The following is a 57,671-nucleotide window of genomic DNA, read 5'->3' on the forward strand; positions in this document are numbered from 1 at the left end:
GAAAAGTTTATAAGGCGTTTGGCAAAAATGTACGATTTTACCTTAAAAAGTTACCATCAAAAATTAATTACTGTTCAAGAAGAATTAGAATTTGTAAATTCATATATATTTTTGTTACAAACTCGGTTTCAAAATAAATTTACAGTTACAATTTGTATTGATGATGCTGTTTTATTTACTAAAATACCACCATTAACGCTACAAATGCTGGTAGAAAATGCTGTTAAACACAATCAATTATCATCAGATAATATCTTAAACATTCAAATAACATCCACAAAAACAGCCATAATTGTAGAAAACACAATTACGGTGGCAACAAAAAATGTAACTTCTTTTGGTATTGGGCTACAAAACATCAATTCTCGTTATTTGTTGTTGATAAATAAAGCCATTTCAATAGTTAAAGGCAATACTTTTAAAGTGCAAATACCAATTATTCAATGAAAAAGTTATTTGTACATCAACCTTTATTTCGCTTATTAAGTCCTGTTTTTTCAGGTATTATTGTCTATCTCTTAATATTGTTATTGAACAATAATATAGCGCAAATTCAAGAAGATTTTTTCAATGAAGAATTGTATTTCTGTATAGCCTTAAGTTATTTAATACAAGAGTTTTCAAGGATTTTATTGATTGTGTTTAAACGATATTTATCACATAAAAATTCTTTAGTTTACATCTTATTGCAAATTAGTATTGCTATGCTACTTTGTTTTTTGTTAGCTACCACAGCCATTAATTTATATTTTACATATATCCTTGGATTTTCTGTTACTTTTGATGAAATTTTAGTTTTTAATAGTATATTTTGTACCATTACTTTTATATATATCTTATTGTATATCAGTCATCAATATCTGTTTAAGATAAATACCGCAAAGTTGCATCACGAAAAAATTATCAAACAAAATATTGAAGACGAATTTCAACAATTTAAAAAAGGTATAAACCCAGATTTGTTGTTTGAAAGTTTCGAATCACTATTAATTTTAATTAAAAACGATAAAGAAAAATCAGATGAATTTATAGATCATTTAGCATCAATTTATAGGTATATTTTATCAGGAAAAGAAAAGCAGTTAATTGATTTTACTGAAGAAATTTTAATGGTGAGTGAGTTGACTAAATTGTTTAACTATTTGCCTTATAGAAATATTTGCATCATTAATAATTGCAAAAATACGTTTTTGGTAGTGCCTAGAAGTTTATTGATTATTGTAGAACAAATTGTAAGAACCGCGATTTGTAATGCTTCAGAAATATTAGAAATTCAATTTAATGAAACTAAGGAGTTTTTAGAGATTTCTTATTATAAAAATGATAAAATTACGACTTCTTTTAACCTTAAAAAAATTAAAGAAGTGGTGGCATCTTATGCCATTTATAACAAACATAAAATTGAAATTGTGGATGAAGATAAAACACGTAAAATATTTTTACCTAAACTTAAAATAATAGCCTAATGAAAAACATTGTTATTATTGAGGACGAACAATTAGCAGCAGAAAAACTAGAACGCTATTTATTAAAGTATAATAGTGAGCTTAAAATAATTGTAGTATTATCTAGTATTTCTGATGCTGTACATTGGTTAAATACACATACCAATTACGATGTTGTTTTTATGGATATTCAATTAACAGATGGTTTAAGTTTTGAAATTTTTAACCAAACTAAAATACTTAAACCTGTAATTTTTACTACTGCTTTTGATGAATATGCTGTAGATGCTTTTAAAGTAAATAGTATTGATTATGTATTAAAACCAATTACGTTTACAGACATTGCTAGAGCCATGAAAAAGTTAAAATCAATGCATACACTCTTTAACCCAGTATCATTATCAAAAATAGTTGAAGTTGGGCAACATAAGAAAGTCAAAGACCGTTTTTTAGTGCGTTTAGGAAACCACATCAAATCAATAAAAACAGAAGAGATTGCCTTATTTTTTGCTGATGGGAGAACCGTGTATTTGGCCACTAAAGAAGGTAAGAAATTTATTGTAGATTTTAAATTAGAAGATTTGAATAGTTTGCTTAGTGCTAAAATGTTTTTTAGAGTAAATCGTTCGTTTATTATTAATATCAGTGCCATAAAAGACGTAATTGTGTATTCCAACAGCCGTTTAAAAATTGTAGTAGTTGTAAATTCAGAAAAAGAAATAATTGTTAGTAGAGATAAAGTAGCAGCTTTTAAAACTTGGTTAGAAGGTATTTAATTCTCAATTTTTTACAGCTTTTGATATAAAACAAGTTGGCTATACAATTCTAGCATTTTGAATGTTAGCAAATCTTACATTAATAAACAACCAAGAGTAAAGGGTATTAAAAACTTATCTTATCTACGACAAAATAAAATGCTTTTATAAGTGCCTCAACATATTAAGAAATATCTTATTTATAGATAGTTTAAAAATACTATAATTTTTCTTCTGAAGGTATAAACTTTAAAGCAGCTCCATTAATACAATGACGTTTTCCTGTGGTTTCACTTGGGCCATCGTCAAAAGAATGTCCTAAATGGCCACCACAAGTATTGCATTTTAACTCTGTTCTTGCATAACCTATTTTATAATCTACATCTTTTTCTACATTTCCTTTTATTGCTCTATCAAATGATGGCCATCCAGAACCAGAATCGTATTTATGTTTCGATTTGTATAGAGGTGTTTCACAAGCTGCACAAACAAAAATTCCTTCTTTTTTTTCATTGTTTAAAGGGCTTGTGAATGCTCTTTCTGTACCAGCTTCTCTTAAAACGTAATATGCCATTGGCGATAATATTTTTTTCCATTCAGCATCTGTTTTTTCTACTTTGTATGTTTTCTTTTTTTCTTCGGATGAATTTTGAGCATTGCCAACACAACTCATCATCAACACTAAAATAAAGATGCTTGTTATTTTTTTCATATTTTTTTGTTTTATAAAATCTTTTATTATCTTTTTTCTAAAAAGGCTATCTCAATAACACAATCAACCAGTGATTATCAGTACACCTCTCTTCTTTAGACGAATATTTGCTTAAGAACTTACATTTACCTCAACATTATTGTAGTAAAAACGACATTAAATTTTATTTTTTAAATATAAATAGAATACGTAATTTTAACAAAATTAAATATTCTCATTTTGTGACTAAATTACATATTTCGTGTCTTATAATGCAGAATCAAAAAGTTAAAAAATGAAAAAAATAGCCATAGCAGTAATTACAGTTTTCTTATTTGTAGAATGTAGTACAGTACCTATTACAGGAAGAAAGCGTGTAAATTTTGTAAGTGATGCGCAAGTTTTACCTGCAAGTTTTAATCAATATAACAGTTTCTTAAAAGAAAACAAATTATCTACCAACAGAACAATGAGTAATCAGGTAAAAAATGTGGGTAAAAACATCTCTGCTGCAGTAGATCGCTTTATGCGTGCTAACAATATGGTTGATGAAGCAAACTCTTATAAATGGGAATTTAATTTAATTGAAGATAAAACTGTAAATGCTTGGTGTATGCCAGGAGGAAAGGTTGTTTTTTACACGGGTATAATGCCAATTTGTGCCAATGAAGATGGTGTTGCTGCTGTTATGGGACACGAAGTTGCTCACGCTTTTGCAAAACATGGTCAAGAAAGAATGTCTCAAGGACAATTACAACAAATTGGTGGTTTGGCTGTAGCTTTAGGAACTTCTGGAAAAAGTAATGAAAGTCAAAAAATTTGGAATACAGCTTTTGGAATCGGTTCTGGTTTAGGCATGCTAAAATTTAGCAGAGTACACGAGCAAGAAGCAGACAGATTAGGATTAGTTTTTATGATTATGGCTGGGTATGATGGTACTGAAGCAGCAGAAGTATGGGTAAGAATGAGTGAAAAATCTGGGGGAGGTTCTACTCCAGAAATCTTAAGCACACATCCATCTAATGCTTCTAGAATACAAGATTTAAAAAGTTATTTACCAACTGCTAAAAAATATGCAGCGCAATATAATTCAAAAGGAGTTGTAAAATAAATAGATTTCCTATATTGTAGCCGTTCAAAAATTGTTTTTTGAACGGTTTTTTTGTTTAAAATTTTTTTTAAACAAATACTGAACTTGTTTCAGTAGGTAAAATTTCACATCAAAAAACAAGTTTTATGTTAAAAATAGGAGATAAAAAATTAATAAATGCTTGGGCATTTTATGATTGGGCAAATTCTGTATACTCGTTGGTAATAGGTACAGCCATTTTTCCTATTTATTACGCTGGCTTAACTACTTCTAAAGGTTTTGCAAATGCAGAAGGAAAAATAGCATTTTTAGGGACAGATTGGAATCCTATTACTTTATATGATTATGCCTTAGCGTTTTCTTTTTTGGTAGTGGCATTTATGTCTCCAATGTTATCAGGTATTGCAGATTATGCAGGAAATAAAAAGAAATTTTTAAAAGGATTTTGTTTGTTAGGCTCTATATCTGTAATGTGTTTATTCTTTTTTTCTGATAAAGAAACACTTTGGGTAGGTATTGTTTTTACCATTTTAGCAAGTATTGGTTTTTGGGGTAGTATTGTGTTTTATAATGCGTATTTGCCAGAAGTTGCACACCCAGAACAACAAGATAATGTAAGCGCCAAAGGTTTTATGTTAGGCTATACAGGTTCTATTATCTTGTTGATTTTATGTTTAATTTTGATAGAAACTGAAGTTTTTGGCTATTTTGATAAACAATTTGGTTCTCAATTATCTTTTGTTTTAGTCGGAATTTGGTGGCTAGGTTTTGCACAAATTACCTATGCAAGATTACCAAATGAAGAAAAGAAATTATTGCCAAAAGACAATTATTTTAAAAAAGGATTAAAAGAAATTAAAATGGTTGCTCACCAACTTTTTCAATATAGAGAGTTAAAAATTTTCTTGATTTCCTTTTTTCTACTAAGTATTGGTGTACAAACTATTATTTTAATGGCTGGTATTTTTGGAACTATATTAGGTTTAGCAACCTTAAATTTAATAGGTACTATATTAATCGTTCAGTTTGTAGGTATTTTAGGCGCTTTTTTGTTTTCGAGATTGTCTAATAAAATCGGGAATATTGCCACCTTAAAATTAACTATTGCAATATGGGGTTTGGTATGTTTTATAGGATTTAATTTAACAAAAGATACTCCAAATATCGAAATGTATTTTTATATTTTAGGCGGATTGATTGGCTTGGTAATGGGGGCAATACAATCTTTAGCAAGATCTACCTATTCTAAATTATTGCCAAAAACAGAAGATACAACGTCTTATTTTAGTTTCTTTGATGTAACCGAAAAAATAGCATTAGTGGTTGGTATGATTACTTTTGGCTTGTTAAATTCAATATTTACAATTCAATCTAGTGTTTTAGCGTTGGCCATTTTTTTCTTAGCTGCTTTTATATTTTTAAGTAACATTAAAAAAACAAAATACGTACAATAAATTATTTTGAAAACAGCTTTTTCATATGATCTTTTTCAATTTGTAAAACAAAATCAATTAAAATTTCTTGATCTTTTTCGGTAAGTTTATTTAACATTTCTTCTCCTTTGGTAATGGTTTCTAAGGCTAATTCTAAACCAAAAATTTCTTTTTTAGAAAATACTTTTGGCTTTTTTTTCATTTTAGAAATCAAGAATCCTATGATTTCTTTAATTTTTTCAACCAGTTCCTTATCATAAATAATGTTAAAGAAGGTTTCAGTATTTTTCATAAATTCTTCAATTTCATGATAGGGTAATAATTGAATTAAAGAATTTATTTTTTTAGTGGAGTAGGTAGGTGCAATCTTTTTATTATTGGCTTTAATTACTAAAGCATTTTCAAATTTTGTGGCTCCTCGAAACGACTTCATGGCTTTTAAACCGGCATTGAATATTTTGGGTAAATGCCTGCCATGGGTAAATATTAATTGGAAAGAATCTAAAACTAAGTTCAATAATTTTTCGGGATGTTTTATAAACTCATCTAAAGAATTAAAGGCTTCATTTAAGGTTGCTCGTTTCTCAACATCAGGATATACATAAGTTAAAAAGTAATTTTTTATGTTATTTAAAACAGTTTCATTTATCGTTTCAGGAAAATCATAATCATCCTTTAAAATCTGATATTGATAACGTTCTTTTATAAGATTTCGATACCCTGTAATAATTTCATTTAAAATGATTTCTTTAGACATGTTTTAGCTGGGTTATCATAAAAATAGTTTTACTAAAATAGGATAATATTAAGAATAATTGAATTTTTTTAAAAGCAAAAGCAGCTAAAAATAGCTGCTTTACACTTTTAAAATAGAAGAATTTTATTGTATAGTAACATTAAAGGTTACTTCTACATCTCTACTTCCTCCTGCATTTGCAAGACCCGTATTTGGTTTTGTAGGTTCGTGAATTAATACTACTGTAATGCTTCCTGAGCCTGCATTTCCAGTTACAACAGAAGTTTCAATACCTAATGGATTTCCATCAGCATCTTCATCTGTTTTGGTAATCGTTGCAATGTTTGTGCTATAGAAAAATTCATGTTCATCACCTTCAGTTTTTACTTCTTCAGTAATATCTTCAGCTGGAGATTCAGATTCATTTAACAATTCAACAATACCAGTGTAAGTAGTATTTGCAGTTAAAGGACCTGAAATGTTGTATGTACCATCATTTCCACCTTCACCATCTGGGTCACTAAAAGTTAATGTAACTATATCATTACCATTGGTTAAAGTGTAGTTTACGGTGGTAATTAATTCCTCTTCATGATCATGGTGGTGATCATCATGTTCATCTTCACAACTTGTAAATGATAAAACTGAGATAAATAATATGGCTAATAATTTTGTAATTGTGTATGTATTTGAAATTTTCATAATTTTAATTTAATAGTTTATTTTAATTTTTAGGTTATAGTTTCTTCCTAAATCATCTGCAAAATATCGTAATCGGTTTAAATGTTCTCTGTAAGCTACATTGAACAGGTTATCAATGTTAAATGCTACTTCTAAATCACTTTCTTTAAAAATAGTAAACATTGCAGAGGTGTTTAATCCAAATAAAGAATAAGTAGGTGGTGTTGAGCTTATATCTACAAAAACATCTTGTTGTAAAGTAGCATTGTAAGTGTAAAAGTTGTAATCTGGAAATCGGTTTTGCTGTAAAATCGTTGTATGACTCAACCCAATTGTGAACTGATTTATATCAGTATTAGTGTATGATATTTGATTTTTAAAATTAGTTGCAGGCATGTGAATTAAAGGAATATCATCTGTTAAATTATCTCCTTGTAGCAAACTAATATTTCCTGAATATTGAAAATTAGTACTAATTTTTTTGTAAACATCTACATCAATCCCAAAAAGTTGTGCATCTACTTGAATGTATTTCCATTCAGGGAAAGCACCTCTTATGTTCGTGTCTACTCCAAAAGGAATCAACTGAATAAAATCATTAATGTATTTGTAATATGGGCTTATCGTAAAACCAAAATCAGTACTCTTTTTTTCTAGAGAAATTACAAATTTGTTGGCAACTTCTTTTTTCATTGTTAAAAAACCATACTCTAATCTCGCTGCACTATGGTGTAAACCATCACTAAATAATTCTGACGGATTTGGCATTCTAGAAGCTAAACCATAATTTGCAAATAAAGATAAATCATTCTCAAACGCTTTGCTGTAACCTAAACTCGCTGAAATGTTGTGAAAAGTAAATTCAGGATTGGTTAAAATTCGAGTATTATCAATTGATTCCTCAAATTCTGGAAACAATTCATCATAATTATAGGTTTCATTCCAATCTGTAAGATTATAGGTTTTGCTTGCATTGATGGATGAAAAATCATAACGAATTCCTGCACTTAGTTTACTAGTTTCGTTTAAGTTATAATTTGCAATCGCATACATTCCTGCCTCAAACTTATTAAAATCGGGTATTAAAGCTCTTGTACCAGTACTAAATGCTACATTTTTTTGATAACGAACCAACAAACCTGTATTTATTTTTACATCATTTAAATAATCTATTATAAGATCAGTTTGAATACTATTGGTAAATAATTGTAAATCGATAACAGGTGTATTTTTTAAATCTCCCCTTCTTGTGTCAAACTCTTTACGTCTATTAATTTGAAAATCGTATTGTAAGGTTAATTTTCCAAATCCTTTAAAACGTTGGTAAGCCTCAATTTTTCCTAAATGATGTAAAATTGACTGCCTAGGATTTGCAATATCATACGAAAAATCTTCAATAATTCTAGGTTCTGGACTATTTATGGCATTGACCAAATCATTCACATTACCAATATGAGAAGCGCGTAAAATAGCAAATTCGTTATCAACATAACTGTAATAAGCATCAAACCCTTTTTCGAAACTGTTGAATCCAAATCTAAATGAACCATTTAAACTTTTAAGGCCACTATTTGTTAAACTGTAATTTGGTGTTTTAAAGTCTCCAAATTGTTTGTAATTCATTTGCAGTTTGGTGTAAAAACCTGATGCATATGTTTTCACAATTTCAGAATTTATATTACCACCTAAACCATTAGAATTCAAAGAAGTTACAGTGCTACCAAACATATCATTTACCAGGGCATACTTTTTAGGTTTTAATATAATTAAGCCACCAATTGCATCACTACCATACTTTAAGGTATTTGCTCCTTTTATCACATCAATTCTATCGCTAGCATTAATATCGATATTTGGGGCGTGTTCATCACCCCATTCTTGGTCAAACATTCTTACATTATTATTAATAATTAATAACCTGCTACTATGTAAACCTTGAATCATTGGTTTTACAATTGAATTTCCTGTGTTTAAAGATGATACACCACTAATTGTATTTAAGACATCACCTAAAGATTTATCTGTAAAATCTTGAATTACACCTTTTTTAATAGATTGTTCTACACTTGTTTGTTCAGTTTTTGTGTTCGTTTTTACAACAACCTCATTCAATTTTTCTAAATGATGCTCTAAAAATATTTCTTTTGAAAGATTTTCTTGTAAGGTGATAGTAATTCGCTTCGTATCACAAGAAATATGACGAATTTCTACTATTATTTTTCCACTACAGAGATTGTTTATTTCAAAATTTCCATCAAGATCTGATGTCGTGTATTTTTTTAAATTTAAAATAGCCACAGATGCACCAACTATTGGTGTTTTATCGTGAAAATCGATAATTTTCCCTTTAAATGTAATACCACAATCTTGTGCAAAAGCGTTTGTACAAATACAAATCAAAAAAGCACAACAAAAAATAAGTTTTTGCATTATGTTGTTTTATGTTCAAAAAATAAGTTTTAAGCTTGAACATACAGAGGTGGCCCTCTTAAAGAAAACGATAATTGATAATGATTTTTTAAGAAACTATATTGTGTACTAACATCTTTAGAAATGTTAGTATTTAAAAGAATAGAATAATCTAAGCTTGTTAAAAAAGAACTGCTTTGTTTTAGTAAATGTAAAGAACAGTCAATATCTTTTTGATGAATATGTTGTTCAATTTTAGAATTACAAACGGTATGTTCATGATTCAGAGCATCATGAATGGAATTAAGGGTTATTGGCAATAAAAATATTGCCAATAGAAAAATACCGATATGTTTTTGAAACGTTTTGATATTATTTTTTCTTTCTAATTCTTAAATTCAACAATTCTACACTTAACGAAAATGCGATGGCAAAATACAAATATCCCTTAGGAATTACTCCTACAGTTTTGTTAAAAAATGTTGTATGTGACAAATGTGCACCTTCTGCAATTAGCATAAAACCTATTAAAATTAAAAAAGACAATGCCAACATTTGAATTGTAGGATTTCTTTCTACAAAAGTATTGATGGGTTGTGAGAAAATCATCATAATTATGATAGAAACTATCACTGCAATAATCATAATAATCAATGCACCATCAATTCCGTTTGTCATTCCAACTGCAGTTAAAATACTATCAAAAGAAAAAACAATATCAATGAGTATAATTTGAAAAATAACACTTTTAAAAGAAATTACTTTTGGCGTTTTTAATACTTGGTCTACATTTGTTTTTTCAACTTTTTGTCTTATTTCGTTGGTGCTTTTGTATAATAAAAAAATACCACCTAAAAATAAAATGATACTTTGCCCAGTTAAACCTGTTTTAAACCAACCGATATCTATTGTAAAAAACGGGTTTTTTAAAGCAATTAAATAAGATACACTAAATAAGAGTAGAATTCTGGTAATCATTGCCAAACCTAAACCCAATAAGGTTGCTTTTTTTACTTGATTTTTAGGGAGTTTATTTGCTGATATAGAAATAAAAATAATATTATCTATACCTAAAACAATTTCTAAAAACGTAAGTGTAACTAAAGAAACCCAGGTTTCTGCTTGTAAAAATAGATCCATTTATTTTATTTTATAAATAGTTCCTTTTTTTGAAAACTTTGAAAAACCAATTTTTACGGTAAAATCATAAGAATTCTCACGAATCTTATTAATTTGTATAAACATTGGGTCTTCTTGCAAACTATTTTTAGGGTTGATATATTTTAATGTATAGAAAAAATTATTTTTCCATTTAATGGATAAGGTATCAATTTGATCTCCATATTTACTAATTTGTATGGTATCTTTTCTGATGATGGTTTCTTTTACAAAATCATCGCCAGCAGGAATTTCAAAAACCCCTTCTTTAAATTGATTCGAATTGTCTTTAAATTCTGATTTACAAGAAAAAAGGAATAGAATTGAAGACAAGACTATGAAACATAAAGTTTGAATTTTATTTGAAGTATTCCAACATCCGACTTCCAATTTTTTAGTTCTAGTTAATTCGTTATTCTTATCTTTCATAATCAAAACTTCATTATAATTTTAAATGTACAATTTCCAACTTCCAACTCCTAACCTCAAAATTCAAATTTCCAAACCAAACTAAATCCCTGTATAATTGCTTGGTGTAATGGCTTTTAATTCATTTTTAATTTCATCAGAAACTTCTAAAGTATCAATAAAATTAGCAATAGAATTTTGGTTTATTTTTTCGTTAGTTCTCGTCAATCCTTTCAAAGTTTCATAAGGATTTGGATACGCTTCACGTCTTAAAATAGTTTGTATAGCCTCTGCAACCACGGCCCAATTGTTTTCTAAGTCTTGTTCAAACTTTTCTTTGTTTAACAATAATTTATTTAGGCCTTTTAAGGTAGATGTAAATGCAATAATTGTATGACCAAAAGGTACACCTACATTTCGCAAAACAGTACTATCTGTTAAATCTCTTTGTAATCTTGATATTGGTAATTTGGCAGAAAGATGTTCAAAAATTGCGTTTGCAATGCCTAAATTTCCTTCAGAATTCTCAAAATCAATAGGGTTTACTTTATGTGGCATTGCAGAACTACCCACTTCACCTTTTTTAATTTTTTGTTTAAAATAATCCATAGAAACATAGGTCCAGAAATCTCTGTCTAAATCTATAATAATGGTGTTGATGCGTTTTAATGTATCGAACAACGCAGCCATATGATCGTAATGTTCTATTTGTGTAGTTGGAAAAGAGTGTTGTAAACCCAATTTTTCTTGAACAAAATCGGTTCCAAAAGCTTTCCAATCAATTGTTGGGTAAGCCACTTTGTGCGCATTATAATTACCGGTTGCACCACCAAATTTAGCAGCACTTGGTATGTCATTTAATAAATTAAATTGCTCTTTTAAACGAACTACATAAACATCAATTTCTTTGCCTAATCTTGTTGGCGAAGCTGGTTGACCATGAGTTCTTGCCAACATAGAAATGTCTGCCCATTCTACAACCAATTCTTGTAATTTTTCTAAGACTTCAAAATAATGAGGTACAAAAACATCATTCATAGCTTCCTTTATCGATAAAGGAATGGCTGTGTTATTAATATCTTGAGAAGTCAATCCAAAATGGATGAACTCTTTGTCTTTTTGTAAACCTAAAGCATCAAATTTTTCTTTTATAAAATACTCAACAGCTTTTACATCGTGATTTGTAATTTTCTCAATATCTTTTATTTTTTGAGCATCCTCTGTAGTAAAATCAATATAAATTTTACGCAAATCGTCAAATAAATCACTATTAAAATCTGCCAATTGAGGCAAAGGGATTTCGCATAAAGCAATAAAATACTCAATTTCTACACGAACTCTATATTTTATTAAAGCTTCTTCAGAAAAGTAGTTTGCTAATTTTGATATTTTACCTCTGTAACGTCCATCTATTGGAGAAATGGCATTTAATTGTGTTAAGTTCATTTTAATTTTGTTGTTAACTGCAAAAATACGGATTTAAACAGATTTATAAACGAGATTTACGATGTTTTTCTATCATTTCAAGCACATGTTTACCACGTGCTTTTGTGCCTTTACTTTCATGAATTATTTTAGTTTCAATTAAATGTTTTAATTCGGCATGAACCCAGTCTTTTTCCAATCCAAATAAGTATAAGGTGTTCATGGTGTATGCTCTAACAGCAATTTTTTGAGGGGTAATTAACCAATCGAAACCAGTTTCTACAATAGCATCTATATGTTTTTGTTGCAATTGTTCTTTAACTTTATTTTGATGTTTTGCGTAATATGCATTTGCCAAGTGTTCGCAAATTTTTGCACATGGTCTTATAGCTCCGTCGAATTTTAAAGTGTTGATTTTTTTGGTAAAATCATCTAAAAAAGGTAAAATATAGTTTAAATCGTGGTATGTACAAACCCATTCTAAAACCCAAGCTGCTTTAATTGAAATTTTGTTATCAACATTAAAAGTAATACTCACTAAATCTTTAAATAATTTTTGATTATCAATAATAATATTGGCTGCTCTTTGGCGGTTCTCTTTTTTAGCATTTTCGATGCTATTCAATAATTCAGTTAAAAAAATAATGCTCATTTTTGGTTTGGTTGATGTATATTTACTGTAAAATTTTTGCCATGCTAAATATAAAAAGACTATCTTTTGTTTTATTGTTTTCTACTTTCTTTTTTGCGACTATAGATTCTAACGCTCAAAAAATAAATCAGTTTAATGATAATAATAAAAGAACTGGTGTTTGGAGAAAATATCATCCTAATAAAAGAATACGCTATACAGGTAGGTTTAAAAACGGAAAAGAAATTGGTGTTTTTAAATTTTATGACATTACAGATTCTAAATACCCAACTATCATTAAAAAATTCTCTGCTACAAGTGATTCCGTGGATGTTTCTTTTTATTCTGTGAATGGGGTGTTAAAGAGTAAAGGTTTTTTTGTTGATAAAAAAAGAGTGGGTGCTTGGGAATATTATTTTTCGGATGGAAAAATAATGTCAAAAGAATTCTATAAAGACGGAAAATTAGAAGGCGAATTGATTAATTATTATCCGAATAAAAAACCAGCAGAAATTACCGAGTATAAAAATGGTCTTAAAAATGGTGTTTCTAAAAAATATTCTAGTGATGGTGTTTTGATTGAAGAAGTTGAATATAAAGACGGAAAACCAAATGGATTGGCTAAGTATTTTGAATTGAATGGTGATTTAAGAGAAACAGGAATGTATAAAAATGGTAAAAGAGAAGGTAAATGGGAGTTTTATATGGATGGAGAAATAGCGTCTGAAAAGGATATAAATAAGAAAAAAATATTTACTAAAACAAATAAAAATAAATAGTTATGAAACATTTTTTAATACTTACTTTAACCATTTTACTTTTTTCTTGTGATAAAAAAATCATTAAAAAAGATGCTAATATAGAAGGTCTTTGGCTTGTTAAAAAAGTAAATATTGACAATAATGATTTGACTCCTATTGCAAAATGGATGCGTTTTAATACAGATGGCACACAAGCTTCTGGTAATGGTTGGTTGCAACATTCTGTTGGGGTTTATAACTTAAATGCTAAAGACGAACTAACAATTACCAATACATTTGGGGTAAAAGATGATCCAGAATCTTTTAAAGTAATTATTGATAACAATAAGATGACTTGGCAAACGAAAGAAAATGATTTAGATATTGTTATCAGCTTAGAAAAAACAGATAAATTACCAACATCAGAGGCAAATAAATTACTAGGTTTATGGAAATTTGATTCTATAATAAATGATGGAAAAGAAGTTTCAGATAGTTTAAATCCAGAAAATAAAGCAATGTTATTTCTTAGATGGGACAATACCTATGAGTTACGAAATTATCCTAAAGGAGAAAAATATGGGATGTTTAAAACACACAGTCATAGAGCTCAAATAGATATGGTAAGTTATAATAAAAAAAACATATTTCAATTTTATACGTTTAGTTTAGAAGATGATAAATTACTACTAAAAGCAACAAATAAAGACACTGAAATAAAACTGACAAGAATCCATCAATTTTTACAATAAATCCATCCATTATTTCAATTTATAGTTCACTTACAAAGTCGTAACTTTGCATCCTCAAAATTAAAAAATGAAACGAGTAGTTGTTGGTCTTTCTGGTGGAGTAGATTCTAGTGTTACAGCGCATTTATTAAAAGAGCAGGGTTATGAAGTTATTGGGCTTTTTATGAAAAATTGGCATGATGATTCTGTAACCATTTCTAACGAATGCCCTTGGTTAGAAGATAGTAATGATGCCATGATTGTTGCCGAAAAATTGGGGATTCCTTTTCAGGTGGTAGATTTAAGTGCACAATACAAAGAACGTATTGTAGATTATATGTTTGATGAATATAGTAAAGGACGAACTCCAAACCCTGATGTTCTGTGTAACAGAGAAATTAAGTTTGACGTTTTTATGGATATTGCTCTAAAACTAGGAGCAGACTACGTTGCTACAGGTCATTATTGTAGAAAAGGCGAAGAAATTATAGATGGTAAACTCGTTTATAAATTATTAGCAGGTAAAGACAATAATAAAGATCAATCGTATTTTTTGTGTCAATTATCGCAAGAACAATTGGCAAAAGCATTATTTCCCATAGGCGAATTAACAAAGCCAGAGGTTAGAGAAATTGCTAAAGAAGCCGATTTAATTACTGCAGAAAAAAAAGATTCTCAAGGATTATGTTTTATTGGTAAAGTGCGTTTGCCAGAATTTTTACAACAAAAATTACAACCTAAAGAAGGTAAAATTGTTCAAATTCCTGCTGATTTTAAGCAATACACAAAACCTACTTTAACATTTGATAACAAAGAAGCTGAGTTAAAGTATTTTGCAACCAAATATGCTTACAATTTAGAAGACGGAAAAGTAGTGGGCAAACATCAAGGAGCACATTATTTTACCAAAGGACAACGAAAAGGGTTAAATGTTGGTGGTACAAAAGAGGCTTTGTATGTTATTGAAACCGATGTAAATGAGAATGTTATTTATACAGGTGAAGGGAAAAATCATGCGGGTTTGTATAGAAATGTGTTGTTTGTTGCTAATGAAGAGTTGCATTGGATTCGTGAAGATTTAGAACTACAATCAGGTGAAATTTTAGCAGTAGAAGCTAGAATTCGCTATCGTCAAAAATTAGAGAAAGCCTTGTTATATAAGGTTGATGAAGGTTTGTATGTAGAATTTGAAAACAAACAATCTGCCATACAAGAAGGGCAATTTGTAGCTTGGTATAAAGATGAAGAGTTATTAGGTTCTGGTGTAATTTCTTAAAATTTATAAATTAAAAAATAGTATTTTGGCTGAATGAAGAAATTATTATTTTTTTTATTTGCAATTATCTTTTCTAGCTCATATGCTCAAAAAGATTCTATTGTAACTTATTTAGATGCCAAAGGGAAAATAGTAACAGACTTAAGTAAAGTTTATTTAGTTGAAATTTTAACAAAAAAAACGATTCACTTTGGTTATGTAGAAAGGTAAGAAGAAGTGGTAAAATTAAATCATATAATTATTTTACATCTAAAGATAAAAAAACAAGGATAGGACAATTTGTAAGTTATCATTTAAATGATAGTATAAAATCTCTTATGCATTTTAATGCAAATGGTAAGGGACATGGTAGATTTAAGAGGTGGTTTTTTAATGGACAAATGGCCGTGAATGGTATTCATCAAAATGGTAAAAAAGAAGGGGTTTGGAAATATTATCATTTTAATGGTAAGGTTGCATCTATAGAAGTTTTTAAAAATAATTCTTTAATAAAGGAGAAATATTTTAATGAGAAAGGAATTACAATTGATCATGATACTACAAAATGCAAACCTAAGGTAGCTTATTTTGAAGGAGGAATTAAAAAATTTCAACACAAGATTAATAGGTTAGTAAGAAATCAATTAGATTTTAAATCAAACGGAAAATTTCATGTTGATTTTATTATTGACATTAAAGGAAATATAAGGAATGTTTCTTTTGATGAAAATTTACCAAAGAAAAGAGAAACCTACTTAATAAAAGAATTTGAAAAAATTAAAGGTTGGAAACCAGCTATTGTTAAACACAGAACTGTTCCTTTTCCATTTAATATGGGTTTTACAATATCAATTAAATAATGAAAAAATTTCTACTCTTTTTTGCTTTTATTTATAGCGTAACTTTTTTTGCACAGCAAGAAGATGCTTGGTTGTATTTAAAAGACAAACCTAATGCAGCTACTTTTATTGATAATCCTTTAACAATGCTTTCTCAAAAAGCCCTTGATAGAAGAGCAGAGCAAAATGTACCTATTGATGAAACAGATGTTCCTTTGCATCAAGTTTATGTAGACGTAATAAAAAACACTTCTGGTATTACTATTTTAGGCAAATCTAAATGGTTGAATGCATTACACATTCAGGGTTTAGAGGCTGATATTAAAAACTTTACATCAACATTTACATTTGTTGATAAAATTGAGTTTGCAAATAAAAATTTAAATACAAACAATAAAAGTGATTCAAAAAAAATAGTAGCCAATCATTATAATAAATTCAAAAACTCTCAAACAGATTTTAATTACGGAAGTACAGCAAATCAAATAAAAATGTTAAAAGGAGATGTTTTACATCAACAAGGTTTAACAGGTGAAAATCAAATTATAGCAGTTATAGATGCTGGTTTTCCGAATGTAAATACGTTAGATGCTTTTCAAAGGATAAGAGCTAACAATCAAATTTTAGGAGGTTACAATTTTGCTGATAGAAGTGAGGATTTTTATACCAGAGATAGTCATGGAACTCATGTTTTATCAACCATTGCTGGTTATGTAGAAGATGAATTTGTAGGCACTGCACCAGATGCTAAATTTTATTTATTTATATCTGAAATAGCAGAATCAGAAACCGTTTTAGAAGAGACGTTATGGGTTGAAGCAGCAGAAAGAGCAGATAGTTTAGGCGTTGATGTAATTAATACTTCTTTAGGATACACCACTTATGATAATCCCAATCACAGTCATACATACGCTGATATGGATGGGAAAACAACGTTTATTTCAAGAGGAGCAGAAATTGCAGCGTCAAGAGGAATACTTGTTGTAAATTCGGTTGGTAATAGTGGAAACGATTCCTGGAAATATATAGGAGCTCCAGCAGATGCTGCTTCAGTAATTGCTATAGGAGCTGTAAATTCTTCTGGAGATATCGCATCATTTAGTTCGTTTGGCCCAACAGCAGATCAAAGAATAAAACCAGAAATTGTTGCTCAAGGTGCAAATGCGGCCATTATTAATGCTTCTACTGGAAATATTTCAACATCAAATGGAACTTCGTTTTCATCACCAATTATGGCTGGTTTAATAGCTTGTTTGAACCAGAATAAAGGTTTTCTTTTAAAATCATCAAGTAAATCAATGGCTGATTTTAACACATATCTAAAAGAATCTCTTTTTCAATCTGCTCATATATTCGAAAATCCAAATAATCAATATGGATATGGAATTCCGAATTTTGAAAACGCACTAAATAATTACATTGCTTCTACAGGTTCTGTTGATGATCATTTTCTTTCAGGTTTACATGTTTATCCTAATCCTATTGATAATACATTTACAATTTCCGGTAAAATAGATATACTTTTAGATTGTTCTGTGAAAATATATTCAATGCTAGGTAAAAAAGTTTTTGAAAAAAATAATTTAAAATCTCCAGAAATTGATATTTCTAATTTAGAAAATGGTTTTTACCTTTTAAAGGTATCCTATAAAAAGGAATCAAAAACAATAAAGCTCATCAAAAATTGAAAAATAATCGTATCACAAAGTTGTTTAATATCAAATATCCAATAGTTCAAGGAGGAATGGTTTGGGTTTCTGGATGGAAGTTAGCTTCTGCAGTTTCTAATGAAGGAGGTTTGGGTTTAATTGGTGCAGGTTCTATGTATCCTGAAGTTTTAAGAAAACATATTCAAAAATGTAAAAAAGCAACCAACAAACCTTTTGGAGTAAATGTGCCAATGTTATATCCTGATATCGAAAAAATTATGGATATTATTGTAGAAGAAGATGTTAAAATTGTTTTTACTTCTGCAGGAAATCCGAAATCTTGGACATCCTTTTTAAAGGATAAAGGAATTACAGTTGTGCATGTAGTTAGCTCTGTTAAGTTTGCTTTAAAAGCAGCTTTAGCTGGGGTAGATGCCATAGTTTGTGAGGGTTTTGAAGCTGGTGGGCATAATGGACGTGAAGAAACTACCACATTTACTTTAATACCTATGGTTAAAGAACAGGTAAAAATACCTGTAATAGCTGCAGGTGGAATTGCAACAGGAAGGGGAATGTTAGCAGCCATGGTTTTAGGAGCAGATGGTGTACAAATTGGTAGTCGATTTGCAGCTACAGAAGAATCTTCTGCACATATTAAATTTAAAAATTCTATTGTTGATGTAAAAGATGGTGATACACATTTAACCTTAAAAGAATTGGCTCCTGTTCGTTTAATTAAGAATAAATTCTTTCATGATTTACAAGCGTTGTATCAGCAAAACCCAACTAAAGAAAATTTGCAAGAATTATTGGGAAGAGCAAGAGCTAAAAAAGGAATTTTTGAAGGTGATTTAGATGAAGGAGAACTAGAAATAGGTCAAATTGCAGGATTAATTCATGAAATTAGACCTGTAAAAGACGTTATAAATGAAATAATTAATGAATTTATTGAGGCTAAATCCTTTATCCATAAGTGTTAAGCATTTAATTAAAAGAAAATCAATTATTTATATTAAGTTAACTTTATTGGTAGTATATTTGTACTTTAACATAACGTTGCTGTAAAAAAGCAGTAACAAATTAATTTTTTATAATGAATAAAGGTACCGTAAAATTTTTCAATGAATCTAAAGGATTCGGATTCATCACTGAAGAAGGAACAAACAAAGAACATTTTGTACATGTCTCAGGACTAGTTGACGAGATTCGTGAAAACGATGACGTTGAGTTTGACTTGAAAGAAGGTAGAAAAGGATTAAACGCAGTAAACGTAAGAGTATTATAATATATATTTTATTACTAGTTAAATTTTTATCTAGAAGCCTATCATTGTTATGATAGGCTTTTTTGATGCTTATTGTTTTCTCCTGTTGTTATTTTTATTTCTTGATTTACAGAATTTCGAACTCAATATTGTAAATATAATTGCCTAAACAAAAAGCTTACACAACTTTAAAAACTAAAGAGTGTTGGGTTTTTAAAGCCAACAAATATTTTTTTGGAAGAGATGATAAAGATTATTTTACCGGAATTTTAATTTCGTACATTTTTCTACTTTTGTTATTCAAGTGATGTTCTCTTAACCAAGGATTATAAATTTTAAATTCTTTATAATTCATCCCGAATTTTTTAGCAAAAGCAGTAATATTGGTAATGGCAGTATCAACTTTAATAGTAGTTGTTTTATCTAGATGATATAAATCTTCTTTTTCAAAAACAAAGCCGTATTTTTTTGGATTGCTAATAATTTCTTTTAAGGCTAAAATTCGAAATACATAACGTTCGGTTTCATCGGGTAATTTTGCATCATAGTAATTATTTACTTCTTGTGCTTCTATTCTTCTAGAAATGCCATAATTCCCAGCATTATATGCAGCAGCAGCAAGTGTCCAAGACCCAAAACGTTCGTAAGCATTTTTTAAATATTCAGCAGCAACTTTGGTAGATTTTTCAATATGATACCTTTCATCTACATTATTATTAATTTCTAAACCATATTCTTTCCCTGTTTTTTTCATAAAATGCCACATACCAGCAGCACCTGCAGTAGAAGTTTCGTCTGTAAAACCACTTTCTGCTAAAGCTAAAAACTTAAAATCGTCTGGTAAACCATACTTTTTTAATAAGGGTTCCATAATAGGAAAGTATTTATTTGCACGTTTTAACAATAACAAACCATTAGATTGCCAATAAGTATTTACCAACAATTCTCTTTCCATTCTTTCACGAACATCAGGAATTTCTACAGGAACTTTTTCACCAGCTAAGTTTAAATTTTCTGGTAATTTTAAAGCTTTTATTTTGTAATTTTTATGTGTATTTACAATTGGTTCAATTTTATCTTTATCAATTGTATTTTTATTTATGGCATTCATAAAAATTACCGTTATAAAAACAATACTTAAAATAGATAAAATACGTAGAGGTTTATTCATAATTACATCAATTTCTTATTACCATAAAAGTAAAAAAATCCATTAGTTTTAACAAGTTAAAGTTGCATCAATAATTTTCGAAATTTCTTTTGCTTTGATAATAATCATGGCATGATTTCCGTTTTTTATTTTGATGCAATTTGAAATGCTCTTAATTGGGAAAATCTCATCATTTGTTCCATGAATATGAGCAATGTTTTTTAAAGGCTCTTCTTGATTCCACGTAATTGCATTCTGAATAGACCATTTTAAATACTCTTTATTTCTTACAGACAAATACTTTTTATACATTTTTGCTTTTCTCTCTAAAGATTTACCCACAAAATATTTTGCATAATCTTCAAAATTAGTGACAATTTTAGTAGGAAATAACTTGTAAATTTTACTTTTAGCTGCAATTTTAAAACGGTTTGGAAGTTCTTTTTTTGATTTTACGCTCGAAATGATTATGATTTTTTGCACATCCATAAATTTACTCATTTCTTGAACTATAATTCCGCCAAATGACACACCAACTAAAATAGGTTTTTCGTGTTTAATTTCATCAGTCATACGCATTGCGTAGTTGGCTATGGTTTCTTTTAAAGATAAGGGTGCCAACCAAGTTAAATAGTGCAATTCATAGTGTTCTTTTGAAAGTGCCAAATTTTCAAAAATTTCTGGACCAGCAGCCAAACCAGGCATAAAATAAATGTGTTTTTTTAACATTTTAAAAGCTATCTTTTAATACGTTGTCGTAACCAAATGTATCAATTTTGATGCCATATTAAATGGTAATTGGTGCTTTTAAAAAATCAAAGCGTACTAAACCATCTTCATCAATATTTGTTAACGTAATTGTATGTAAGGTATTTACCAAATCAGGGTTCCAAGGTGTTTTTACTTTTACATAATTTTCTGTAAAACCGTGGATGTATCCCTCTTTATTTTCACTTTCGAAAAGTACGGTTAACGTATTGCCTAATTGCGATTCGTAAAAAGCTCTTCGTTTTTTTGCAGATAAACCACGTAGCATTTTGCTTCTTTTAGCGCGCGTTTTTTTAGGTACAACACCCTGCATAGCAACTGCCTCAGTATTTGGTCTTTCAGAATAGGTAAAAACGTGTAGATAAGAAATGTCTAAATCGTTTAAATAATTATAGGTTTCTAAAAAAAGCTCGTCTGTTTCTCCAGGAAAACCAACAATAACATCAACCCCAATACAAGCGTTTGGCATTGTTGCTTTTATTTGCTCAACACGATTTGTATAGGTTTGTCGTAAATACCTACGCTTCATTTTTTTTAGTAATTCGTCACTTCCAGATTGCAAAGGAATATGAAAATGAGGCACAAAAGCATTAGATTGAGAAACAAAATCAATTGTTTCATCTTTTAACAAATTTGGTTCGATAGATGAGATTCGCAAACGATGAATTCCGTTTACTTGATCTAATTCTTTCACCAATTCTAAAAAAGTATGTTCATGTTTTTTATTACCAAATTCCCCTTTACCATAATCACCAATATTAACACCAGTTAATACGATTTCTTTGATTCCTTTAGAAGATATTTCTTTGGCGTTTTCAATAACATTTTGCAAAGTATCACTTCTCGAAATTCCACGTGCTAAAGGGATTGTACAATAGGTACATTTATAATCGCAACCATCTTGCACTTTTAAAAAAGCACGCGTTCTATCTCCAATAGAGTAAGAACCTACATAAAAATCAGCATCAACAATTTCGCAACTATGTACTTCGCCTACTTCATTTTTACTTAAATCGTTTATGTAACTAGTAACATTAAACTTTTCTGTAGCGCCCAAAACCAAATCTACACCATCAACAGCCGCCAATTCTTCTGGTTTTAATTGCGCATAACAACCCACAGCAATTAAAAAAGCCTCATCGTTTTTCTTTAAAGCATTTTTTACAATAGTTTTAAAACGTTTGTCTGCATTATCTGTTACAGAACACGTATTGATGACATAAATATCTGCTTTTTCAGAATAATCCACGCGTTCAAAACCTTCGTTCACAAAGTTTCTAGCAATGGTTGATGTTTCTGAGAAATTTAATTTACAACCTAAAGTATAAAAGGCAACTTTTTTATTTGCAATCATTCCTGTACATTTACTCGATAATCGAGGTTTTTAATTCTATTAGCTTGTTTTAATAGTTAAAACTTATAAAAACAAAAGGCAACTTAGACAGTTATTGGCCTTCGCAAATTTACAATAATATTGATGATTTTTGAAACCCAAAGATTAATTGTTAGAAAACTGATGTTAAGTGATTTAAATGAGTTTCACGAAATGCAAAGTAATCCTAAAGTGATGCAGTTTGCAGATGGTGATGTAAAAAATTTACAAGATCATCAACTAGAAATAATAGCGCTAATTGATAATTATAAAATTGCTAATAATGATTTTTGGATTTATGCCATTGAGAGAAAATCAGATTCTGAATTTATAGGTACATTAGCTTTGGTAAAAGATGGTAAAGATGATGAAATTGGGTATCGTTTTTTAGAAAAATATTGGGGAAATGGCTATGGTTTTGAAATTTGTAAAGCAACTTTAACTTATTGTAAGCAAATAGGAATTCGAAAATTGGTGGCTTATGCAATTGATAAAAATATAGCATCTGTAAAAATTTTAGAGCAATTAAATTTTAAAACCGTTCAAAAATTTATAAATGATGATCTACAACTACCAGAAACCAAATACGAAATTATATTATGATTGTAGCACATTTAAAACCGCCTTATTACGCTGTAATCTTTACTACAATTATAGCAAATAATGCAGAAGGGTATCTAAAAACAGCTCAAAGAATGGAAACGTTAGCAAAACTTCAAAAAGGATACTTGGGTATTGAATCTGCAAGAAATGAAATAGGAATTACAGTTTCGTATTGGCAAACTTTAGATGATATTTTACATTGGAAAAATAATGTAGAACATGTACTTGCAAGAAATTTAGGTAGAGAAAAATGGTATACCCAATATCAATTACGAATTTGTAAAGTTGAAAGAGAATATGGTTTTTTAAAATAAAAGAGTAGCCTAATACATTTAAAAAATCTTCTCTTTAATTTTTGCTTTTAATTTTTCAGGAATATTTTTAGGAAAACCTCGATCTCCATGTAAAACATCTACCATAATATCATTAAATAATTGTCCATATTTGTTTAACAAGTAAATTCTTACTGGGTTATTATGGTAAAAGAATTTTGCCAATAATGCCCCTGATTTTAATTCGTATAATAGTTTGATGTTTAATTTTTCTATATATATATTTTCGGCAAGATTTCTGTTGAGTTTGCTTTCTATAATAGCTTCAGCAGCATATTTTCCGCTTAAAATTGCATTTGATATGCCTTCTGCAGTTATTGGTTCAGCAAACCCTGCAGCATCACCTATTAGAAAAACATTGTTTTTTACAAAACCATCGGTTCTTGGTTTTACGGGTATTTGAAATCCGTGAGCATCTTCTTTAATAATCTCTTCAATACCCAAAGTTTTCAGGTATTTTTTATAATATTCTTTTAAATTGATCTTCCCCTTTTTGGTGGTTAAAACGCCTAATGATAAATGATTTTTTTTAGGAAAACACCAAGCATATCCATAAGGCACTGCATCAATATCAAATCGAACATTTTTAGAAAGTCGTTCAAAATCTTCTTTACTAACCTCAACTTCATACTCTAAAGCAGGTATTAGTTTTCGAGTGTCTTTTTGCCAACCTGCCATTTTTGCTGTTTGGCTTAAAACGCCATCAGCAGCAATCACAAAATCAGAAGAAATATCACCCTGAGAGGTTTTTAAGATTGCTTTTTCATCAACAAAATCAATATGTAAAAGCTTGTGATTTTCTAATAATGTTACCCCAAATTCTTTAGCTTTTTCCACAATAAGATTGTCAAAAGCATCACGCATAATCATGGTAATAATGGGTTCTTTTTTATGAGAATAGTAACATTTTTCGTGATTGTTAAAATAGGTATCCACTTTACAGAATTCACGTTCAACAACTTCAGTAATGTCAAAAGGCATGTGTTTTTTACCTCTATTTACAAAACCACCACCACAAGTTTTATATCTTGGCAGCGTTTCTTTTTCTATCATAACTGTATCAATGCCATGCTTACCTAAATGAAATGCAGTTGATGCTCCAGAGGGTCCACTACCAATAATTGCTACAGTAAAATGTTTCATGCAAAGAATATTTTTTACGAATATAAAGTATTTACCAATGTATTTTTGCTAGAATAGGGAAGTGGTCTGAATTTTTTTCTGAAAAAGTGGTGAATTTATTTATGATGGCGTTTTCATCAGTTAAAATAAAATCGATTCTCATCGGAAACCAATAATCAAATGTTTTTCCAAATCCGCTTCCTGCTTCAATAAAAGCATCCTTTTTATCCTTAGAAATTTGGTTATACACCCAAGAATAGGACGTATTATTAAAATCGCCTCCAATTATTTTTTTGCCTTTCCATTTTTTTTCGTGAGCTAAAAACAATTCAGTTTGTTCGGCTTGTTTTACAAATCCTTCCTTTAACCTTTCTATTAATTTACTTGAATTTTCTTGACCAAAATTTTCTTGTTCTGGTCTTAAATGCAAAGATTGTAAATGAAAATTATATATTCTTATGGTGTCTTTTTTCTTAACAATATCAACAAATATGATGTCGTTAGACGTGTTTTTAAAATTTAAAGACCCTTTGTTGATAATCGGGAATTTAGAAAATATGGCTAAGCCTGCCTTTTTGCTTTTAATGTTTGATTTTATATAACTATAAGGATAGTTTGGTTTGTTTTTTTGCTCGTCATAATTTTCTTGAAGTAGTAAAATATCTGGTGAGACTTCCTTGATAAAATCTTTAATTAATGTAGAGGTATTTTTATCATCGGTCCAATTCCAAAAATTAAAAAGTCTAACATTATAACTCATTACTTTAAGGTCATCATTTAAAGAAGAAGAATTGCCTGTAAATTTGTAAATATTCGGAATTATAAACCAACCAATGGTTAAAATTAGTGTTGATAAAAGAAATTGTTTTTTTAAACTAACTAACCAATAAAGCACAAATGCAATATTGATTATAATGATAATTGGTGCTAATAAACTAAGAATTGCAAAAGAGGGAAATAATTTTGGCGAAGTGTAAGGCAATACATAAGAGAGCAATAAAAGTGCAGCCATTAAAGAATTAATGAAATACACTATTTTATTAATAAAGGATAACTTTTTCACAGTTGGGGAATGGTTCTCTAATTACTTTTTTCCTTGCCTAAATAAAAAATCTTTTTCGGCTTTGCTTAAGGTGTCATAGCCAGATTTACTAATTTTATCTAAAATTTTATCTACTTGTTGTTGATTTAAATCTGGGCTTGATTTTCTTTTTTCCTTTGATTTATATACCGTTTTTAAAGGCGATTTCTTTTTTCTTTTGAATAAAGAACTTAAATTATCTAATAAAGTTATTTCTTTATTACTGGCTTTATTGACGTATAAAAAACCAAATAATGCTCCACCTAAATGCGCAAAACTGCCTCCTGCATTGCTACCTACAAGTCCAATGACATCTAACAGAATCCAAACTGCGGTTACTTGCCATAATTTAACGAAACCAATCAACGGAAATTTTAACTCGTAATTTGGCATATACGTGGCAATCCCTAAAAAAATAGCAGAAATTCCAGCAGATGCTCCAACCAAATAAGAGTTTTTTCCTTCAAAAAGCGGAAAAAAACTTTGACTAAAAATATACAAAACTCCGCCAAACAAAGTACCTAAAATATAAAAATTCAGAAGCTGTTTCTGAGTAAAATATTGGGTAAATAAATTACCAATAAAATACAAAGCAATACAATTGAATAAAATATGAATAAAACCAGCGTGTAAAAATCCGTAGGTAATAATAGACCATGGTTTTGTCAATAATCCGTTTACAGTATCATCTAAAGAAAACCACGTTGCAATAAAATTCAATTCACCAGCATAAGGTTTCTGAAATAAACCAGCCAAAACTGTTAAAATAAAAACTCCAATATTAATTAAAATTAGTTTTTCTACAATATTACCAGTGATGTATCTTCTTTTTATGTCGTTTATTATACTCATTGTTTCATTTTAAATTGATTTTGTTTCCAATACCAAGCAATTAAAAATCCTATAATAGCGCCACCAATATGTGCAAAATGGGCAACATTTCCAACTGAATATTTTGTCATGCCAAAAAATAAATCACCTAAAATCATAATAGGAATAAAATACTTTGCAGCTATAGGAACTGGGAAAAAAATCAACATTAATTTTGCATCTCTAAAATACAATCCAAAAGCTACTAAAATTCCATATACAGCACCAGAAGCACCGACTGCAGGCGTATGATACAAACTATAAAATTTTATCATTTTTTCTGTGGAGATAAGAATCCTAGGGTCGTTATAACTACCAATATTTAAAATATTTTGTATTTCAGTACTAGTAAGCCCAAAATTTATGAGTTGCTCATAAATACTAGTAAATTGATAATAATTAACAAAAGAATAAATCAACCCAGCTCCAATTCCTGCAGAGAAATAGAAAAATAGAAACTTAGTCTTTCCCCACATTTGTTCTAGGGGAGTACCAAATGCCCATAAACCATACATATTAAATAAAATATGTCCTATTCCTTTTTGATCGTGCATAAATATATGGGTAACATATTGCCAAAAACCAAAATGCTCATTTTTAGGAAAATGTAAAGCCAATATATTCGTAAAATCTAATTGCAATAATTGTGGCGCAATAAAAAATATTACGTTTATGATGATTAAGTGTTTTATGGCATCTGTGAGTCTATTCATATTAACTATTAAATAGGTTGTCTATCTCGTTTAAAGTCAACGTTTTAAATGTTGCTTTTCCAAAAGGTGAAATAGTTGGTTCTTTGCATGAAAACAAATTGTTTACCAAGCTTTCTTGTTCTTTTTCAGAGAGTTGTGTACCTGTTTTTATAGATAATGTTTTCGCGAACGATTTTGCCATGACATCAAAATGGCTAAAACTAGTGTCAGGAACTTCTAAATTGATATCATGTAACAATTCTTCTAAAATTATGGTGATTTTACTTTCGGTAACTGAAACCGGAATTCCTTTAATGGTGACACTATCTTTGGTAAATTCATCAAAAGAAAAACCAGCATTTTCCAATTCAGATTTAATGGTATAAATCATTTCAATTTCTTGCGATGAAAATGAGATTTTTACAGGAAAAAGCAATTGCTGACTGTTGGCTTCTTTAACAGTAATGCTTTCTAAAAATTCTTCATACAAAATACGTTGATGTGCAGAAGATTGGTGAATTAAAACCACACCAGATTTTATTAAACTCATCACATACTTTCGCTGAATTTGAAAGGTTTTTTGTGTTTTAGTTTCTTGTTGATGATTAAATAATTCTTCTTGCTTGTTTTCATCAGCAATAGCAGTAGAAGTGTATAAAGATTCCCAACTTTGTGTATGTTGCTCTTTTTTAAAATGATGTTGAGAGGGTTGACTTTGCGTTTCTTTAAAAGGATTAAAATCTGGATTTACTGTAATTTTAGGAGTTGATGTTGTGTTTGATTGTTTTGTATAATGGTAAGGTGTATCTAAATTTGCATCTCTATTAAAATCTAAAACAGGGGCTACATTATACTGGCCTAAACTGTGTTTAACAGTTGCTCTTAACATAGCATACAATGCCTTTTCATTGTCAAATTTAATTTCTGTTTTTGTAGGATGAATATTAATATCTATCGTATTTGTAGGAACTTTTAAATATAAAAAATAAGAAGGATGAGCGCCTTGTTCTAACAAACCATCAAAAGCATTCACTACAGCATGATTTAGATATCCGCTTTTTATAAAACGATCGTTTACAAAAAAGAACTGTTCTCCTCGTTTTCTTTTGGCAAATTCTGGTTTCGCTACAAACCCCTGAATATTTAATATATCTGTTTTTTCATCAATTGGAACTAATTTTTCGTTCATTTTACCACCAAAAATAGCCACAATACGTTGTCTTAGATTACTGCTTTTTAAATGATATACTTCGTTATTATTGTGATGCAGTAAAAAGGCAATATCAGGATGTGCTAAGGCAACTCTTTGAAATTCATCGATAATATGTCTGGTTTCAACAGTATCAGATTTTAAGAAATTTCTTCTGGCAGGTATGTTGTAAAATAAATTTTTAACAGCTAAACTGGTTCCTTTTGCAGTTGATATAAAATCTTGTGAAGTTACTTTACTACCTTCAATTTTAAGGCAGATGCCTAACTCTTCATTTTCTTGTTTTGTTTTGAGTTCTACATGAGCAATAGCAGCAATGGAAGCCAAAGCTTCACCACGAAAACCTTTGGTACAAAGATTAAATAAATCTTCCGCTTTTTGAATTTTAGAGGTTGCATGCCTTTCAAAACACATTCTGGCATCTGTAGCACTCATTCCTTTGCCATCATCAATTACTTGAATTAAGGTTTTGCCAGCATCTTTTATTAATAATTTTATACTGGTTGCCCCTGCATCAATAGCATTTTCTAGCAATTCTTTAACTACAGAAGCTGGTCTTTGCACCACTTCTCCTGCAGCGATTTGATTGGCTACATGATCTGGTAAAAGTTGAATGATGTCTGACATTAATTATTTACGAATATTGATAAATCAAAATCAATGATGTACAAAAAAATAAAAACTAAAATAAGCACAATGTAAACAATGGTTTTGTTAAACCCTTTTTCGCCGTTTTTTAAATCATCTACAGCATCAGAAAATTTTGCTTTAATCCCTTTATTTTTTCCAGCTGTTTTTCTGTATTTATCTAATTTATGCTCAATTTTATAAGGATTTCCTTCTCCTTTATAATACCGAGGTTGATAGTCGAATTGTTTATGTGTTCTTTTTAAAAATCCCATAGTTTAGTAATAATTAGTGAGTAATGATTAAAAAAATCAATTATCGTACCAATTTTAAAGGATATCAAATTTAAAGAATAAAAAGGAATACATCAAAGAATGCTATTAAAAGTATTCTTAAAATTGATGTACTATTTTCTCAAAGCAGTACTAATTGAAAGCTAGAATATTATATTAATGAAGTAAAACCGCTTGTTAGTAGAAGTCTTTATTTTAAACTAAAAACCAATACTATCAGAACTTCTATTCAGATTTTTAAGAGCTGCCATTTTTACAGCAGCTATTGCGCATTCAATACCCTTGTTCCCTAGTTTTCCTCCAGATCTGTCTAAAGATTGTTGCTTGGTATTGTCTGTTAAAACACAAAATATAACTGGTACATCATATTTAACATTCAGGTCTATAATACCTTGAGTAACACCTTCGCAAACAAAATCGAAATGTTTGGTTTCCCCTTGAATTACATTACCAATAGCCACAATTGCATCTACTTTTTCGGTTTGAATCATTTTTTTACATCCAAAAACCAGCTCAAAACTACCAGGAACATCCCAAGAAATAATATTTTCTTGTAGAGCACCACAATCTAAAAAAGCTTCAATAGCTCCTTTTTTTAAGTTCTGTGTAATTTCTGGATTCCATTCAGAAACAACAATCCCAAATCGAAAAGATTTCGCATTTGGGATTGTTGCTTTATCGTAATAAGATAAATCGGTTGTAGCCATTTGTTGATTTTTGGTTTGTTGTTGTTGGTTTCTGGTAATATTATTTAAATTGATAATTGCAACAATAACTATGAACCAACAACTAAAAACTATTTAGCGTATTTAGCTGCATTTATAAATTTTTCTACATCTCTACCTTGTTCAGATTTTGAGTAGTTATCTTTTATTCTGGTAAACAATTCTTCTGCTTTGCTATAATTTTCTAATAACATAGCAGTTTGACCAGCTTTGTACAAAAACAAAGGAGTTGTAAACTCATTATCTTTTTTGTTTGCTGCCTTTTCATAATAGTCTAAGGCATCTTCTTGTTGGTCTATATCAGCAAAAGCATCACCAATTGCTCCTAAAGAAACTGGACCTAACATTTCATCATCAGAATCAAATTTACTTAAGTATTCAATTGCTTTATCATATTGTTTCATTTGTAAGTAAGAAACACCTGCGTAATAGTTTGCTAAATTTCCAGCACTTGTGCCACTGTAAGAATCAGCAATATCTAAAAAACCATATCTACCATCAGCACCCTCTAAACCTAAATTTAATAATGAATCTACACCTGAACCTGCTGTTGCAGCCTCATCAAAATATTTTCTTGGAAAAGCCAATTCGTTAGAGGCTTCTAATTCATTTGGCGCTACAATATATTTGTTGTAGCCTAAATACCCTAAAAAAACCACAACAATAGCTACTAAAGCACCAAATAAAACTTTACTGTTTTTCTCAATCCATTGTTCAGATTTGGAAGCTGTTTCATCTAAGGTATTAAATACTTCAGCAGTTGTGCTGTCCATATTATCTACTTGTTGCTCTTCGCTTTTATTTTTCGGTTTATATCCTCTCTTCTTGTATGTTGCCATATTTCCTTAAAAATTAGTGGCGCAAAAATAGTTTTTTTAATTGGATTTTAAAAGGGCTTATTTTGCAAAATTTTCAATAATTTGCAAACTATTTTCAAACTTCAAATATATTTATGTATTTACAGAAAATTTCTTTAGTTAATTTTAAGAATATCACATCGCAATCTTTTGATTTTCAAGAGAAAATCAATTGTTTTGTAGGAAATAATGGAGTTGGTAAAACCAATGTTTTGGATGCAATTTATTATTTGTCTTTTACCAAAAGTTATTTTAATGCGGTTGCTGTACAAAATATTAAGCATGGGGAAGGTTTTTTTATGATTGAAGGCGATTATAAACTGAATGACAGAAATGAGAAAATTATTTGCAGTCTAAAAAAAGGGCAAAAAAAGGTTTTAAAAAGAAATGACAAGGCATATGGAAAGTTTTCTGAGCACATAGGCCAGTTTCCTTTGGTTATTATTTCACCTGCTGATAGAGATTTGGTGATAGAGGGTAGTGATACCCGTAGAAAATTTATAGATGGTGTTATTTCTCAACAAAACAAAACGTATTTGCAAGATTTAATTGCCTATAATAAAGTATTAAGTCAACGTAATGCATTGTTAAAATATTTTGCAGCCAACAGAACTTTTGATGCCTTGAATTTAAGTGTTTATGATGAGCAATTGGCTAATTATGGAGCTAAAATTTATGAAATACGTAAAGATTTTTTAGCGACATTTATTCCTATTTTTAATGTGAAATATCAAGTAATTTCTGGTGATAAAGAGCAGGTAAACCTAAACTATAAAAGTCAGTTACACGATTTTTTAATGCCTGATTTATTGAAAAAATCTTTAGAAAAAGATAAAATTTTACAATACACAACATCTGGAATTCATAAAGATGATTTGAGTTTTGAGATAGGAGAGTACCCAATTAAAAAGTTTGGTTCACAGGGGCAACAAAAATCGTACTTAATTGCTTTAAAATTGGCTCAGTTTGAGTTTATTAAGCAAAAATCTAATGTAACACCAATTTTATTATTAGATGATATTTTTGATAAGCTTGATGAAAATCGAGTTTCGCAAATTATAGACTTGGTAAATAATGATGAATTTGGACAAATTTTTATCACAGATACACATGCTGAACGCACTGAAAATATTTTAAAGCAAGGTGATAAAGCTTATCAAATTTTTAAGTTATAGTGTTAAGTTTGATGTACGAAAATGAAAGTAAAAAATAAATACGAATTAGCAAAAAGCAAATAGCTAAAAATAATGGCAAAAAGAGAAAACGATTCTTTTTCAATACAAGATTTAATGAAATCTTTTATCAAAGAAAATAATTTGACAAAAGGTATGCAAAAAATTAAAGTAGAAGAAACTTGGACTAAAATGATGGGGCCAGGAGTAGCAACACATACTACTTCTATACGATTACAAAATAAAACGCTAATTGTTCAATTAAAATCATCTGTTTTACGAGAAGAATTGAGTTACGGAAAAGATAAGATTATAAAAATGATGAATGAAGAATTGGGTGAAGAAATTATTACAAAATTGATGTTAGTGTAATAATATCAATCAAAAAAAAAATAAAAAAGGCTCATAATTGTAATAAATAATGAGCCTTTTTTAAATTTTAAGTAAAATTAATTTTGAGAAGGTAACGCAATTGGTTCTGGTGCTTTTACACCTAATTTATCCATTACGAGTTGGGTAATGTCATATTTTGGATCAATATAAGCAAACTGATTTCCGTTTTTATCTAATATTAATGTGTAACCATTTTCTTTTACAATTTCATCTATAGCTGCATTTAGTTTTGTGTACAAAGGTCTCATTAACTCAGCTTGTTTTAATTGCATTAATTGACTTCCATTTTTTTGATACTGCTTTATATCTTGCTCTAAAGCAGATAATTCTTTAATCAATGTTTTTTTCATTAACTCGCCCAATTCTTTTTCTTTTTTTCTAAAGTCAGCGACTCTATCTTGGTAGTCTTTCATTTTAATAGAAAATGAAGAGTCTAATTTAGCCCCATAAGCTTGTGCTCTTTTAATAACTATTTTTGCCTCTGGCATTAAATTAATAATGTAATCGTTGTCAATAGTTCCTGTTTTTGTTTGTGCTATTGACGCCGTGCTTAAGAAAGCAATAAGAAGAAATGTTATTTTTGATTTCATGATTTAATTTTAAGATGCGCAAAGATATAAAAGCGAATGATTTACCAAAATCTATAGTCGTTAAAAAGCGTTAATATTTTTAGAAACACTAGCAATTATTTCATTGATGTCTGTTTGATAATCAAACCATAGTGTTTTTTGATCTCTTTTAAACCATGTTAATTGCCTTTTTGCAAAACGTCTGGTATTTTTTTTGATTTCTGAAATGGCAAATTCCTTAGTAAAATCACCATCAAAAAAAGAAAATAACTCTCTATATCCTACAGTTTGTAAAGCGTTTAACTTTTTATGTTGATAAAGGTTTTGGGTTTCTTGCAATAAACCATTAGCAATCATAATATCTACTCTTTGGTTTATCCTATTATAAATAATTTCTCTATCCGCAGTTAAACCTATTTTTATACTATTAAAATTTCTCGGAGTTTTGGGCTTATTTTTAAAAGTTGCATACGGAGTTTTTGTACCGATACAAATTTCTAAGGCTCTTATTATTCTATGAGGATTATCTAAAGCAATGGTATTATAGGTCTCTATATCAAGTACTTTTAATTTTTCTTGTAGTGATGTAATTCCTTTTTCGTGCCACTCTTTGGTTAAATCAATGCGTATTTGTTTATCAACATCAGGAAAATAATCCAAACCATTTAACACTGCATCCACATATAAACCACTACCACCAACCATAATTTGTACGGGGTTTTTGGTAAAAAGATTGTCAAGTTTTTTTAGCGCATCTCTTTCATATTCGCCAACATTATAATCGTCAAAAATGCTTCTGTTTTGAATAAAGTGATGTTTTGCTGCAGCTAATTCTTCAGGCTCAGGAACTGCAGTACCAATGGTCATTTCTTTATAAAACTGTCTTGAATCGCACGAAATAATATCACTTTTAAAATGATTAGCCAATTTTATGCTTAAAGCAGTTTTACCAATTGCAGTGGGGCCAACAATGGTAATTAGCGTATTTGTATTTTTTTTTGTCATTCGTTTAAAACACTTCCACAATTATAACAATATTTAGCATTGTTTTTATGTTTTTCTTTTAAACAATTTGGGCAGGCTTGCGTGTTGTTTTCGTCTTTAGAGCTTTTTGCAATTTCTGAACTAACAATTCCAGTAGGAATTGCAATAATAGCATACCCTAAAATCATAATAATACTTGCTATGAATTGGCCAAGTGGTGTTTGAGGAGCAATATCACCAAAACCAACTGTAGTTAATGTTACAATGGCCCAATACACACTTCTAGGTATGCTTGTAAAACCGTTTGCTGCACCTTCAATCATATACATTATTGTACCTAGAATAATACAAATTATCACCACAAAAAATAAGAAAACCGAAATTTTTGCCTTACTAGCTCTCATAGCTACTAATAATGTATTCGATGCGCCAATATATCTTGTTAGCTTTAAAATTCTAAAAACTCTTAATAAACGTAAGGCTCTTAAAGCTACTAAGTGATGAGAACCTATAAATATAAAGGATAAGTATTTAGGTATGGTAGACAATAAATCTATAATACCATAAAAACTAAAAATATATCTTAGTGGTTTTTTTATAGAAATAACCCTTAAAATATACTCTATAGAGAAAAGTATCGTAATAATCCACTCACAAATATTTAAATAGTTGTGATATTTTTCATCAAAACTATTCACACTTTCCAACATTACTAATAAAATACTTGCAATAATTGCAACTAATAATACAACGTCAAAAAGTTTACCCTCTTTGGTGTCTGCTTCATAGATAATTTCGTGAAGTCTATGTTTCCAAGAGTGTTTTTTGGTCATTATTTTTTAATATTATATTTATTTAACGCTACAATATTACAATTATTTACTGAATTTGTAATTTTTTAACCTCTTTTTTCCCTTTGTTTATAAGGGATTGTAATTTTATTTTAAAAAATAAACACTTTTTTAAAACCAAACTTTAGATATCATCGTAAGTATAAGTGAAATTCAATTTAAAATAACATAAAACTTACACAATGAAAAAATCAAAAATTTTACTAGCAACTATATTTGTGGCGCTAATAGGCTTAATTACAATAGCCGCAGATCATATTGATGCTCCTTCAGCAAGCGGAACTTCTGCAGACATTACAGACTTTTATGCCTTTCAAGGAGAAAATACAGACAATTTAGTATTTGTGGCTAATGTTCAAGGATTATTAAGTCCAACTGCAACAACAACTGCTTCTTTTGACGAAAATGTTATGGTTGAGTTTAATATTGATACCAATGATGATAAAGTTGAAGATTTAGTAATTCAAGCCATTCCTAGAGATGGTAAAATGTATTTTTTCGGTCCATATGCACCATCACAAACAGGTTTAAATAGTACAATTAATGAAATGGCTACAAAATCTGTGGTTGCAATTTCATCTTCATCAGCAATTACTTCAAGTCAAAATGGAATGCAATTTTTTGCAGGACCAAGAGATGACCCTTTCTTTATGGACTTTGCACAATATGGAGAAATTATTGGAGGTAATGCTACTGCATTTAACAATCCAGGAGCAGATACTTTTGCAGGCACCAATGTACTGTCAATTGTGGTAGAAGTACCTAAAAGTGAAATTGGTGGTTCTGGAACCATAAATACTTGGGTAGAAGCAAAAGCAAAACAATAATAAAATTAACTAAAGCTAAATATAGAATATTATGAAAACTTACAACTTAAAATATATCACAATGGCACTTTTTTCACTATTCATCATTAGTTGTGACAATAATGATGATGATATGCCAACTGCACCAACTTTAGATTTTTCAGGAACTTTTGTACAAAAAGATCAAATGGGTAGACCAGCTATTAATACAGTTTTTGTATCTGCAGCAAGTAAAGATGCATTTAATACTACAATCCCATCAGAACAAGGAGCAATGTTTCAATCTATGTTTGAAACCAATTTAACAGGATTAAGTCCTGCTTATACTAATGATGGAGATACAAACGCATTAGGTTTAGATGCAGCTACTTTTACAGGTTTATTAGCAACTGATGTATTAAATGTTTCTTTAGATGGTACTACTACTTTTTATGATGGTACTAATGTTTTAACTGGTAGAGCTTTAGCAGATGATGTAATTACAGTAGAGCTATTGCTAATTTTTGGAGGTGAAGATTTCTCTGAAAACCCAAATTTATCTGATGACAATGTGAGTACAAACGATAAGGATTTTTTAACATCATTTCCTTATTTAGCTTCTCCTTGGCAATAATTTAAGGCTTTTTTTATAAAGCTGTAAACTGGCGTAGTTGGGGGAATGCGTCAGGTTTTTTTAAAAATCACTCCCCTAAAATTCCCCCAAAATCCCCCATTTACCCCTAAAAAAATTTAACTGGCGTGTTAATAAGCACGCCAGCTATTTAACAAACTAAAAACTACAAATAATGAAATACATCCAACTTATTTTAGCATTTGTAACTTTTGTTTCAATCAATAGTTGCAATACTCAGAAAACCAAACAAATAACAAATCCAGAAGAATATGAAACGTATTTAAAAATGGATGAAAATATTGCTTTAAAAAATGCAATATCAGAATTAAATTTTTGGAAAAACAAGTTAGAAAAAACACCAAATCAGTATCCTTATTATTCAAAAATAGCTTTAGCAAATTCGCATATTTTTCAATTAACGGGTGATATTAATAAATTAAAAGAAGCTGAAAAAAATTTAATTACAGTAAACACCAAAACCAATTATAACAACTCAGGTTATTTAAGAAGTTTAGCCAAAAATTATATTTCTCAACATCGTTTTAAAGAAGCCTTAGAGTTATTAATTACTGCAGAACATTTAGGTGAAAAACTACAACAAACTCATTTAATGTTGATTGATGTGTATTTAGAATTGGGAGCCTATAATAAAGTAGAAAAATATTTATCTAAGGTAAAAAACCTAAAAGATTTCGATTATTTAATTCGACTTTCAAAATACAATGATCACCTAGGAAATTTAGATAATGCGATTCGCTATTTAGAAAACGCTTTACAAATTGCTAAATCTTCTAAAAACAAGAGTTTAATTCAGTGGAACTATACCAATTTAGCAGATTATTATGGGCATGCAGGTAGAATTTCAGATTCTTATAATGCTTATTTAGCGGCTTTAGAAATTAACCCAAACAATAGTTATGCAAAAAAAGGCATTGCTTGGATTGTGTATTCTTATGAAAGAAATCCAAAAGAAGCATTACGAATTTTAGAAACTGTATCTAAAGAAAATACAGCTCCAGATTATCACTTATTACAAGCAGAAATTGCTAATTTTGTTGGTGACAAATTCAAACAAAACTCACAAACAAAAATCTATTTAAAAAAAGTGACAAACGAAAAATACGGAGCAATGTATGCTAAATACAATGTGTTGCTTTTAGCAGAAGATGATTCTAAAAAATTAAAAGCTTTACAAATTGCAAAAAAAGAGGTAAAAGCAAGACCAACTGCACAATCTTACGATTTATTGGCTTGGTCATATTATAAAAATGGGCACATTGAAAAAGCTGCTCAAATATCACAAAAATTTGTTTTGGGGCATACTTTTGAGCCAGAAGCATTATTGCATACAGCTTATATTTTAAAGGCAACTGGTAACCAAAAACAAGCCAAAGAAATTAAAAAAGAATTATTGGGAGCTATCTATGAATTAGGGCCACACTCTGAACAGGAAATCAAAAATATATAACGATTTAAAAAATACACAATGAAACAGATTACAATATTAATTGTTTTCCTAGCATTTAGTTTACAATCGTTTGGACAGGTTTTAAAAGGCCAAGTAGTAGACGCTTTTAATGAACCTTTAGAAAATGTTTATGTGGTTAATGCTGCAACAAATACACATACACACACTAATGAAAATGGTAGTTTTACTTTAGAAAAAACGAATGTAAATAGTACAATACAAGTAAGTATTTTAGGTTTTGAAAAGAAAACAATTCAAGTTACACAAGCAAATATCAATAGCGGAATTACCATTATTTTAAAAACAAAAATATTTAGATTAAATGAAATGGTATTGCGTAAAGAAATTAATGCATTACAAACCTTAACTAAAATTGATTTACAGTTGAATCCTGTAAATAATTCGCAAGAAATCTTACGAAAAGTACCAGGCTTATTCATTGGTCAACATGCAGGTGGTGGAAAAGCAGAACAAATTTTTTTAAGAGGATTTGATATTGATCATGGAACAGATATTACACTTTCTGTAGACGGAATGCCTATAAATATGGTGTCTCATGCACATGGTCAAGGTTATTCTGATTTGCATTTTATGATTCCTGAAACTATTAAAGATATCGATTTTGGTAAAGGACCTTATTATGCAAATCAAGGAGATTTTAATACAGCAGGTTATGTAAATTTTTCAACAAAATCTGCTATTCAAAAAAACATGGTTGCTGTTGGTTATGGAGATTTTAATTCGTTAAGAACTGTAGGAATGTTTAATTTATTGGACAATACAAAAAATGATAATGCGTATTTGGCCTTAGAATATATTGAATTTGATGGGCCTTTTGAATCTTCACAAAATTTTAATAGATTAAATATTTTTGCAAAATACAATACGTTTTTTAACAGTAGTGATAAGTTAACATTTACAGCTTCGCATTTTACAAGTAGTTGGGATGCCTCTGGACAAATACCACAAAGAGCTGTAGATAATGGAACAATTACACGTTTTGGTGCTATAGATGATACAGAAGGTGGTTTTACATCAAGATCTAATTTTAATGTACAATTGCAGAAAACATTAACGAACGAATCTATATTTCAGGCAAATGCTTTTTATTCAGCTTATAATTTTGAGTTGTATTCTAACTTTACATTTTTCTTAGAAAATCCTATTGATGGTGATCAAATTAAACAATTTGAAGATAGAAATATTTACGGAATGAATGCAAAAATTATTTCTGAAAAAGACTATGGAAATGTAGAGGCAAAATTTACAAAAGGTTTAGGTTTACGTTTTGATCATATTACAGACAACGAATTATCATCAACCAAAAATAGAAGAGAACTTTTAAATAGAATTCAGTTTGGAGATGTTGAGCAGACTAATTTCTTTGGATTTTTCAATTCAGAATTCGAAATGGGTAAATTTAAAATAGCTCCTGCTTTACGTTTTGATTATTTTAAATTTCTGTATAATGATAACTTAAGTACTGCTTATAAAACCTTAAGTAAAACTAAGGCAATCGTGAATCCGAAGTTAAATTTCTTATATACACAAAATGATAATTTGCAATGGTTTTTAAAATCAGGAATTGGGTTTCATTCTAACGATGCAAGAGTAGTTCTACAAGATAATGCAGATAAAGTATTGCCAAGAGCATATGGAGCCGATTTTGGTAATATTTGGAAACCTACTAAAAACATTGTATTAAATACAGCAGCTTGGTATTTGTATTCTGAAGAAGAATTTGTGTATGTTGGTGATGCTGGTATTGTAGAACCTTCTGGAGCTTCAGAGCGTTTTGGATTAGATTTAGGTATTCGTTATCAAATTACAGATAACATTTATTTTGATTCAGATGCAACAATAACCAAAGCAAGAAGTTTAGAAGCAATTTCTGGAGAAGATTATATTCCACTAGCACCAAATTTTACAATGACAGGAGGATTATCTTTTAGTAATTTAGGAAATTTTTCTGGTGGATTACGTTATCGATATTTAGCTGATAGACCCGCAAATGAGGATAATAGTATTGTGGCAGATGGTTATTTTGTGAATGATTTTAACATTAATTATACACTAAAAGACATCTCATTTGGTGTAAGTGTAGAAAATATTTTTGATGTGGCTTGGAACGAAACACAATTTCCTACAGAAAGTAGATTGCAAAATGAAGTAAATTCTGTTGAAGAAATTCATTTTACTCCTGGTACACCATTTTTTGCAAAAGCTACGATTACCTATCAATTTTAGTATAATGATTTTAATAATTGCAGCGCTAAGATTGAACTTTATTTAACATTAAAAACACAAATATCCTAATAGTTAGAACATTAAGATACATTGAAAAAGGGAAAGAGAAACCATTGTTTGGTTTTAGTTGGATGGGAAGCCTGTTATAGCAATATAACAGGTTTCTTTTTGGTTAAAATCCTGCCTATCTTTGGCTTATGGAAAATTACCCAAGAAATCCATTATTAATTTTTGTATTTGCATTTTTAGGAATGCTAGTAAGATTTAGTTTTTTTTACATCTTCAACTTTATCATAGGTAGAGAAATCAAATTAATGAGTTATTATTCAAACGGATTTAAGCAAATTGTATATAATATTTTGCTTACATTTTTGCTTTTTACAGTTTTACTTTTATTAATAATTTTTAATGCCATTAATGAATTACTTTAAATTTCATTTCGACTGAAATGGACAAATCTTAGTCTAAATTTGAGATTTCTCAACAATACTGGGTTTTGTTTGAAATGGCAACAAGTTATTATTAAACAAATAAACCTCTTTAAGTCAGAGAAGTTATATAGAACTCAAATTCATAAAGTGATACTAATAATTATAGACAAGTTGAATGCATCCAAGTTTCTTTCAATTAATCTTGATAATTTATCATTCTAAAATTCTTTAGGAATGAATGTATAAAAGTATTTTAAGAAATCTAAGAATATATCCTTTAAAAAAATGGATTATCATTGTTATGAAGAGAAACTAAGTATACAGCATACTATAAATTTCATTGTAATGTTGCAACGATTCTATGTATAGAAATAAAATCGTAAATCCAGATTAATAAACTAAAATAAAGAATAAGAAAATTACTTAAGAAGAAACAGCACCTAAAGTGTATAGCTGTTCTAGAGTAGGAGTGTTGCTACCCCCTGCAGGCTCTAAAGTAATACCAAATGCTTCAGATTCGTTGGCATTGGTAATTGTAAATATTTTGTTAGCATCAGCAGTAAAAGAATCTAAGGTTCCTAAACTTGTAGGTGTTAACGGACTCAATTTTAAAGACCAAACTTGGTACACTTTTCCTTTTGGAGGTTCAGGTAAACCTTTGGCATCTAAATAAATGGAATTTGTTTTCTTGTCCCAATATACTTTTGCATACGATGTTGGAGAAGCAGTTTGACCTGCTAAAGGGACACTAATAATATCTTTATCTCTGAAGATTTCAATTAATTTTTCTGCGGCAGCTAAACTGGTTGAAGCGCTATCAATTTGTGCTTCTAAAACTTCTTTTTCCGAAGCTAATTGAGTCTTTAATTTATTGTTTTGTAATACTGAGAAAATCAATGTAGTTCCAAAAACTACAGCTGCAGCCCAACCTAAATATTGTTTCCAGTTATTTGTTTTTGATGGTTTTGTAATCGGTATTACTTTAGCTTCATCAACAGTTAATTGATTTTTTATAGCATCAAAAGAATAAGAATCATCTTTTTTAGCAAATGCAGTTAATTGAACAATTGCACTTTCTATAGAAATTACTTCTGCTTTTACCTCAGGATATTTTTGCATAGCTTCATATACTTCCTGATTTTCTTTTTCAGAAAGGGCTCCTGCAACATAAAGTTCCAAAATTCCAGATGATATGTACGTTTTACTATCCATTTTTATACACCAAGCATTGTACGTAATTCGCCAATGCAACTTCTATTTCTTGTTTTTATTGTTCCTAAAGGCATTTCTAATTCTTCTGCTGCCTCTTTTTGTGTAAACCCTTTAAAGTAAAGTAATTCTATAACCGATTTGCAACTATCACCTAATTTGGTAACAAATTCTTTTAAACCAATTGTATTTGTAGATTTATCTAAACTTTTACTAGTTTCCAATATATCTACGAAAAAATCGGCATTAAGGTTTTGTTTAGACTCTTTAAATTTTTTAGATCGTGTATAATCTATAGCAGCATTTCTAGCGATATTTAATAACCAAGTAAAAAAACGACCTTTCTTTGCAGAATAAGTATCTGCTTTATGCCAAGCTTTTATAAAAACATCTTGTGTAATTTCTTGAGTAACATCATTATTTTTTACAATGTTGTTAATTACCCCAGAAATACTATCGCAATACATGGCATATAGTTTTTCGTAGGCTTTTACCTCTTTTTGTTGAAATTGTAAAATTAATTGATCTAAATTCATAAAATGTCTCGAACAAAAATAAACAATTAATAGGTTTGAAATTCATTTCATGTAAAAAAAATAAATTATTAATTTACTAAGCCTAAAATGATTAGATTTTTCTTAACTTTTAGCCGCTGTTTTTACATGTAAAATTATGAAAATAACCTTAATAAGTATTCCTGTAAAAGACCAAGAAAAAGCATTACAATTTTATACTAAAAAATTAGGTTTTTTAGTGAAGAAAGATGAACCTTTAGGAGGTGGAAATCGATGGATTACATTAGTTTCAAAAGATTGGCAAGATGGCCCAGAGTTGTTATTAGAACCTGCACCATTGCATTTTGAACCTTGTAAAGTGTATCAAGATGCCTTATTTATGGCAGGTTATCCTTATACACAATTTGATGTGGATCATGTTGATGCTGAATATGAAAGGTTAATTGCTTTGGATGTAGAGTTTATTGTAAAACCAAAAGTGGCAGGTACTGTAAAATACGCAATTTTAAACGACACTTGTGGTAATTATATTCAACTTGTAGAGACTTTGTAATTTTAGGCTAAAGAATTTATATATTCAATAACTTGCTTTTTAAATAAAATATTTTTTTGAATTCAATGTCATTCCGATTGAGGTGACAACGAAATAGAGGAATCACATAATTTTTCGTAACTTTAATTTAGATTTCTCCATAAAGTCGAAATGACAAGGCATTGATTTACAGTAATTAATCAGTGGAATGATTATCTTAAGTGGGTTTGCTAATTATTATTATAGATTAAAAATTTTCAATCATGATTTTCACCTATTTTCAAGCTCCAAATAAGCATTATTTGGCTTTAATGTGATTAGTGGTGTAATGCCAATAGCTGCAAATTTAGGCTTGATTTTGTAGTTTAAAACCAACTCTCTCACAGCAATAACCATTTCAAACATTGCAAAATTATTTCCAATGCATTTTCTTGGTCCAGCACCAAAAGGAAAGTATTGAGATGAATATTGACGACCACCATTTTCAAATCGTTCTGGTTGAAATTCTTCTGGATTTTCCCAGAGCTTTGGATGGCGATGAATTTCGTAAATAGAAAACAACAAGTCAGATTGAGGTTTTATTTCAATGTTGTTATAGGTATCCGTTTTATAATTTAATCGATCTATAAAATACGCTGGAGGATACAATCGCATGGATTCTTCAATAACTTGTTGGCATATTTTAGACTGTGCAACAATGTCCATTAAATCATCAGTATTTTCGTTTAACGTTTTGGCTTCTTTAAAAATTCGCTCTTGCCATTCTGGGTGTTGAGCTAGCAACTGACTCGTAAATGTAAGTGAGTTAGAAGTAGTTTCATGCCCTGCCACAAAAAGAATCAAAATTTCATCCATCAATTGTTTTTCTTCCATAGCACTACCATCCTCATATTTAGAATCTAGCAGTAAATCTAATAAGTCGTCAAAACGAGTGTTAGATTTTTTACGTTGATCTACAATTTTCTTCAAAATCTGTCTGGCATACGCTGTTAAATCTTTGTATTCCTGAATTTTTCCACTCATTGTAAACCACCATCCCAAATAAGGTTGCCTTAATTCTTTTACCAACATGCGTTGCGAATCTTCTGTAATGTGTTGCAATTCTGCAATATCTTTTTTGTTAGAAGTGCTACTAAACAGTGCTTTAGCCACGACTTGAAACGCTAAATCATTAAAAATTGGGAAAATATCAATCTTACTATTTGTTTTTAGCTGACTGTAATTTTCAGTAATTTGATCTTGAATTGTGTTTAATAACCCTTTTATTTTCTGTTTGTGAAATGCAGGCTGAATTAATTTACGTTGTTTTTTCCAATGTTCACCTTCAGCAGTTAGCAAGCCTTTCCCTAAATATTTGGCAACTTCTTTGGTTTGTATTTTAGATTTTGTATAATTTCTTTGATTTTTTTGAAGCACATATTCTAAAAATTTGGCATCTCTAGAAAAGAATATGTGTGTTTTTAACCCTATATTCAATTGAAAAGTATCGCCTAAATTTTCAAAGTTTTTTTGATGAAAAGGCAATGGGTTTTTAAGAATTTCTAAACTATGTTTTAGAAAACTAGTAAAAGGAACTTTTGGAAATTCATTTTGCTTTTGCATACTTCATTTTTTAATCAGTTCACATTTTTTATTTGGGATATTGCTACCTAATTTTAATTAATGCTAAGTTATGAATATTACACAAATGTGACTGCTGTTTTCTAAAAACAGTATTAAGATCGTAAACTGTCCTAATAAATCGAAATACTTGGATTTATTGTTATTGGAAGAGTTTGTTTCTAAATTTATTTTCTTATAATTTCGCTAACGTTGAATATAAATCATTAAAACGACACATATTCAGACTTACTTTAGCTTTCATTGTCGCCAATCTTTGTGGGAAACCAGAATTTCGGAATTTTAATTCATTAGAAAATTAAAGTTATTGAATATAAAATATCTCGAATGAACTGAAAAGCAAAAAGGTCTGAATAAAATGCCACTCAAATGAACTAAAAAGCAACAATGTTTGAATGAAATGTAAATCAAACGAAATGAAAAGCAACAACGTTTGAATGAATTGTAAACCAAATGAAATGAAAAGCAACGACGTCTGAATGAAATGTAACTAAAACGAACTGTAATGCAACAACGTTTAAATGAAATGTAACTTAAACGGACTGAAATGCAACAACGTTTGAATTATATGGAATTCAAATTAATTAAAAAATAAAAACGGTTGAATAAAAAAAGCTGAAAATATGAACACAGAATCATCAATAAAAAACAACGAAAAGCTAACACAGTGTATAAAAAATTGCTACTTTTAGCTAAATCAAAAGTTGTTGCTTTTTTTGCCAACTTCTGAATTTTCCGTGGGAAAATTCCTCGTTGACAAAATCGCAAATTTTAATACACATAAACGTTAGCGAAATCCGCTAATTTTCAGGATATTTCTCACGAATCTTATCCAACCCTAAATTATGAATACTCCCCAAATGCGAATGCTGTTTTCCTAAATCTGGTGTATAGGTTCCTGCTTGCACTTGACCACCAATTTTTTGATAAGCTTCTCTAAAAGACATTCCTTCAACTACTAAATTATTAATGCTATCAACCGTAAATAAATATTGATATTTCTCGTCATTCAAATCGATATCTTTTACAATTACTTGCTGAATTGCATAATTAAATATGTCTAAAATATCTTTTACATCTTCAAAAGCATTGATAATATTTTCTTTTAACAATTGAAAATCTCTATGGTAACCAGTTGGTAAATTATTGGTAATTAACAACATTTCTGAATGTAATGCCTGAATTTTATTACACTTTCCACGAATCAGTTCAAAAACATCTGGATTTTTCTTGTGTGGCATTATACTACTTCCTGTGGTTAATTCGTCAGGAAACGTAATAAAACCAAAATTCTGACTCATATACAAACAAACATCCATAGCAAAACGAGCCATGGTATTACACAATCCACCTAAAGCAGACGCAAGGGAACGTTCACTTTTTCCTCTGCTTAATTGTGCAGCAACAACATTGTATTTTAATGTTGCAAAATCGAGTTCTTTAGTCGTTAATTCTCTATCAATAGGGAAGGAGCTACCATATCCAGCAGCAGAGCCCAAAGGATTTTGATCTACTACTTTAGAAACTGCATTGAGTACATACACATCATCAATTAACAACTCTGCATAAGCAGAAAACCACAATCCGAATGATGATGGCATTGCTACTTGTAAATGTGTATAGCCAGGTAATAAACTGTCTTTATGAGTATCAGCAAGGTTTAGTAAAGTATCAAATAATGCTTTTACTTTATCATTTACAACAGCCAAGTTTTCTTTATAATACAATTGAAGTGCCACTAAAACTTGATCGTTTCTAGAACGCGCAGTGTGAATTTTTTTACCAACTTCACCTAACTTGTTTGTCAATTCCCATTCAATTTTTGAATGAACGTCTTCAAAAGAAGGTTCAATAACAAACGTTCCGTTTTCAATATCTGATGCTAATTCATTTAAACCTTTTTTCAAGTCTGTTAATTCATCAGCAGTAATAATTCCAATAGATGCTAACATAATTGCATGTGCTAAAGAAGCTTGTACATCATATTTTGCAATGTGAATGTCAATTTCTCTATCATTCCCTACTGTAAAGTTTTCTATTTGTTTGTCTATTGAAAATCCTTTATCCCAAAGTTTCATATTTTATTGGTTTTTGGTTTTTGGTTTTTGGTTTTTAGTTCTGGTATTCTCACCATCAACTAACAACTATCTACCAATAACTATTTTATATTCACTCGATTTTTAGTTCAGCGATTATTTTTATTACTATAATGATTTTTCTGTTAAAGCGTATAGAACCAACAACTTAAAACCATCAACTAACAACTACTATACAATTACACGATTCAACAATTCAACATAAATTTGTATTCCTTCTTCAATTTCATTCAAATATATAAATTCATCAGCAGAATGAGAACGTGTGCTATCTCCTGGACCTAATTTTAATGATTGACATGATAAACACGCCTGATCTGATAAAGTTGGAGAGCCATACGTTGCTCTACCCATTGCAATTCCTGCTTTTACCAAATCGTGATTTGGATTGATAGACGATGAGTTTAAACGTAAACTTCTTGGTGTAATCTTAGAACAAGGTGATTGTTCTTGTAAAATAGTTGCAATTTCTTGATTTGTATAGGCGTCATTTACGCGAACATCAATAACCAAATCTACATGACCAGGAACCACATTGTGTTGTGAACCTGCATTAATTTGGGTTACTGTCATTTTTACATCACCTAAGGCATCAGAAGATTTCTCAAACTTAAAATCTTTAAACCATTGCAAAACTTCAATGGTATTGTAAATGGAATTGTTATTGTTTGGATGTGCAGCATGACTTGGAGTTCCGTCTACGACTGCATCAAAAACAACCAATCCTTTTTCTGCAACTGCTAAATTCATTAAAGTTGGCTCACCAACAATAGCTACATCAATATTTGGAATGATAGGTAGCATGCTATTTAGCCCATTATTTCCACTATTTTCTTCTTCAGCAGAAGCCACAATAACCAAATTATATTTTAAGTTTTCAAGGGCGTAAAAATGAGTAAAAGTAGCCATTAACGAAACCAAACAACCACCTGCATCATTGCTTCCTAAGCCATATAATTTTCCATCTTTAACTATTGCTTTAAAAGGATCATTGGTGTACTTCGAATTTGGTTTTACAGTATCGTGATGCGAGTTAAGTAACAATGTTGGCTTGTTTTCATCAAAATGTTTGTTTGTAGCCCAAATGTTGTTTTTTGTTCTTTTAAAAGGAATTTTATTCTCATTAAACCAACCTTCAATTAATAAAGCAGTATGTTCTTCTTCTTCAGAAAATGATTGTGTTTCGATCAAATTTTTTAAAAGTGAAATAGCGTTTTCTGTTAATTTTTCAATACTCATCATTATAAAGTAATTGTTGTAAAGTTATTATTTTCTTTAGTTAACATAGCAGTATTGCCAATATGTACTTTTGATACCCCATTATTTAAAGCATCAAAACAATTGTCTAATTTAGGAATCATTCCATCAGCAATAATTCCTTCATTTAATAATGCTTGATATTTTTCTGAATTAATATTTTGAATCACAGATTCTTTATCATTAAAATCTTGTAAAACACCATTCAATTCAAAACAATAATAAATTGATGTATCATAAATTTCGCTCATTCCAACTGCAACTTGACTTGTAATGGTATCCGCATTTGTATTTAACAATTGCCCCTTTCCATCGTGTGTAATTGCACAAAAAACAGGTGTAAAATTAGCTTGTATTAATTTATTAATAGAATGATTTGCTATTTTTTTAACATCACCCACAAAACCAAAATCTATTTCTTTTACAGGTCTTTTATCAGATGTTATGCTGTTGATATCTGCACCTGTTAAACCAATAGCATCAATATTTAAAGCCTGTAATTTAGCCACCACATTTTTATTCACTAACCCTCCATAAACCATAGTAATTACCTCTAGAGTAGCTGCATCAGTAATTCGTCTACCATTTACCATTTTAGATTCAATCCCTAATTTTGATGCAATATGTGTGGCACGTTTTCCACCTCCGTGAACTAAAATTTTATTACCTTCTAGAATAGAGAAAAGTTTTAGAAAATTATTTAATGAAGTTTCATCTTCAATAATATTTCCTCCAATTTTTATGATTGATAGTTTTTCCATGTTTAGCTGTTAGCTGTTAGCTATTAACTTTTAGCGACTAATAGCCAAAAGCTAAAGGCTAAAAGCCAATTAAAGATTTTCTAATATTTTCTTCAACACCAATTGTGCTGCAAAAGTTCTATTATTTGCTTGTTCTATAACTAAAGAACTGTCAGAATCTAAAACAGCATCTTCTACCACAACATTTCTTCTCACTGGCAAACAGTGCATAAATTTTGCATCTCCAATTTTATCTTTTGTGATGGTCCAATTCTCATCAACCTCTAAAAGTTGACCATAAGATTCGTACGAACTCCAATTTTTGGTATACACAAAATCGGCATCTTTAAAGGCTTCTTTTTGATTATGAACAATAGGTGTGTTTTTTGTGATTTCTGGATTCAAATTATATCCTTCTGGATTTGCAATTACAAATTCTACATCCATTTTTTGCATTGCTTGTACAAAACTATTACCAACAGCATGAGGTAATGCTTTGATGTGTGGAGCCCAACTCAAAACCACTTTTGGTTTCTTTTTGGTTGAATTTTCTGCTATTGTTATAGCATCTGTTAAGCCTTGTAGTGGGTGCCCAGTTGCACTTTCCATATTCACAATGGGTACTGAGGCAAATTTTACAAACGAATTCAAAACTTGTTCAGAATTGTCTTTTTCTTTATCTGTTAGGGTTGGGAAAGCTCTAACAGCGATGATATCACAATATTGAGAAACTACTGCTGCAGCTTCTTTAATGTGTTCTGCAGTAGTACCATTCATAACTGTACCATCACCAAATTCAATTCCCCAAGCATCACCAGAAACGTTCATAACTATAGGATCCATTCCTAAATTTAAAGCCGCCTTTTGTGTACTTAAACGTGTACGTAAACTCGAATTAAAGAATAATAAACCTAACGTTTTGTGTTTTCCTAATTCTTTGTTTTCTAAAGGATTTGCTTTAATTTCTCTGGCTTCATTTATCCAATCTTGGATATTATTAATGTCGTTTATGGATGTGTAATTTTTCATTCTTTATCTTTTATGAAAACCTGAAAGGTCTCATTATTGTTATTTTACTCTTGTAAACGGAACTTTATTGTGAAATGCATTTGTGATAAAGTCATCTTCCAATCCGTTTACAATCCACGTTTCTATATTTGCTTTTTTGGCTACTGCTGCAGCTTCAATTTTAGATTGCATTCCTCCACTTCCATGAGTAGATTTTGAACTGACAATCTCTTTCTGTAATCCCTCAAAATCAATAACGTTCTCAATGGTTTTTGGATTGTTATTTTTGATGGATTCTTTGGTGTAAATGCCATTGGTGTTGGTGGCAATAATCAACAAGTCTACTTCTAATAAAGAGGCTGTTAATGCTGCTAATTTATCATTATCGCCAAATTTAATTTCATCAGTGGCAACAGTATCATTTTCATTAATAATAGGAATGTAGTTATTGTTCACTAAAACATTAATGGTGTTTACAATATTGGTTTTGCTTTCGTCTTTTTCAAAATCTGAATAGGAGAGTAGGCATTGAGAACTTAACAAACCATATTCTCTAAAAATTTCTTGATAAATTCTAATTAAATGTGGTTGACCAATAGAAGCTAACGCTTGTTTTACAAAAACGTCTTCTTGTTTGCTTTCTAATTTTACAAACTGTTTAGCAACTGCAATTGCACCAGAACTTACGATAATGAATTCGCAAGAATCTTTTAATTTTGCAATTTGATTGGCAAGATCTTCAATTTTACCTCTAGAGATATTATTGGTTTCTTTAGTTAAGGTATTTGAACCAATTTTTAGTAATATGCGTTTCTTTTTTTTCAATTATCAATAATGATTTTTACTTATGTCATTTCGACTTTATGGAGAAATCTAAAATAAGATTCTTCGACTTCATTTCATTTCGCTCAAAATGACAAAAAATGATTTAATATTAACTTCCAACTTCCAACTTCCAACTAACAACTAACTCCTTATCTGTCCACTTCCATGAATGTACCATTTATTAGTAACCAAATGTTGCAAACCAATTGGCCCACGTTGGTGTAATTTGTCTGTACTAATTGCCAATTCACCACCCAAACCTAATTGACCACCATCTGTAAAACGAGTGGAGGCATTATGATACACAGCAGCAGTATCTACATTTTCCATAAATAATTTTGCCTTTGTTTCATTTTTGGTAATGATTGATGAAGAATGACCACCAGAATATTTGTTGATTTTAGCAATTGCATTTTCTGTAGAATCAATTTTACCAATTAAAATTTTATAATCAAGAAATTCTTTATACCAAATTTCATCAGATGAAAAATTCTTTGCTTTTAAAACTTCAATATTTAAAGCCTTTAATTTTGCCATTAATTCATTTACAAAATCGATTCTGTTTGGTAAATTTTCATCAATTAAAACCTTATCAACAGCATTACATGCAGAAATTTTTGATTTTCCGTTTAAAATAACATCAATTGCAATATCTGTATCAGCTTCTTTTTCTACAAATACAAAGTTGTTTCCACGTCCGCTAATGATAACAGGACAAGTAGCATGTTGTTTTACAAAAGCAATTAATTTTTCTCCACCTCTAGGTACAATTAAATCTACTTTTTGAGTTGGTTTTTCTAAAAAAGCTTGAGTTTCAGTTCTATTAAATTGCAAATATTCAACCCAATCTGTTGATGCATTATGATGTTGTAAAGCTTGATGCCATAATTCTACAATCTTTAAATTAGACTGTAAAGATTCTTTACCCCCTTTTAACAAGATTTTATTACCTGATTTAAAAGCAATTCCAGCAGCTTCAACAGTTACATCTGGTCTTGATTCGTAGATGATGAATACCGTTCCAAAAGAAGCCGTTTTGTTATACACTTGCATTCCGTTTTCGTGCTTAAAACTAAAGCGCTCCACACCAACAGGATCATCTTGAGAAGCTAAATGTTTAGCAGCAGCAATCATTTCATCAACTTTAGCATCATTTACTTTTAAACGATCAAACATCGAAATATCATCACCTTTATAAGCTTCACAATCTGTTTTATTGATGGTAATAAGTTCTGCTCTATGTTCCTCTAAAAGTTCTGCCATGGTTAGCAAAACATTATTTCTAGTTTGTATAGATAATAAAGTGTTCATGGTGTATGATAAATATTTTTTTGTTCGTTTAATAACTTTAAAAACAAATTTAGTTTTCTAAAGCATCAACCAATGCTTCAAAAAACTGATTGATATGATCTTTTTTAACCGTTAACGGTGGTAAAATTCTCAGTAATTTTTTATTGGCAGCACCACCTGTAAAAATGTGATAATCGTAAATTAGTTTTTTGCGTAAATCACCAACTTCAAAATCAAACTCTAAGCCTAACATTAAGCCTTTTCCTTTAATATTTTTTATTTGAGGAATGGTTTTTGCGATTTTGATAAAATACTCAGAAATCTCATTTACGTTTTCAATTAAGTTTTCCTCTTTAATCACTTTTAAAACCGATAAACCAGCAGCACAAGCCAAATGATTTCCACCAAATGTGGTACCTAACATTCCAAATTTAGCTTCGATATTTGGGTGAATTAAAATTCCGCCAATTGGAAAACCATTTCCCATTCCTTTTGCAATAGAAATAATATCTGGAGTTACATTGTAATGTTGAAAAGCAAAAAACTTTCCAGAACGTCCATAACCAGATTGTACTTCATCCGCAATAAACATCGTATTGTTTGCTTTACATAAAACATCAACTTGTTCGAAAAAATGAGCAGTTGCTTGGTCTAAACCACCAACACCTTGAATAAACTCTACGATTACAGCACAAACATCACCTTTCTCTAATTCAGTTTTAACACTATCAATATCATTTAAATCAAGAATTGTAACCTTCTGTTGTGCATTAATAGGAGCAATAATGTTTTTATTATCGGTGGCAGCAACAGCAGCAGAAGTACGACCGTGAAAACCATTTTTAAAAGCTATTATTCTTGATTTATCAGTTTTAAAAGACGCTAACTTTAACGCATTTTCATTGGCTTCTGCACCAGAATTGCATAAAAACAATTCGTAATCATTACAACCAGAAAGCTTTTCGATTTTATGGGCTAGTTTTTTTTGTAATGGATTCTGAATTGCGTTCGAATAAAATCCTAGTTTACCAACCTGTTTGGTAATTGCTTCCACATATTTTGGATGCGCATGCCCAATAGAAATTACAGCATGACCACCATATAAATCTAGATATTCGGTTTTATTTTCATCGTAAACATAAACACCTTTGGCTTTTACAGGAGTTACATCATATAAAGGATATACGTTAAATAATGGCATCTTATTAGTTTTTAGTTGTTGGTTATTAGTTTCTGGAGAGTAATTATTTAGTTTTTTATTTGGTTGATTTTCTCAAAAGAAGCGTTGATTCCTTTAATTAAAGAAGAACTTAATCCTTGATGCTCCATTTCGTTTAAACCTTCAATAGTACAACCACTTGGCGTGGTTACTCTATCAATTTCGGCTTCTGGATGATTTCCTGATTTTTTCAATAAAGTAGCAGCTCCAAAACAGGTTTGCATTGCCAATTCATGTGCTTCTGCAGCTTCAAAACCTAATTGAATAGCACCTTGTGTGGTTGCTCTAATTAAACGCATCCAAAAGGCAATTCCGCTTGCACAAATAACAGTAGCAGCTTGCAATTGTTCTTCAGGTATTTCCATAGAAACTCCCAAGCTATTAAATACCGTTTTTGCTAGTTCAATTTGTTGTTTGCCTTTTAAATTAGGGGAAAGACAGGTCATAGATTGGCGCACTGAAGCTGCTGTATTTGGCATTGCCCTTACAATAGCGTGTTTTGCACCAATAGTATTTTCTATTTTGCCTATGGAGTAACCAGTTGCCACAGAAATAACCAATTGTGTTTTTTTAAGGGCATATTTTACACCCTCTAAAATTTTGGCAAGATGTTTTGGTTGCACTGCAAATATTACAATATCTGAGTTTTCAACCGCCAACACATTATCTGATGTAAGAACTACTTCCTTATTTCTTTTAAAAGCATCTAAAGAAGATGTGTTTCTTTTCGTTAAATACAAAGAACTTACTACCTTTTTAGATAACAACCCTTTTGCAATGGATTGCCCTAAACTACCTGCTCCAATAATTGCTACTTTCATAAATATTTGTTTTTGGTTGTTAGTTATTGGTCTTTGGTTTTTAGTTATGAAAACTATTAACCAACAACCAAAAACCATCAACTAAATTTTAAAAATAATTTGCTTTTAAATTTAGTCCTAAGGTTTCTTCAAGTCCATACATTAAATTTAAATTCTGAATGGCTTGACCAGAGGCTCCTTTTAATAAATTATCGATTGTGGTTGTAATTAATAACTTGTTTCCGTGTTTTTCTAACTGTACCAAACACTTATTTGTATTTACTACTTGTTTCATGTGAATCGGTTCATCAGAAACAAAAGTAAATGCTGCGTCTTTGTAAAATGTTGAATACATTTTCTGAGCATCTTCTAAAGAACCTTCAAATTTTGTGTAGGTTGTTGCAAAAATTCCTCTAGAAAAATTTCCTCTATTAGGCATAAAATTGATTTCTGAATCAAAATTGGATTGCAATTGGTTTACAGTTTGATTGATTTCTCCTAAATGTTGATGATTAAATGCTTTGTAATGAGAAAAGTTATTATCTCTCCAAGTAAAATGTGTGGTTTTTGATAACGAAGTTCCTGCTCCAGTTGCACCAGTAACAGCATTGATATGCACATCATTTTGCAACAAACCGTTTGCGGCTAAAGGTAAAATTGCCAACTGTAAAGCAGTAGCAAAACACCCCGGATTTGCAATATTTTTTGCTGATATTATTTGCGCTTTATTTAATTCTGGTAAACCATATACAAACTCTTTTCCGTTAAAATTTTTATCAGCTAGTAATCTAAAATCATTACTTAAATCAATAATTTTTGTCTCATCTGAAAAACTATTTTTTTCTAAAAAAGCCCTAGAATTTCCATGCCCTAAACACAAAAATAAAACGTCTACATTAGGATTAATTTTTTGCGTAAAATCAATTTCTGTAGATCCTATTAAATCTTGATGCACATTATATAGCTTGTTCCCAGCATTTGAGGTACTGTACACAAAATTGATAGTTGTTTTAGGGTGATTTAATAATAATCGAATTAATTCTCCTGCTGTATAGCCTGCACCACCTATAATTCCTACTTCTAAATTTTTCATTAGTATGAGTTTAATGTTTAAAGGTTGAAAGTTTATAAAGTTAGAATCTTGTGTTAAAGAGGTAACCTTAAAAACTTTTAACTTTATTACTTTATAAACTTTGTTCGTTTACTTGCTGATAAATCTTATTCTGATTTCCTAAAATTTTAATAAAACCTTTCGCATCATCAGCAGTCCAGGCTTTATTTTCTTCACCATAGGTACTGAATTTGCTAGACATTAAATCATGCTCAGAAACAATGCCATCTAAAGAAAAATGATAAGGTTTTAAGGTAACAGTTACATCACCAGAAACCATTTTTTGAGAACTTTGTAAGAAAGCTTCAATATCTCTCATTACAGGATCTAAATATTGACCTTCGTGTAAATGCATTCCGTAAAAACTAGACAAGTATTCTTTATGTTGCAATTGCCATTTGGTTAAGGTATGTTTTTCTAACAAATGATGCGCTTTCACCGTAATTAAAGCAGCAGCAGCTTCAAAACCAACTCTACCTTTTGTACCAACAATGGTATCACCTACATGAATATCTCTACCAATGGCATATTTTGAAGCAATGGTATTTAGATTTTCAATATTAACTTCAGGTTTGTTTTGTTGTCCATTTAAAGCAACAAATTCACCATTTTTAAAAGTTAGTGTAACTTTTTCTTCTCCACTATTTTCTAATTGAGAAGGATACGCTTCACTAGGTAAAGGCTTTTCTGACTCCAAAGTTTCAACACCACCAACACTGGTTCCCCAAAGCCCTTTATTTACAGAATATTTGGACTTTTCCCAGTTCATATCAATTCCCTCAGACTTTAAATAATCGATTTCTTCTTGTCTGGTTAATTTTTGATCTCTAATGGGTGTAATGATATTAATGCCTGGAGCTAAGGTTTGAAAAATCATATCAAAACGAACTTGATCATTTCCTGCTCCTGTACTTCCATGTGCAATATAAGTAGCACCAATACTTTTTGCATATTCTACAATTTCTATGGCTTGTATAATTCTTTCTGCACTAACAGATAAAGGATAAGTAGCATTTTTTAATACATTTCCAAAAATTAGGTGTTTTACAACCTTATCATAAAAAGTAGGTACTGCATTGATGTTTTTATAGGTAGTTACGCCCATTTTGTAAGCGTTACTTTCTATATGATTTATTTCCTCTTTTGTAAATCCACCAGTATTCACACTTACTGCGTGCACTTCAAATTCTTTGGATAAACTTACAGCACAATAAGAGGTATCTAAACCACCACTATAAGCAATTACTAATTTTTTCATGGTATTTATTTTTTATCTTTTTTTAAGAACAAGTTTTGTCTAAATTTTTTTATTCTTTCGAACCTACTTTCTTTTACAGCTGCGGTTTCTTCTTTATTTTGTTTTTTAGGATCAAATAACATCCCTGTACACAAACACATTTTACGTTCTGTTCTTGTAAGTACATCATAGTTTTTACAAGTTTGGCAGCCATCCCAAAATGTTTTATCATCTGTTAACTCAGAAAACGTAACAGGTTTATAACCTAAATCGCTGTTTAATTTCATAACAGCTAAACCAGTAGTAATACTAAAAACTTTAGCATCAGGAAACTTAGTTCTAGAATGTTTAAAGATAACCTGTTTAATTTTTTTAGCCAACCCTATATTTCTATAATCGGGATGTACAATTAAACCAGAATTAGCAACAAATTTTCCATGACTCCATTTTTCTATATAACAAAAGCCGGCAAATTTATCGCCATCTAAAGCAATAACAGCGTTACCATTTTCCATTTTAGAAGCAATATACTCAGGTTTTCTTTTTGCAATACCTGTGCCTCTTACCTGTGCTGCATCTGCAATGGTATCGCAGATAATTTGAGCGTAAATAGTATGTGATTTATTTGCAATTACAATTTCCATTGCATTGTGTTTTTTATGTGATAATGTATTTTATGTTTTTTTGTTGATGTAGAATCGGACACACCTAAATTCTGAAAATGAAAATTACCCCAAAGGGCGAAAAGAAAACCTACGTCGCATATTATTGTTATTATTGGTTAAAATAATAATTTGCAATTTGTAATAAAATGTTTTGGTAAGATTCACGATAATAAATAAAATGGTTGCGTACTTGAATGAATTAATGTTTTGCTAAGTAAGAATTTTAGCGGCGAACGCAGCGAAAACCTAAGCTGGGTGCAGTAGAAGTACATATTGTATTTATTCTTGTAATATTCATTGCTGTAAAAGTATATATTTTTTCTTTTTTGCTGTTACAATCTTAAAGGTTTTTATTGATTTTTATTAAATATTAACCAATTTGTTGGTTTCGTTAAGATTTTAATATTTGAAAACTACGAATTTATATAAATATTAATTTTTTAATTACAATTTATAACTAAGGTTTTGTTGAATTTAGCTTGAAGTTAAACAGTTTGCTTGTTAAAATTACAATTCGGTATTAAAAAATTACAATTGGGTATGCTTTAATTTTAAAAACTGTGATTGAGTTGCATATTTGTACCATAATTCATCACTAACATATAAAATAACAAATTATGAAATTTTTAGTAACACTAGTATTTGCAGCAACATTATTTATATCAAACAAAATTAATGCACAAAACAAAGTTAACATTACAGCTACAGTAATTAATGTAACTTCCAATGATGGTAAAGTAGGGTTTGCCTTGTACAACAAAGAAACTTTTATGAAACAACCAATACAAGCAGCAAATGGAAAAATTGTTGATGGAAAAAGCACCATTACCTTTAAAGACATTGAACCTGGTGTTTATGCAATTATTTGTTATCATGATAAAAATGATAATGATAAAATGGATTTTTCTGCGCAAAGAATGCCACTAGAAGATTATGGAGCATCTAACAATCATATGGCTTTTGCACCACCA

60 protein-coding genes (1 of these 60 running past the window's edge) are annotated in these 57,671 nt (G+C 29.8%); 23 read left to right on the top strand and 37 right to left on the bottom strand.

The features are described 5' to 3' along the window. The 3 genes from ACTG3V_RS05840 to ACTG3V_RS05850 all read left to right on the top strand — a co-directional run. The coding region (locus ACTG3V_RS05840) for a histidine kinase (RefSeq protein WP_439131204.1) at nucleotides 1-447 on the top strand (447 nt) is incomplete at its 5' end. Next, nucleotides 444-1,466 (top strand): histidine kinase, encoded by a 1,023-nt coding sequence (locus ACTG3V_RS05845; RefSeq protein WP_439131205.1) that lies wholly within the window; start codon nucleotides 444-446, stop codon nucleotides 1,464-1,466. The genes ACTG3V_RS05840 and ACTG3V_RS05845, both read left to right, overlap by 4 nt. After that, the gene (locus ACTG3V_RS05850; protein ID WP_439131206.1) at nucleotides 1,466-2,221 is read left to right on the top strand and encodes a LytR/AlgR family response regulator transcription factor; all 756 of its coding nucleotides are present in this window, start codon (nucleotides 1,466-1,468) and stop codon (nucleotides 2,219-2,221) included. Before ACTG3V_RS05845 ends, ACTG3V_RS05850 begins: the two co-directional genes overlap by 1 nt. A 199-nt stretch (nucleotides 2,222-2,420) precedes the next feature. Here the strand turns inward: ACTG3V_RS05850 and msrB are convergent, their stop codons facing one another. Then, entirely contained in the window at nucleotides 2,421-2,912 is a 492-nt protein-coding gene (gene msrB / locus ACTG3V_RS05855) for a peptide-methionine (R)-S-oxide reductase MsrB (protein ID WP_439131207.1), read from the bottom strand. A gap of 274 nt (nucleotides 2,913-3,186) precedes the next feature. Between msrB and ACTG3V_RS05860 the strand changes: the two genes are divergently transcribed. After that, a complete protein-coding gene (locus ACTG3V_RS05860; RefSeq protein WP_439131208.1) occupies nucleotides 3,187-4,002 on the top strand; it encodes a M48 family metallopeptidase in 816 nt (271 codons plus the stop codon). A gap of 125 nt (nucleotides 4,003-4,127) precedes the next feature. Next, entirely contained in the window at nucleotides 4,128-5,435 is a 1,308-nt protein-coding gene (locus ACTG3V_RS05865; RefSeq protein ID WP_439131209.1) for an MFS transporter, read from the top strand. Between the two features lies 1 nt (nucleotide 5,436). Here ACTG3V_RS05865 and ACTG3V_RS05870 read toward each other — a convergent pair whose 3' ends face one another. From ACTG3V_RS05870 to ACTG3V_RS05905, 8 genes are all read right to left on the bottom strand, one after another. Further along, nucleotides 5,437-6,171: a hypothetical protein gene (locus tag ACTG3V_RS05870; protein WP_439131210.1), complete on the bottom strand. Its 735-nt coding sequence runs from the start codon at nucleotides 6,169-6,171 to the stop codon at nucleotides 5,437-5,439. Nucleotides 6,172-6,294: 123 nt separating this feature from the next. Further along, nucleotides 6,295-6,852, bottom strand: a complete 558-nt coding sequence (locus ACTG3V_RS05875) for a type 1 periplasmic binding fold superfamily protein (RefSeq protein ID WP_439131211.1) — start codon at nucleotides 6,850-6,852, stop codon at nucleotides 6,295-6,297. Nucleotides 6,853-6,861: 9 nt separating this feature from the next. Next, nucleotides 6,862-9,261: a TonB-dependent receptor gene (locus ACTG3V_RS05880; protein WP_439131212.1), complete on the bottom strand. Its 2,400-nt coding sequence runs from the start codon at nucleotides 9,259-9,261 to the stop codon at nucleotides 6,862-6,864. 29 nt (nucleotides 9,262-9,290) lie between these two features. Further along, nucleotides 9,291-9,560 (bottom strand): hypothetical protein, encoded by a 270-nt coding sequence (locus tag ACTG3V_RS05885; RefSeq protein WP_439131213.1) that lies wholly within the window; start codon nucleotides 9,558-9,560, stop codon nucleotides 9,291-9,293. Nucleotides 9,561-9,612: 52 nt separating this feature from the next. Then, nucleotides 9,613-10,380 carry a TerC family protein gene (locus ACTG3V_RS05890; RefSeq protein WP_439131214.1) on the bottom strand — a complete coding sequence of 256 codons (768 nt, stop codon included), beginning with the start codon at nucleotides 10,378-10,380 and terminating at the stop codon, nucleotides 9,613-9,615. Then, on the bottom strand, nucleotides 10,381-10,827 hold the full coding sequence (locus ACTG3V_RS05895; RefSeq protein ID WP_439131215.1) for a hypothetical protein: 447 nt from the start codon (nucleotides 10,825-10,827) through the stop codon (nucleotides 10,381-10,383). Between the two features lie 81 nt (nucleotides 10,828-10,908). After that, complete coding sequence (gene purB, locus ACTG3V_RS05900; RefSeq protein WP_439131216.1) at nucleotides 10,909-12,252, bottom strand: adenylosuccinate lyase; 1,344 nt, start codon at nucleotides 12,250-12,252, stop codon at nucleotides 10,909-10,911. Nucleotides 12,253-12,295: 43 nt separating this feature from the next. Beyond that, nucleotides 12,296-12,883: an adenylosuccinate lyase gene (locus tag ACTG3V_RS05905; protein ID WP_439131217.1), complete on the bottom strand. Its 588-nt coding sequence runs from the start codon at nucleotides 12,881-12,883 to the stop codon at nucleotides 12,296-12,298. Nucleotides 12,884-12,924: 41 nt separating this feature from the next. Here ACTG3V_RS05905 and ACTG3V_RS05910 point away from each other — a divergent pair, with 41 nt between their 5' ends. The 8 genes from ACTG3V_RS05910 to ACTG3V_RS05945 all read left to right on the top strand — a co-directional run bounded on the left by ACTG3V_RS05910 (nucleotide 12,925) and on the right by ACTG3V_RS05945 (nucleotide 19,361). Next, nucleotides 12,925-13,641 carry a toxin-antitoxin system YwqK family antitoxin gene (locus ACTG3V_RS05910; protein ID WP_439131218.1) on the top strand — a complete coding sequence of 239 codons (717 nt, stop codon included), beginning with the start codon at nucleotides 12,925-12,927 and terminating at the stop codon, nucleotides 13,639-13,641. Nucleotides 13,642-13,643: 2 nt separating this feature from the next. Further along, nucleotides 13,644-14,354: a hypothetical protein gene (locus ACTG3V_RS05915; RefSeq protein WP_439131219.1), complete on the top strand. Its 711-nt coding sequence runs from the start codon at nucleotides 13,644-13,646 to the stop codon at nucleotides 14,352-14,354. A gap of 67 nt (nucleotides 14,355-14,421) precedes the next feature. Beyond that, the gene (gene mnmA / locus ACTG3V_RS05920) at nucleotides 14,422-15,609 is read left to right on the top strand and encodes a tRNA 2-thiouridine(34) synthase MnmA (protein WP_439131220.1); all 1,188 of its coding nucleotides are present in this window, start codon (nucleotides 14,422-14,424) and stop codon (nucleotides 15,607-15,609) included. Between the two features lie 33 nt (nucleotides 15,610-15,642). Next, nucleotides 15,643-15,819 carry a hypothetical protein gene (locus tag ACTG3V_RS05925; protein WP_439131221.1) on the top strand — a complete coding sequence of 59 codons (177 nt, stop codon included), beginning with the start codon at nucleotides 15,643-15,645 and terminating at the stop codon, nucleotides 15,817-15,819. 107 nt (nucleotides 15,820-15,926) lie between these two features. Beyond that, complete coding sequence (locus ACTG3V_RS05930; protein WP_439131222.1) at nucleotides 15,927-16,448, top strand: toxin-antitoxin system YwqK family antitoxin; 522 nt, start codon at nucleotides 15,927-15,929, stop codon at nucleotides 16,446-16,448. Continuing rightward, nucleotides 16,448-18,115, top strand: a complete 1,668-nt coding sequence (locus ACTG3V_RS05935; RefSeq protein ID WP_439131223.1) for a S8 family serine peptidase — start codon at nucleotides 16,448-16,450, stop codon at nucleotides 18,113-18,115. Before ACTG3V_RS05930 ends, ACTG3V_RS05935 begins: the two co-directional genes overlap by 1 nt. Then, on the top strand, nucleotides 18,112-19,056 hold the full coding sequence (locus ACTG3V_RS05940; RefSeq protein WP_439131224.1) for an NAD(P)H-dependent flavin oxidoreductase: 945 nt from the start codon (nucleotides 18,112-18,114) through the stop codon (nucleotides 19,054-19,056). The genes ACTG3V_RS05935 and ACTG3V_RS05940 overlap by 4 nt, the downstream gene beginning before the upstream one ends. Nucleotides 19,057-19,169: 113 nt before the next feature. Further along, nucleotides 19,170-19,361, top strand: coding sequence for a cold-shock protein (locus tag ACTG3V_RS05945; RefSeq protein ID WP_397446816.1), 192 nt, complete (start codon nucleotides 19,170-19,172; stop codon nucleotides 19,359-19,361). Between the two features lie 232 nt (nucleotides 19,362-19,593). Here the strand turns inward: ACTG3V_RS05945 and ACTG3V_RS05950 are convergent, their stop codons facing one another. From ACTG3V_RS05950 to mtaB, 3 genes are read right to left on the bottom strand one after another with little or no spacing between them, the layout of a single operon-like run. Then, nucleotides 19,594-20,511 (bottom strand): lytic transglycosylase domain-containing protein, encoded by a 918-nt coding sequence (locus ACTG3V_RS05950; protein WP_439131225.1) that lies wholly within the window; start codon nucleotides 20,509-20,511, stop codon nucleotides 19,594-19,596. 48 nt (nucleotides 20,512-20,559) lie between these two features. Continuing rightward, on the bottom strand, nucleotides 20,560-21,219 hold the full coding sequence (locus ACTG3V_RS05955) for an alpha/beta hydrolase (protein ID WP_439131226.1): 660 nt from the start codon (nucleotides 21,217-21,219) through the stop codon (nucleotides 20,560-20,562). Nucleotides 21,220-21,277: 58 nt separating this feature from the next. Continuing rightward, entirely contained in the window at nucleotides 21,278-22,612 is a 1,335-nt protein-coding gene (gene mtaB / locus ACTG3V_RS05960; protein WP_439131227.1) for a tRNA (N(6)-L-threonylcarbamoyladenosine(37)-C(2))-methylthiotransferase MtaB, read from the bottom strand. 123 nt (nucleotides 22,613-22,735) lie between these two features. On the opposite strand from mtaB, the gene ACTG3V_RS05965 reads away from it, so the two are divergent. Both ACTG3V_RS05965 and ACTG3V_RS05970 read left to right on the top strand, forming a co-directional pair. After that, nucleotides 22,736-23,233: a GNAT family N-acetyltransferase gene (locus ACTG3V_RS05965; protein ID WP_439131228.1), complete on the top strand. Its 498-nt coding sequence runs from the start codon at nucleotides 22,736-22,738 to the stop codon at nucleotides 23,231-23,233. Continuing rightward, on the top strand, nucleotides 23,230-23,547 hold the full coding sequence (locus ACTG3V_RS05970) for an antibiotic biosynthesis monooxygenase family protein (protein WP_439131229.1): 318 nt from the start codon (nucleotides 23,230-23,232) through the stop codon (nucleotides 23,545-23,547). Before ACTG3V_RS05965 ends, ACTG3V_RS05970 begins: the two co-directional genes overlap by 4 nt. 18 nt (nucleotides 23,548-23,565) lie before the next feature. Here ACTG3V_RS05970 and ACTG3V_RS05975 read toward each other — a convergent pair whose 3' ends face one another. From ACTG3V_RS05975 to ACTG3V_RS06010, 8 genes are all read right to left on the bottom strand, one after another. Beyond that, on the bottom strand, nucleotides 23,566-24,708 hold the full coding sequence (locus ACTG3V_RS05975; RefSeq protein WP_439131230.1) for a geranylgeranyl reductase family protein: 1,143 nt from the start codon (nucleotides 24,706-24,708) through the stop codon (nucleotides 23,566-23,568). Nucleotides 24,709-24,739: 31 nt separating this feature from the next. Then, nucleotides 24,740-25,699 carry an endonuclease/exonuclease/phosphatase family protein gene (locus ACTG3V_RS05980; RefSeq protein ID WP_439131231.1) on the bottom strand — a complete coding sequence of 320 codons (960 nt, stop codon included), beginning with the start codon at nucleotides 25,697-25,699 and terminating at the stop codon, nucleotides 24,740-24,742. A 72-nt stretch (nucleotides 25,700-25,771) separates the two neighbouring features. After that, a complete protein-coding gene (locus tag ACTG3V_RS05985; protein ID WP_439131232.1) occupies nucleotides 25,772-26,620 on the bottom strand; it encodes a rhomboid family intramembrane serine protease in 849 nt (282 codons plus the stop codon). Beyond that, nucleotides 26,617-27,351, bottom strand: coding sequence for a rhomboid family intramembrane serine protease (locus ACTG3V_RS05990; RefSeq protein ID WP_439131233.1), 735 nt, complete (start codon nucleotides 27,349-27,351; stop codon nucleotides 26,617-26,619). Before ACTG3V_RS05990 ends, ACTG3V_RS05985 begins: the two co-directional genes overlap by 4 nt. A gap of 1 nt (nucleotide 27,352) precedes the next feature. Beyond that, the gene (gene mutL, locus ACTG3V_RS05995) at nucleotides 27,353-29,167 is read right to left on the bottom strand and encodes a DNA mismatch repair endonuclease MutL (protein ID WP_439131234.1); all 1,815 of its coding nucleotides are present in this window, start codon (nucleotides 29,165-29,167) and stop codon (nucleotides 27,353-27,355) included. Further along, nucleotides 29,167-29,442 carry a riboflavin synthase subunit beta gene (locus ACTG3V_RS06000; protein WP_439131235.1) on the bottom strand — a complete coding sequence of 92 codons (276 nt, stop codon included), beginning with the start codon at nucleotides 29,440-29,442 and terminating at the stop codon, nucleotides 29,167-29,169. Before ACTG3V_RS06000 ends, mutL begins: the two co-directional genes overlap by 1 nt. 218 nt (nucleotides 29,443-29,660) lie before the next feature. Further along, nucleotides 29,661-30,167: a 6,7-dimethyl-8-ribityllumazine synthase gene (gene ribH / locus ACTG3V_RS06005; protein ID WP_439131236.1), complete on the bottom strand. Its 507-nt coding sequence runs from the start codon at nucleotides 30,165-30,167 to the stop codon at nucleotides 29,661-29,663. Between the two features lie 89 nt (nucleotides 30,168-30,256). Beyond that, nucleotides 30,257-31,024, bottom strand: a complete 768-nt coding sequence (locus ACTG3V_RS06010) for a tetratricopeptide repeat protein (RefSeq protein ID WP_439131237.1) — start codon at nucleotides 31,022-31,024, stop codon at nucleotides 30,257-30,259. A gap of 113 nt (nucleotides 31,025-31,137) precedes the next feature. Between ACTG3V_RS06010 and recF the strand changes: the two genes are divergently transcribed. Together recF and ACTG3V_RS06020 are read left to right on the top strand one after the other, a co-directional pair. Further along, entirely contained in the window at nucleotides 31,138-32,217 is a 1,080-nt protein-coding gene (recF, locus tag ACTG3V_RS06015; RefSeq protein WP_439131238.1) for a DNA replication/repair protein RecF, read from the top strand. Nucleotides 32,218-32,289: 72 nt separating this feature from the next. Further along, on the top strand, nucleotides 32,290-32,586 hold the full coding sequence (locus ACTG3V_RS06020) for a DUF721 domain-containing protein (protein WP_439131239.1): 297 nt from the start codon (nucleotides 32,290-32,292) through the stop codon (nucleotides 32,584-32,586). 77 nt (nucleotides 32,587-32,663) lie between these two features. On the opposite strand, the gene ACTG3V_RS06025 is transcribed toward ACTG3V_RS06020, so the two are convergent. The 3 genes from ACTG3V_RS06025 to ACTG3V_RS06035 are packed head-to-tail and all read right to left on the bottom strand — an operon-like array spanning nucleotide 32,664 to nucleotide 34,993. Then, nucleotides 32,664-33,197, bottom strand: coding sequence for an OmpH family outer membrane protein (locus ACTG3V_RS06025; protein ID WP_439131240.1), 534 nt, complete (start codon nucleotides 33,195-33,197; stop codon nucleotides 32,664-32,666). A 60-nt stretch (nucleotides 33,198-33,257) separates the two neighbouring features. After that, a complete protein-coding gene (gene miaA, locus ACTG3V_RS06030; protein WP_439131241.1) occupies nucleotides 33,258-34,181 on the bottom strand; it encodes a tRNA (adenosine(37)-N6)-dimethylallyltransferase MiaA in 924 nt (307 codons plus the stop codon). Continuing rightward, nucleotides 34,178-34,993, bottom strand: a complete 816-nt coding sequence (locus tag ACTG3V_RS06035) for an ion transporter (protein WP_439131242.1) — start codon at nucleotides 34,991-34,993, stop codon at nucleotides 34,178-34,180. Before ACTG3V_RS06035 ends, miaA begins: the two co-directional genes overlap by 4 nt. Nucleotides 34,994-35,193: 200 nt before the next feature. On the opposite strand from ACTG3V_RS06035, the gene ACTG3V_RS06040 reads away from it, so the two are divergent. The 4 genes from ACTG3V_RS06040 (at nucleotide 35,194) to ACTG3V_RS06055 (ending at nucleotide 40,145) form a co-directional block, all read left to right on the top strand. Next, nucleotides 35,194-35,838, top strand: a complete 645-nt coding sequence (locus ACTG3V_RS06040; protein WP_439131243.1) for a DUF4331 family protein — start codon at nucleotides 35,194-35,196, stop codon at nucleotides 35,836-35,838. 31 nt (nucleotides 35,839-35,869) lie between these two features. Further along, entirely contained in the window at nucleotides 35,870-36,430 is a 561-nt protein-coding gene (locus ACTG3V_RS06045) for a DUF4331 family protein (RefSeq protein ID WP_439131244.1), read from the top strand. Between the two features lie 172 nt (nucleotides 36,431-36,602). Next, nucleotides 36,603-37,898 carry a tetratricopeptide repeat protein gene (locus ACTG3V_RS06050; RefSeq protein ID WP_439131245.1) on the top strand — a complete coding sequence of 432 codons (1,296 nt, stop codon included), beginning with the start codon at nucleotides 36,603-36,605 and terminating at the stop codon, nucleotides 37,896-37,898. Nucleotides 37,899-37,916: 18 nt separating this feature from the next. Beyond that, a complete protein-coding gene (locus ACTG3V_RS06055) occupies nucleotides 37,917-40,145 on the top strand; it encodes a TonB-dependent receptor (protein ID WP_439131246.1) in 2,229 nt (742 codons plus the stop codon). An 854-nt stretch (nucleotides 40,146-40,999) separates the two neighbouring features. Here ACTG3V_RS06055 and ACTG3V_RS06060 read toward each other — a convergent pair. Together ACTG3V_RS06060 and ACTG3V_RS06065 are read right to left on the bottom strand one after the other, a co-directional pair. Continuing rightward, nucleotides 41,000-41,788: an anti-sigma factor gene (locus tag ACTG3V_RS06060; RefSeq protein WP_439131247.1), complete on the bottom strand. Its 789-nt coding sequence runs from the start codon at nucleotides 41,786-41,788 to the stop codon at nucleotides 41,000-41,002. A 2-nt stretch (nucleotides 41,789-41,790) separates the two neighbouring features. Further along, nucleotides 41,791-42,321, bottom strand: coding sequence for an RNA polymerase sigma factor (locus tag ACTG3V_RS06065; RefSeq protein ID WP_439131248.1), 531 nt, complete (start codon nucleotides 42,319-42,321; stop codon nucleotides 41,791-41,793). Nucleotides 42,322-42,457: 136 nt separating this feature from the next. On the opposite strand from ACTG3V_RS06065, the gene ACTG3V_RS06070 reads away from it, so the two are divergent. Further along, the gene (locus ACTG3V_RS06070) at nucleotides 42,458-42,853 is read left to right on the top strand and encodes a VOC family protein (RefSeq protein ID WP_439131249.1); all 396 of its coding nucleotides are present in this window, start codon (nucleotides 42,458-42,460) and stop codon (nucleotides 42,851-42,853) included. Between the two features lie 249 nt (nucleotides 42,854-43,102). On the opposite strand, the gene ACTG3V_RS06075 is transcribed toward ACTG3V_RS06070, so the two are convergent. The 12 genes from ACTG3V_RS06075 to ACTG3V_RS06130 all read right to left on the bottom strand — a co-directional run bounded on the left by ACTG3V_RS06075 (nucleotide 43,103) and on the right by ACTG3V_RS06130 (nucleotide 56,679). Then, nucleotides 43,103-44,434: a cytochrome P450 gene (locus ACTG3V_RS06075; RefSeq protein ID WP_439131250.1), complete on the bottom strand. Its 1,332-nt coding sequence runs from the start codon at nucleotides 44,432-44,434 to the stop codon at nucleotides 43,103-43,105. 818 nt (nucleotides 44,435-45,252) lie between these two features. After that, nucleotides 45,253-46,530, bottom strand: a complete 1,278-nt coding sequence (argH, locus tag ACTG3V_RS06080) for an argininosuccinate lyase (protein ID WP_439131251.1) — start codon at nucleotides 46,528-46,530, stop codon at nucleotides 45,253-45,255. A 189-nt stretch (nucleotides 46,531-46,719) separates the two neighbouring features. Continuing rightward, nucleotides 46,720-47,787, bottom strand: coding sequence for a M20 family metallo-hydrolase (locus ACTG3V_RS06085; protein ID WP_439131252.1), 1,068 nt, complete (start codon nucleotides 47,785-47,787; stop codon nucleotides 46,720-46,722). Nucleotides 47,788-47,789: 2 nt separating this feature from the next. Next, on the bottom strand, nucleotides 47,790-48,566 hold the full coding sequence (gene argB, locus ACTG3V_RS06090) for an acetylglutamate kinase (RefSeq protein WP_439131253.1): 777 nt from the start codon (nucleotides 48,564-48,566) through the stop codon (nucleotides 47,790-47,792). A gap of 69 nt (nucleotides 48,567-48,635) precedes the next feature. Next, entirely contained in the window at nucleotides 48,636-49,574 is a 939-nt protein-coding gene (locus tag ACTG3V_RS06095; RefSeq protein WP_439131254.1) for an N-acetylornithine carbamoyltransferase, read from the bottom strand. 39 nt (nucleotides 49,575-49,613) lie between these two features. Beyond that, nucleotides 49,614-50,378: a glutamate 5-kinase gene (gene proB, locus ACTG3V_RS06100; RefSeq protein WP_439131255.1), complete on the bottom strand. Its 765-nt coding sequence runs from the start codon at nucleotides 50,376-50,378 to the stop codon at nucleotides 49,614-49,616. A 141-nt stretch (nucleotides 50,379-50,519) separates the two neighbouring features. Then, nucleotides 50,520-51,689: a glutamate-5-semialdehyde dehydrogenase gene (locus ACTG3V_RS06105; protein WP_439131256.1), complete on the bottom strand. Its 1,170-nt coding sequence runs from the start codon at nucleotides 51,687-51,689 to the stop codon at nucleotides 50,520-50,522. A 49-nt stretch (nucleotides 51,690-51,738) separates the two neighbouring features. Then, nucleotides 51,739-52,869 carry an aspartate aminotransferase family protein gene (locus tag ACTG3V_RS06110; protein ID WP_439131257.1) on the bottom strand — a complete coding sequence of 377 codons (1,131 nt, stop codon included), beginning with the start codon at nucleotides 52,867-52,869 and terminating at the stop codon, nucleotides 51,739-51,741. Nucleotides 52,870-52,916: 47 nt separating this feature from the next. After that, nucleotides 52,917-53,708: a pyrroline-5-carboxylate reductase gene (gene proC / locus ACTG3V_RS06115; RefSeq protein ID WP_439131258.1), complete on the bottom strand. Its 792-nt coding sequence runs from the start codon at nucleotides 53,706-53,708 to the stop codon at nucleotides 52,917-52,919. Nucleotides 53,709-53,796: 88 nt separating this feature from the next. Beyond that, on the bottom strand, nucleotides 53,797-54,780 hold the full coding sequence (gene argC, locus ACTG3V_RS06120; RefSeq protein ID WP_439131259.1) for an N-acetyl-gamma-glutamyl-phosphate reductase: 984 nt from the start codon (nucleotides 54,778-54,780) through the stop codon (nucleotides 53,797-53,799). 91 nt (nucleotides 54,781-54,871) lie between these two features. After that, the gene (locus ACTG3V_RS06125) at nucleotides 54,872-56,056 is read right to left on the bottom strand and encodes an argininosuccinate synthase (protein WP_439131260.1); all 1,185 of its coding nucleotides are present in this window, start codon (nucleotides 56,054-56,056) and stop codon (nucleotides 54,872-54,874) included. A 5-nt stretch (nucleotides 56,057-56,061) separates the two neighbouring features. Continuing rightward, the gene (locus ACTG3V_RS06130) at nucleotides 56,062-56,679 is read right to left on the bottom strand and encodes a GNAT family N-acetyltransferase (RefSeq protein ID WP_439131261.1); all 618 of its coding nucleotides are present in this window, start codon (nucleotides 56,677-56,679) and stop codon (nucleotides 56,062-56,064) included. A gap of 638 nt (nucleotides 56,680-57,317) precedes the next feature. On the opposite strand from ACTG3V_RS06130, the gene ACTG3V_RS06135 reads away from it, so the two are divergent. Further along, a protein-coding gene (locus tag ACTG3V_RS06135; RefSeq protein ID WP_439131262.1) for a DUF2141 domain-containing protein crosses the window boundary here: on the top strand, nucleotides 57,318-57,671 show its 5' portion. The gene runs 63 nt beyond the window's last position; only the first 354 of its 417 coding nucleotides appear in the window; the start codon lies at nucleotides 57,318-57,320; its stop codon lies beyond the right edge, outside the window.

The organism is Polaribacter sp., from assembly GCF_965660385.1.
GTDB lineage: Bacteria > Bacteroidota > Bacteroidia > Flavobacteriales > Flavobacteriaceae > Polaribacter.

Bases quoted from the DNA above. Each gene is read 5' to 3' on its own strand.
- proC (WP_439131258.1), bottom strand. From the start codon at position 53,708: ATGAAAGTAGCAATTATTGGAGCAGGTAGTTTAGGGCAATCCATTGCA.
- ACTG3V_RS05930 (WP_439131222.1), top strand. From the start codon at position 15,927: ATGCATTTTAATGCAAATGGTAAGGGACATGGTAGATTTAAGAGGTGG.
- ACTG3V_RS06110 (WP_439131257.1), bottom strand. From the start codon at position 52,869: ATGCCATTATTTAACGTATATCCTTTATATGATGTAACTCCTGTAAAA.
- ACTG3V_RS05980 (WP_439131231.1), bottom strand. From the start codon at position 25,699: ATGGCTGCACTTTTATTGCTCTCTTATGTATTGCCTTACACTTCGCCA.
- ACTG3V_RS06025 (WP_439131240.1), bottom strand. From the start codon at position 33,197: ATGAAATCAAAAATAACATTTCTTCTTATTGCTTTCTTAAGCACGGCG.
- ACTG3V_RS05875 (WP_439131211.1), bottom strand. From the start codon at position 6,852: ATGAAAATTTCAAATACATACACAATTACAAAATTATTAGCCATATTA.
- msrB (WP_439131207.1), bottom strand. From the start codon at position 2,912: ATGAAAAAAATAACAAGCATCTTTATTTTAGTGTTGATGATGAGTTGT.
- argB (WP_439131253.1), bottom strand. From the start codon at position 48,566: ATGGAAAAACTATCAATCATAAAAATTGGAGGAAATATTATTGAAGAT.
- ACTG3V_RS05905 (WP_439131217.1), bottom strand. From the start codon at position 12,883: ATGAGCATTATTTTTTTAACTGAATTATTGAATAGCATCGAAAATGCT.
- ACTG3V_RS05850 (WP_439131206.1), top strand. From the start codon at position 1,466: ATGAAAAACATTGTTATTATTGAGGACGAACAATTAGCAGCAGAAAAA.
- ACTG3V_RS05915 (WP_439131219.1), top strand. From the start codon at position 13,644: ATGAAACATTTTTTAATACTTACTTTAACCATTTTACTTTTTTCTTGT.
- ACTG3V_RS05975 (WP_439131230.1), bottom strand. From the start codon at position 24,708: ATGAAACATTTTACTGTAGCAATTATTGGTAGTGGACCCTCTGGAGCA.
- recF (WP_439131238.1), top strand. From the start codon at position 31,138: ATGTATTTACAGAAAATTTCTTTAGTTAATTTTAAGAATATCACATCG.
- ACTG3V_RS05985 (WP_439131232.1), bottom strand. From the start codon at position 26,620: ATGAGTATAATAAACGACATAAAAAGAAGATACATCACTGGTAATATT.
- ACTG3V_RS05925 (WP_439131221.1), top strand. From the start codon at position 15,643: ATGAAGAAATTATTATTTTTTTTATTTGCAATTATCTTTTCTAGCTCA.
- ACTG3V_RS05955 (WP_439131226.1), bottom strand. From the start codon at position 21,219: ATGTTAAAAAAACACATTTATTTTATGCCTGGTTTGGCTGCTGGTCCA.
- ACTG3V_RS05870 (WP_439131210.1), bottom strand. From the start codon at position 6,171: ATGTCTAAAGAAATCATTTTAAATGAAATTATTACAGGGTATCGAAAT.
- ribH (WP_439131236.1), bottom strand. From the start codon at position 30,167: ATGGCTACAACCGATTTATCTTATTACGATAAAGCAACAATCCCAAAT.
- argH (WP_439131251.1), bottom strand. From the start codon at position 46,530: ATGAAACTTTGGGATAAAGGATTTTCAATAGACAAACAAATAGAAAAC.
- ACTG3V_RS06045 (WP_439131244.1), top strand. From the start codon at position 35,870: ATGAAAACTTACAACTTAAAATATATCACAATGGCACTTTTTTCACTA.
- ACTG3V_RS06085 (WP_439131252.1), bottom strand. From the start codon at position 47,787: ATGAGTATTGAAAAATTAACAGAAAACGCTATTTCACTTTTAAAAAAT.
- ACTG3V_RS05895 (WP_439131215.1), bottom strand. From the start codon at position 10,827: ATGAAAGATAAGAATAACGAATTAACTAGAACTAAAAAATTGGAAGTC.
- ACTG3V_RS05910 (WP_439131218.1), top strand. From the start codon at position 12,925: ATGCTAAATATAAAAAGACTATCTTTTGTTTTATTGTTTTCTACTTTC.
- mnmA (WP_439131220.1), top strand. From the start codon at position 14,422: ATGAAACGAGTAGTTGTTGGTCTTTCTGGTGGAGTAGATTCTAGTGTT.
- purB (WP_439131216.1), bottom strand. From the start codon at position 12,252: ATGAACTTAACACAATTAAATGCCATTTCTCCAATAGATGGACGTTAC.
- ACTG3V_RS05935 (WP_439131223.1), top strand. From the start codon at position 16,448: ATGAAAAAATTTCTACTCTTTTTTGCTTTTATTTATAGCGTAACTTTT.
- ACTG3V_RS06055 (WP_439131246.1), top strand. From the start codon at position 37,917: ATGAAACAGATTACAATATTAATTGTTTTCCTAGCATTTAGTTTACAA.
- ACTG3V_RS06020 (WP_439131239.1), top strand. From the start codon at position 32,290: ATGGCAAAAAGAGAAAACGATTCTTTTTCAATACAAGATTTAATGAAA.
- mtaB (WP_439131227.1), bottom strand. From the start codon at position 22,612: ATGATTGCAAATAAAAAAGTTGCCTTTTATACTTTAGGTTGTAAATTA.
- ACTG3V_RS06040 (WP_439131243.1), top strand. From the start codon at position 35,194: ATGAAAAAATCAAAAATTTTACTAGCAACTATATTTGTGGCGCTAATA.
- ACTG3V_RS06000 (WP_439131235.1), bottom strand. From the start codon at position 29,442: ATGGGATTTTTAAAAAGAACACATAAACAATTCGACTATCAACCTCGG.
- ACTG3V_RS05880 (WP_439131212.1), bottom strand. From the start codon at position 9,261: ATGCAAAAACTTATTTTTTGTTGTGCTTTTTTGATTTGTATTTGTACA.
- ACTG3V_RS06075 (WP_439131250.1), bottom strand. From the start codon at position 44,434: ATGCAAAAGCAAAATGAATTTCCAAAAGTTCCTTTTACTAGTTTTCTA.
- ACTG3V_RS05845 (WP_439131205.1), top strand. From the start codon at position 444: ATGAAAAAGTTATTTGTACATCAACCTTTATTTCGCTTATTAAGTCCT.
- ACTG3V_RS05965 (WP_439131228.1), top strand. From the start codon at position 22,736: ATGATTTTTGAAACCCAAAGATTAATTGTTAGAAAACTGATGTTAAGT.
- ACTG3V_RS06125 (WP_439131260.1), bottom strand. From the start codon at position 56,056: ATGAAAAAATTAGTAATTGCTTATAGTGGTGGTTTAGATACCTCTTAT.
- ACTG3V_RS06130 (WP_439131261.1), bottom strand. From the start codon at position 56,679: ATGGAAATTGTAATTGCAAATAAATCACATACTATTTACGCTCAAATT.
- mutL (WP_439131234.1), bottom strand. From the start codon at position 29,167: ATGTCAGACATCATTCAACTTTTACCAGATCATGTAGCCAATCAAATC.
- ACTG3V_RS05890 (WP_439131214.1), bottom strand. From the start codon at position 10,380: ATGGATCTATTTTTACAAGCAGAAACCTGGGTTTCTTTAGTTACACTT.
- ACTG3V_RS06065 (WP_439131248.1), bottom strand. From the start codon at position 42,321: ATGAATTTAGATCAATTAATTTTACAATTTCAACAAAAAGAGGTAAAA.
- ACTG3V_RS06010 (WP_439131237.1), bottom strand. From the start codon at position 31,024: ATGGCAACATACAAGAAGAGAGGATATAAACCGAAAAATAAAAGCGAA.
- ACTG3V_RS05945 (WP_397446816.1), top strand. From the start codon at position 19,170: ATGAATAAAGGTACCGTAAAATTTTTCAATGAATCTAAAGGATTCGGA.
- ACTG3V_RS05860 (WP_439131208.1), top strand. From the start codon at position 3,187: ATGAAAAAAATAGCCATAGCAGTAATTACAGTTTTCTTATTTGTAGAA.
- ACTG3V_RS05990 (WP_439131233.1), bottom strand. From the start codon at position 27,351: ATGAATAGACTCACAGATGCCATAAAACACTTAATCATCATAAACGTA.
- ACTG3V_RS05970 (WP_439131229.1), top strand. From the start codon at position 23,230: ATGATTGTAGCACATTTAAAACCGCCTTATTACGCTGTAATCTTTACT.
- ACTG3V_RS06095 (WP_439131254.1), bottom strand. From the start codon at position 49,574: ATGAAAAATTACACATCCATAAACGACATTAATAATATCCAAGATTGG.
- ACTG3V_RS06050 (WP_439131245.1), top strand. From the start codon at position 36,603: ATGAAATACATCCAACTTATTTTAGCATTTGTAACTTTTGTTTCAATC.
- ACTG3V_RS06035 (WP_439131242.1), bottom strand. From the start codon at position 34,993: ATGACCAAAAAACACTCTTGGAAACATAGACTTCACGAAATTATCTAT.
- miaA (WP_439131241.1), bottom strand. From the start codon at position 34,181: ATGACAAAAAAAAATACAAATACGCTAATTACCATTGTTGGCCCCACT.
- ACTG3V_RS06105 (WP_439131256.1), bottom strand. From the start codon at position 51,689: ATGAACACTTTATTATCTATACAAACTAGAAATAATGTTTTGCTAACC.
- ACTG3V_RS05950 (WP_439131225.1), bottom strand. From the start codon at position 20,511: ATGAATAAACCTCTACGTATTTTATCTATTTTAAGTATTGTTTTTATA.
- argC (WP_439131259.1), bottom strand. From the start codon at position 54,780: ATGAAAAATTTAGAAGTAGGAATTATAGGTGGTGCAGGCTATACAGCA.
- ACTG3V_RS05865 (WP_439131209.1), top strand. From the start codon at position 4,128: ATGTTAAAAATAGGAGATAAAAAATTAATAAATGCTTGGGCATTTTAT.
- ACTG3V_RS06070 (WP_439131249.1), top strand. From the start codon at position 42,458: ATGAAAATAACCTTAATAAGTATTCCTGTAAAAGACCAAGAAAAAGCA.
- ACTG3V_RS06060 (WP_439131247.1), bottom strand. From the start codon at position 41,788: ATGGATAGTAAAACGTACATATCATCTGGAATTTTGGAACTTTATGTT.